Source organism: Pantoea dispersa (assembly GCF_014155765.1).
Taxonomy (GTDB): domain Bacteria; phylum Pseudomonadota; class Gammaproteobacteria; order Enterobacterales; family Enterobacteriaceae; genus Pantoea; species Pantoea dispersa.
On sequence record NZ_SCKT01000010.1, the window covers coordinates 1 to 57,671 of the forward strand.

Annotated in this window: 47 protein-coding genes, 1 pseudogene and 1 riboswitch (1 of these 49 running past the window's edge); of the genes and pseudogenes, 24 read left to right on the forward strand and 24 right to left on the reverse strand. The window is 58.9% G+C overall.

All coding sequences use genetic code 11. The features are described from left to right. Positions 1 to 351: 351 nt before the first annotated feature. Positions 352 to 1,203 (reverse strand): glutamate racemase, encoded by an 852-nt coding sequence (gene murI, locus H7K56_RS20425; RefSeq protein ID WP_132466979.1) that lies wholly within the window; start codon positions 1,201 to 1,203, stop codon positions 352 to 354. Beyond that, the gene (gene btuB, locus H7K56_RS20430) at positions 1,148 to 3,028 is read right to left on the reverse strand and encodes a TonB-dependent vitamin B12 receptor BtuB (protein ID WP_021506821.1); all 1,881 of its coding nucleotides are present in this window, start codon (positions 3,026 to 3,028) and stop codon (positions 1,148 to 1,150) included. The genes murI and btuB overlap by 56 nt, the downstream gene beginning before the upstream one ends. 68 nt (positions 3,029 to 3,096) lie before the next feature. Continuing rightward, positions 3,097 to 3,278: riboswitch (cobalamin riboswitch) on the reverse strand. 112 nt (positions 3,279 to 3,390) lie between these two features. Between btuB and trmA the strand changes: the two genes are divergently transcribed. Beyond that, positions 3,391 to 4,494, forward strand: coding sequence for a tRNA (uridine(54)-C5)-methyltransferase TrmA (gene trmA / locus H7K56_RS20435; RefSeq protein WP_150361685.1), 1,104 nt, complete (start codon positions 3,391 to 3,393; stop codon positions 4,492 to 4,494). Between the two features lie 34 nt (positions 4,495 to 4,528). On the opposite strand, the gene H7K56_RS20440 is transcribed toward trmA, so the two are convergent. After that, a complete protein-coding gene (locus H7K56_RS20440) occupies positions 4,529 to 4,885 on the reverse strand; it encodes a YijD family membrane protein (protein ID WP_021506823.1) in 357 nt (118 codons plus the stop codon). An 18-nt stretch (positions 4,886 to 4,903) separates the two neighbouring features. Continuing rightward, entirely contained in the window at positions 4,904 to 5,548 is a 645-nt protein-coding gene (gene fabR / locus H7K56_RS20445; RefSeq protein ID WP_031279587.1) for an HTH-type transcriptional repressor FabR, read from the reverse strand. Positions 5,549 to 5,741: 193 nt separating this feature from the next. Between fabR and sthA the strand changes: the two genes are divergently transcribed. Further along, positions 5,742 to 7,142, forward strand: a complete 1,401-nt coding sequence (gene sthA / locus H7K56_RS20450; protein ID WP_021506825.1) for a Si-specific NAD(P)(+) transhydrogenase — start codon at positions 5,742 to 5,744, stop codon at positions 7,140 to 7,142. Here sthA and oxyR read toward each other — a convergent pair. From oxyR to argC, 6 genes are all read right to left on the reverse strand, one after another. Then, on the reverse strand, positions 7,125 to 8,042 hold the full coding sequence (gene oxyR / locus H7K56_RS20455; RefSeq protein ID WP_021506826.1) for a DNA-binding transcriptional regulator OxyR: 918 nt from the start codon (positions 8,040 to 8,042) through the stop codon (positions 7,125 to 7,127). The genes sthA and oxyR overlap by 18 nt on opposite strands. A gap of 295 nt (positions 8,043 to 8,337) precedes the next feature. Beyond that, positions 8,338 to 9,213, reverse strand: coding sequence for an Ig-like domain-containing protein (locus H7K56_RS20460; RefSeq protein WP_150361686.1), 876 nt, complete (start codon positions 9,211 to 9,213; stop codon positions 8,338 to 8,340). 100 nt (positions 9,214 to 9,313) lie between these two features. Further along, the gene (gene argH / locus H7K56_RS20465; protein WP_058758137.1) at positions 9,314 to 10,693 is read right to left on the reverse strand and encodes an argininosuccinate lyase; all 1,380 of its coding nucleotides are present in this window, start codon (positions 10,691 to 10,693) and stop codon (positions 9,314 to 9,316) included. A gap of 74 nt (positions 10,694 to 10,767) precedes the next feature. Continuing rightward, positions 10,768 to 11,985, reverse strand: coding sequence for an argininosuccinate synthase (locus tag H7K56_RS20470; protein WP_021506829.1), 1,218 nt, complete (start codon positions 11,983 to 11,985; stop codon positions 10,768 to 10,770). 14 nt (positions 11,986 to 11,999) lie between these two features. Beyond that, positions 12,000 to 12,776 carry an acetylglutamate kinase gene (argB, locus tag H7K56_RS20475; protein WP_150361687.1) on the reverse strand — a complete coding sequence of 259 codons (777 nt, stop codon included), beginning with the start codon at positions 12,774 to 12,776 and terminating at the stop codon, positions 12,000 to 12,002. A gap of 18 nt (positions 12,777 to 12,794) precedes the next feature. After that, positions 12,795 to 13,799: an N-acetyl-gamma-glutamyl-phosphate reductase gene (gene argC / locus H7K56_RS20480; RefSeq protein ID WP_150361688.1), complete on the reverse strand. Its 1,005-nt coding sequence runs from the start codon at positions 13,797 to 13,799 to the stop codon at positions 12,795 to 12,797. A 167-nt stretch (positions 13,800 to 13,966) separates the two neighbouring features. Between argC and argE the strand changes: the two genes are divergently transcribed. Both argE and ppc read left to right on the forward strand, forming a co-directional pair. After that, positions 13,967 to 15,115 carry an acetylornithine deacetylase gene (gene argE / locus H7K56_RS20485; protein ID WP_021506832.1) on the forward strand — a complete coding sequence of 383 codons (1,149 nt, stop codon included), beginning with the start codon at positions 13,967 to 13,969 and terminating at the stop codon, positions 15,113 to 15,115. A gap of 249 nt (positions 15,116 to 15,364) precedes the next feature. Continuing rightward, entirely contained in the window at positions 15,365 to 18,016 is a 2,652-nt protein-coding gene (gene ppc / locus H7K56_RS20490; RefSeq protein ID WP_031279588.1) for a phosphoenolpyruvate carboxylase, read from the forward strand. Positions 18,017 to 18,090: 74 nt separating this feature from the next. Here ppc and metF read toward each other — a convergent pair whose 3' ends face one another. From metF to metB, 3 genes are all read right to left on the reverse strand, one after another. Then, entirely contained in the window at positions 18,091 to 18,987 is an 897-nt protein-coding gene (gene metF / locus H7K56_RS20495; RefSeq protein WP_150361689.1) for a methylenetetrahydrofolate reductase, read from the reverse strand. 214 nt (positions 18,988 to 19,201) lie between these two features. After that, positions 19,202 to 21,634 (reverse strand): bifunctional aspartate kinase/homoserine dehydrogenase II, encoded by a 2,433-nt coding sequence (locus tag H7K56_RS20500; RefSeq protein WP_150361690.1) that lies wholly within the window; start codon positions 21,632 to 21,634, stop codon positions 19,202 to 19,204. Positions 21,635 to 21,636: 2 nt separating this feature from the next. Continuing rightward, complete coding sequence (gene metB / locus H7K56_RS20505) at positions 21,637 to 22,797, reverse strand: cystathionine gamma-synthase (RefSeq protein ID WP_021506836.1); 1,161 nt, start codon at positions 22,795 to 22,797, stop codon at positions 21,637 to 21,639. A 279-nt stretch (positions 22,798 to 23,076) separates the two neighbouring features. Here metB and metJ point away from each other — a divergent pair, with 279 nt between their 5' ends. Continuing rightward, positions 23,077 to 23,394, forward strand: coding sequence for a met regulon transcriptional regulator MetJ (gene metJ / locus H7K56_RS20510; protein WP_007885403.1), 318 nt, complete (start codon positions 23,077 to 23,079; stop codon positions 23,392 to 23,394). A gap of 77 nt (positions 23,395 to 23,471) precedes the next feature. On the opposite strand, the gene rpmE is transcribed toward metJ, so the two are convergent. Next, a complete protein-coding gene (gene rpmE, locus H7K56_RS20515; protein WP_021506837.1) occupies positions 23,472 to 23,687 on the reverse strand; it encodes a 50S ribosomal protein L31 in 216 nt (71 codons plus the stop codon). 276 nt (positions 23,688 to 23,963) lie between these two features. Here rpmE and priA point away from each other — a divergent pair, with 276 nt between their 5' ends. The 6 genes from priA to H7K56_RS20545 all read left to right on the forward strand — a co-directional run bounded on the left by priA (position 23,964) and on the right by H7K56_RS20545 (position 30,953). Next, complete coding sequence (gene priA, locus H7K56_RS20520) at positions 23,964 to 26,162, forward strand: primosomal protein N' (RefSeq protein ID WP_150361691.1); 2,199 nt, start codon at positions 23,964 to 23,966, stop codon at positions 26,160 to 26,162. Positions 26,163 to 26,286: 124 nt separating this feature from the next. Continuing rightward, on the forward strand, positions 26,287 to 27,366 hold the full coding sequence (gene cytR / locus H7K56_RS20525; protein WP_375140422.1) for a DNA-binding transcriptional regulator CytR: 1,080 nt from the start codon (positions 26,287 to 26,289) through the stop codon (positions 27,364 to 27,366). A gap of 153 nt (positions 27,367 to 27,519) precedes the next feature. Then, a complete protein-coding gene (gene ftsN, locus H7K56_RS20530; RefSeq protein ID WP_150361692.1) occupies positions 27,520 to 28,422 on the forward strand; it encodes a cell division protein FtsN in 903 nt (300 codons plus the stop codon). Positions 28,423 to 28,564: 142 nt separating this feature from the next. Continuing rightward, positions 28,565 to 29,095: an ATP-dependent protease subunit HslV gene (gene hslV, locus H7K56_RS20535; RefSeq protein WP_031279590.1), complete on the forward strand. Its 531-nt coding sequence runs from the start codon at positions 28,565 to 28,567 to the stop codon at positions 29,093 to 29,095. An 11-nt stretch (positions 29,096 to 29,106) separates the two neighbouring features. After that, the gene (hslU, locus tag H7K56_RS20540) at positions 29,107 to 30,441 is read left to right on the forward strand and encodes an ATP-dependent protease ATPase subunit HslU (RefSeq protein WP_021506842.1); all 1,335 of its coding nucleotides are present in this window, start codon (positions 29,107 to 29,109) and stop codon (positions 30,439 to 30,441) included. 149 nt (positions 30,442 to 30,590) lie between these two features. Then, on the forward strand, positions 30,591 to 30,953 hold the full coding sequence (locus H7K56_RS20545; RefSeq protein WP_021506843.1) for a YibL family ribosome-associated protein: 363 nt from the start codon (positions 30,591 to 30,593) through the stop codon (positions 30,951 to 30,953). Positions 30,954 to 30,959: 6 nt separating this feature from the next. On the opposite strand, the gene H7K56_RS20550 is transcribed toward H7K56_RS20545, so the two are convergent. The 3 genes from H7K56_RS20550 to H7K56_RS20560 form a co-directional block, all read right to left on the reverse strand. Continuing rightward, positions 30,960 to 31,922, reverse strand: a complete 963-nt coding sequence (locus H7K56_RS20550; protein ID WP_150361693.1) for a VirK/YbjX family protein — start codon at positions 31,920 to 31,922, stop codon at positions 30,960 to 30,962. Between the two features lie 177 nt (positions 31,923 to 32,099). Beyond that, positions 32,100 to 32,717 (reverse strand): superoxide dismutase [Mn], encoded by a 618-nt coding sequence (gene sodA, locus H7K56_RS20555; RefSeq protein WP_021506845.1) that lies wholly within the window; start codon positions 32,715 to 32,717, stop codon positions 32,100 to 32,102. Positions 32,718 to 32,875: 158 nt separating this feature from the next. Further along, positions 32,876 to 33,901, reverse strand: coding sequence for a LacI family DNA-binding transcriptional regulator (locus tag H7K56_RS20560; RefSeq protein ID WP_150361694.1), 1,026 nt, complete (start codon positions 33,899 to 33,901; stop codon positions 32,876 to 32,878). Positions 33,902 to 34,213: 312 nt separating this feature from the next. On the opposite strand from H7K56_RS20560, the gene H7K56_RS20565 reads away from it, so the two are divergent. Genes H7K56_RS20565 through alsE form a run of 4 tightly spaced genes read left to right on the forward strand, consistent with a single transcriptional unit; the run spans position 34,214 to position 36,968 of the window. After that, positions 34,214 to 34,654, forward strand: coding sequence for a PTS sugar transporter subunit IIA (locus H7K56_RS20565; protein ID WP_021506847.1), 441 nt, complete (start codon positions 34,214 to 34,216; stop codon positions 34,652 to 34,654). Between the two features lie 19 nt (positions 34,655 to 34,673). Then, on the forward strand, positions 34,674 to 34,940 hold the full coding sequence (locus tag H7K56_RS20570; protein WP_021313417.1) for a PTS sugar transporter subunit IIB: 267 nt from the start codon (positions 34,674 to 34,676) through the stop codon (positions 34,938 to 34,940). A 35-nt stretch (positions 34,941 to 34,975) separates the two neighbouring features. Next, positions 34,976 to 36,238: a PTS ascorbate transporter subunit IIC gene (ulaA, locus tag H7K56_RS20575; protein ID WP_150361695.1), complete on the forward strand. Its 1,263-nt coding sequence runs from the start codon at positions 34,976 to 34,978 to the stop codon at positions 36,236 to 36,238. Positions 36,239 to 36,287: 49 nt separating this feature from the next. Beyond that, the gene (alsE, locus tag H7K56_RS20580; protein ID WP_021506849.1) at positions 36,288 to 36,968 is read left to right on the forward strand and encodes a D-allulose 6-phosphate 3-epimerase; all 681 of its coding nucleotides are present in this window, start codon (positions 36,288 to 36,290) and stop codon (positions 36,966 to 36,968) included. Between the two features lie 92 nt (positions 36,969 to 37,060). On the opposite strand, the gene H7K56_RS20585 is transcribed toward alsE, so the two are convergent. Next, positions 37,061 to 38,401, reverse strand: coding sequence for an aspartate aminotransferase family protein (locus H7K56_RS20585; protein WP_150361696.1), 1,341 nt, complete (start codon positions 38,399 to 38,401; stop codon positions 37,061 to 37,063). A 173-nt stretch (positions 38,402 to 38,574) separates the two neighbouring features. On the opposite strand from H7K56_RS20585, the gene H7K56_RS20590 reads away from it, so the two are divergent. Further along, entirely contained in the window at positions 38,575 to 39,348 is a 774-nt protein-coding gene (locus H7K56_RS20590) for a DeoR/GlpR family DNA-binding transcription regulator (RefSeq protein ID WP_088516188.1), read from the forward strand. Here the strand turns inward: H7K56_RS20590 and fdhD are convergent. Next, entirely contained in the window at positions 39,345 to 40,169 is an 825-nt protein-coding gene (fdhD, locus tag H7K56_RS20595) for a formate dehydrogenase accessory sulfurtransferase FdhD (RefSeq protein WP_059010218.1), read from the reverse strand. The two genes, H7K56_RS20590 and fdhD, sit on opposite strands and share 4 nt — an antisense overlap. Before the next feature lie 143 nt (positions 40,170 to 40,312). On the opposite strand from fdhD, the gene fdnG reads away from it, so the two are divergent. The 7 genes from fdnG to selB all read left to right on the forward strand — a co-directional run bounded on the left by fdnG (position 40,313) and on the right by selB (position 49,820). Beyond that, positions 40,313 to 43,360: a formate dehydrogenase-N subunit alpha gene (gene fdnG / locus H7K56_RS20600; protein ID WP_150361697.1), complete on the forward strand. Its 3,048-nt coding sequence runs from the start codon at positions 40,313 to 40,315 to the stop codon at positions 43,358 to 43,360. A gap of 12 nt (positions 43,361 to 43,372) precedes the next feature. Continuing rightward, positions 43,373 to 44,272 carry a formate dehydrogenase subunit beta gene (gene fdxH / locus H7K56_RS20605; protein WP_021506856.1) on the forward strand — a complete coding sequence of 300 codons (900 nt, stop codon included), beginning with the start codon at positions 43,373 to 43,375 and terminating at the stop codon, positions 44,270 to 44,272. Next, complete coding sequence (gene fdoI, locus H7K56_RS20610; protein WP_031279592.1) at positions 44,272 to 44,913, forward strand: formate dehydrogenase cytochrome b556 subunit; 642 nt, start codon at positions 44,272 to 44,274, stop codon at positions 44,911 to 44,913. Before fdxH ends, fdoI begins: the two co-directional genes overlap by 1 nt. Further along, positions 44,913 to 45,839: a formate dehydrogenase accessory protein FdhE gene (gene fdhE, locus H7K56_RS20615; protein ID WP_150361698.1), complete on the forward strand. Its 927-nt coding sequence runs from the start codon at positions 44,913 to 44,915 to the stop codon at positions 45,837 to 45,839. The genes fdoI and fdhE overlap by 1 nt, the downstream gene beginning before the upstream one ends. 131 nt (positions 45,840 to 45,970) lie before the next feature. Beyond that, a complete protein-coding gene (locus H7K56_RS20620) occupies positions 45,971 to 46,582 on the forward strand; it encodes a glutathione S-transferase (protein ID WP_021506859.1) in 612 nt (203 codons plus the stop codon). Positions 46,583 to 46,590: 8 nt separating this feature from the next. Beyond that, entirely contained in the window at positions 46,591 to 47,970 is a 1,380-nt protein-coding gene (gene selA / locus H7K56_RS20625; protein WP_104189538.1) for an L-seryl-tRNA(Sec) selenium transferase, read from the forward strand. Further along, on the forward strand, positions 47,967 to 49,820 hold the full coding sequence (gene selB, locus H7K56_RS20630; protein ID WP_150361699.1) for a selenocysteine-specific translation elongation factor: 1,854 nt from the start codon (positions 47,967 to 47,969) through the stop codon (positions 49,818 to 49,820). Before selA ends, selB begins: the two co-directional genes overlap by 4 nt. 51 nt (positions 49,821 to 49,871) lie before the next feature. Here the strand turns inward: selB and glyS are convergent, their stop codons facing one another. Both glyS and glyQ read right to left on the reverse strand, forming a co-directional pair. Then, positions 49,872 to 51,941: a glycine--tRNA ligase subunit beta gene (gene glyS, locus H7K56_RS20635; protein WP_058781907.1), complete on the reverse strand. Its 2,070-nt coding sequence runs from the start codon at positions 51,939 to 51,941 to the stop codon at positions 49,872 to 49,874. 9 nt (positions 51,942 to 51,950) lie between these two features. Further along, positions 51,951 to 52,862, reverse strand: coding sequence for a glycine--tRNA ligase subunit alpha (gene glyQ, locus H7K56_RS20640; protein WP_021506863.1), 912 nt, complete (start codon positions 52,860 to 52,862; stop codon positions 51,951 to 51,953). Between the two features lie 204 nt (positions 52,863 to 53,066). Between glyQ and H7K56_RS20645 the strand changes: the two genes are divergently transcribed. Continuing rightward, positions 53,067 to 54,062, forward strand: a complete 996-nt coding sequence (locus H7K56_RS20645; protein WP_058758160.1) for an acyltransferase — start codon at positions 53,067 to 53,069, stop codon at positions 54,060 to 54,062. Here the strand turns inward: H7K56_RS20645 and H7K56_RS20650 are convergent. The 3 genes and pseudogenes from H7K56_RS20650 to xylA all read right to left on the reverse strand — a co-directional run. Next, positions 54,047 to 54,979 (reverse strand): GlxA family transcriptional regulator, encoded by a 933-nt coding sequence (locus tag H7K56_RS20650; RefSeq protein WP_058770764.1) that lies wholly within the window; start codon positions 54,977 to 54,979, stop codon positions 54,047 to 54,049. The genes H7K56_RS20645 and H7K56_RS20650 overlap by 16 nt on opposite strands. A 140-nt stretch (positions 54,980 to 55,119) precedes the next feature. Continuing rightward, a pseudogene (gene xylB, locus H7K56_RS20655) lies at positions 55,120 to 56,560 on the reverse strand (xylulokinase). 17 nt (positions 56,561 to 56,577) lie between these two features. Next, positions 56,578 to 57,671 carry the 3' portion of a xylose isomerase gene (xylA, locus tag H7K56_RS20660; protein WP_058775593.1) on the reverse strand. It continues 229 nt past the right edge of the window, so only the last 1,094 of its 1,323 coding nucleotides appear in the window; the start codon falls outside the window, past its right edge; its stop codon occupies positions 56,578 to 56,580.

The following is a 57,671-nucleotide window of genomic DNA, read 5'->3' on the forward strand; positions in this document are numbered from 1 at the left end:
AAACTTCGTAATGAATTACGTGTTCACTCAGCAAAGACTTGATATTTTTTACGTCCGGAGACGTTGATATCAATCCTGCGAGTGCCCACACAGATTGTCTGATAAATTGTTAAAGAGCAGTGCCGCGATTTCTCAAGCGGCGCGGGATGCGTATATTACGCTTTCCGCTTTCTCAGTCAAGCATTTATTTTTGCTTTTCTGAAGGTTGCCGTTAAGGGCCACCTCACTAACAGGGCGCTTCGTAAGCCGTTGTGCCGTGTCAGTGGAGGCGCATTATAGGGAGTTCTTTCGGGCTGACAAGGGCTAAATGCAAATTAATTTTCGAGTGCTGTTTTTTTCGGCGAAAGCCCGTCAAATCGCCAGTTTTTCCAGCAGCGGGAAGCCATAACGCTGCAAAACCGGTGATAATTGCACCACTTCGTCATCCATACGCGTACAAAATGCCACATTCTGTCCGCTGGAACGCGCCTGAGGCGCTTCGTGCTCTAACAACCAAGCAGTGCGCCGTGCAATGGCTGCGCCCGAATCCACCAGCCGGGTGCCATCAGGCAACACCTGCTGCAGCTCTTCACGTAACAGCGGGAAATGGGTACAACCCAGCACCACGGTATCCGGCGGCTCTTTCATACGCAGCCACGGTTGTACTGCGCGACGCACATCGTCCAGCGACACCGTTTCTCCGTGCAGTTTGGCTTCCGCCAGTTCGACCAGTTCCGCCGAGCCCAGCATTTCGATTTTACATTCGCGCGCAAACTGCGCCACCAGCTCATGGGTGTAAGGCCGTTTCACCGTGCCGCGCGTGGCCAGCAGGCCGACCACGCCGTTACGCGTCAGACGGGCCGCCGGTTTAATCGCCGGCACGACGCCAACGACCGGGAACTCAAAGCGCTGACGCAACGCTGGCAGCGATACAGTACTGGCGGAGTTACAGGCGATGACCACTAATGACAGCGGCACGCGCTGTACGATAGCCTCCACCACCGCTACGACCCGCTCAACAATGTACTCTTCGCTTTTTTCACCGTAAGGGAAGCCGGCATTATCGAAGGCATAGAGATAGTGCAGGCCCGGCAGCAGTTGCCGGACCTCATCATAGACGGAGAGCCCACCGACGCCGGAGTCAAACACCAGCACGGTGGGGCGCAGATCAGAAGCTGTAGCTGGCGCTGAGATAGTACTCCGTTCCTGGAGTTTGATAGCCATACACTGTCTCGTAGTCTTTATCGAACAGGTTGGCAATTCTACCACGAACGGTGAGCTGTGATGTGACCGGATACGAAACTGCCAGATCCCATAAACTTACACCGCCCAGTTTGACGCGCTGCGGGGTAAAGGCGTGGTTGTAATCCGTATCATAGCGATCGCCGAGATAATGATAGGTCAGTGACCAGTCAAACTCATAAATCGTCCAGTCGAGTTGGTATTTCACCTGCTGCTTCGCACGGCGCACCAGCGGTTGATCGGTTTCAGCATCGCGCGCATCGACATAGTCGTAAGAAATCTGATGGCTAAGCGGACCGGTATCGAACGACGCCGTGGCTTCTACGCCCTTAATGCGCGCTTTATCGATGTTGTAATAGATATAGGTGGTGGGATCGCTATCAATCAGATTATCGATATCGTTACGATAACCGGATACGCGCCAGTTTACCGGCCCGGTCAGGCCAGAGAAGCCCGCTTCCCACTGTTTACTCTCTTCCGGCTTCAGGTCGCTGTTGCCATAAGAACCATACAACTGGCCGAGACGAGGCGCTTTATACGCCGTCGCGTAATTGGCAAACACGCTATAGCCATCAACAAACGCCCATGACGCCCCGCCCTGCCAGGTGCCGTGCCAGCCAAACTGGCTGTTGTCGTCACCGCGTACCGCGCCTTCCAGCGTTACGCTGCCCAGTTGCTGCTGGGTGGTGGCATAAATGCCGGTGTTACGCAGCTCAGTACTGTCAGCCACGTAAGCGGTGCCGGGTTCCGTGGTCTGTTTCTGCCAGTCCACGCCCGCGCTTACGCTGCCCTGCGCCACCTGCAACGTATTGCCCCACTGCACATTGTACTGCTTGCTGTCATCCAGTGTGGTCGACGGGCCGTAGCGGCCTGTACGCGGATCATAATTATAGTCTTTGCTGCGGCTGTAGCTGGCGATCAGCTGCGTCGAATAAATGTCGTTGCTGTAACGCAGGCCGCTGTCCCAGGTCTGGCTGTAGAGCTGACGGGTATCGTTTAATCCGTTGATGTTGAAACTGTTATCGTAGCTGTAGGTGCCGTCGTAGGCCGTGCGGTTGTCAAAACCGTAGCCACGGACAAAGCCGCTCAGCCCGTCACTGAACTGGTGCTCCAGCGCGCCATACAGCGTCTTATTCATGAAGCCATCGCGATCTTTCTGCGCCGGATCGCCATACACATCCGGCAGGTTTGCCACCACATCATAGCCGCGCGTGTAGGTGTAGTTGCCCGCCATGGTCAGCTTCGTGGCTGCCCCCAGCTGCTGCTGGGTAGAACCTTCATAGTTTTGATAGCCTTTCGAGCCCACGCCCGCGCTCAGCGTCGTGCCCGGCTTATCACGACCGGTGATGATGTTCACCACGCCGCCAATTGCATCGGAGCCATACACCGCCGAGCGCGCACCGCGCACATATTCGATGCGCTGGACCAGAGAAAGCGGAATCTGGCTTAAATCGGACGATCCGGACACACCCGCCTGGTTTAGCCGGATACCGTCGATGAGTATAAGTACGTGGCTGGAGTTGGTACCGCGCACAAACAGCGAGCTCAACTGGCCGAGGCCACCGTTCTGCGCGATGTCCACGCCAGGCAGGCGACGCATGACGTCCGTCAGGCTTTTCGCCTGCCAGCGATCGATATCGTCGCGGGTCACGACTGTCGTCGGCGCGAGAACGGAGGAAACCGGCTGCAAAAACCGGTTAGCGGTAACGATTTGCGTATCATCATTCTGCTGCGCGTAGCCAGATTGCGCCCAGAGTGACAACGCCGTTGCACTAAAGGCAAACAGCGAAGCGTGTGTTGTTTTCATTGTTATAGCATCCAAAAGACGAAGCAGGATGCCGCAGGTCCGGGATCGATAGCACGCGATGATCTCAGAAGTTGCGACGTCACACCGGCAGGTCTTCGGGCTGGGAATCATAAGTGGTGAAGACTTCCCATCCGCCAGGACAGTGTCTGCAATTGCGATCACCACGACATTCTTTTACCGCTGCGCGTCAGCTCCAGATTCACACTGGATTCCCTTTTAACTCAAGGAGGCCGGCAGCCGCAGTCTACGTTTAAGAAGGCCGGAAATCCAGACTGCCAGCCTTCCTGCACTGTCCGGGACTGGACATCAGCAGGTGAATGCCTACAATCGCCCGGCAGGCAGGCTTAACACCAGGATTGAAGATGACACCCGAACAACTCCCGATAGAACAATACGACGCGCAACTGGCGGAAAAAGTCAGCCGCTTACAGGCGATGATGGCCCCCTACGCAGCGCCCGACGTGGAGGTGTTCCGCTCGCCGGTCAGCCACTATCGTATGCGCGCCGAATTCCGCATCTGGCACGACGGTGACGATCTTTATCACATCATCTTCGATCAAGAGACCAAACAGCGTATCCGCGTCGATCAGTTTCCGGCGGCCAGCCAGTTGATCAATACGCTGATGCCAAAGTTGATCGCCGCGATCCGCGATAATCGTGCGCTGCGTTTCAAACTGTTCCAGATCGATTATCTCTCCACCCTCAGCAACCAGATCGTGATCTCGCTGCTGTATCACCGCAAGCTGGAAGCCGACTGGACCGAAGCCGCGACTGCGCTGCGCGATAGTCTGCGTGCAGAAGGGTTTGATGTGCAGCTGATTGGCCGTGCCACGAAAACCAAAATCTGCCTCGATCGCGATTACGTCGATGAGCGCCTGCCGGTAGCCGGCCAGGAGATGATCTATCGTCAGGTGGAGAACAGCTTCACTCAGCCGAATGCGGCGATGAATATTCAGATGCTGGAGTGGGCGCTGGACGTGACGCAAGATTCGCGCGGCGATCTGCTGGAGCTGTACTGTGGTAATGGCAATTTTTCGCTGGCGCTGGCGCGTAACTTCCGCCGCGTACTGGCGACGGAAATCGCCAAACCGTCGGTGGCTTCGGCGCAGTACAACATCGCGGCCAACCACATCGACAACGTGCAAATTATTCGTATGGCAGCCGAAGAGTTTACCCAGGCGATGAACGGCGTGCGCAGCTTTAACCGTCTGGAAGGCATCGATCTCAATAGCTATCAGTGCGAGACCATCTTTGTCGATCCGCCGCGCAGCGGGCTGGATGACGAGACGGTGAAGATGGTACAGGCCTATCCGCGTATTATCTATATTTCCTGTAATCCGCAGACGCTGTGCGACAACCTCAGCGTACTGAGTGCCACGCATAACATCACGCGGCTGGCGCTGTTTGACCAGTTCCCTTACACCCACCATATGGAATGCGGTGTGTTACTGACGCGAAAAGCCTAAAAAAACGGGAACCCTGCGGTTCCCGTGATTGTTTTCAGTGCTTGTTCTTGCTGCGGCGGAAGCGCATGGCGATCCAGAACACCAGCGCCACCATCAGAATGGTCGGGATGAAGTTAGACCCGATATCCGGATATTCGGCACGCACCAGCGCGCTGTACACCAGGATCCCCAGCAGAAAAAATGCCGCCGCCAGCGAAGGCATGCCGTCCGGCATATTGCGGTTGAGATAGCGCTGATGCAGACACCACGCGGCAAGGCCAAGGGCGATCAGCGGGAAAATCGAAAAGGGAACAAAGGTGCTGAACAGCACCGAAAAGGAGCCGTTGATAGCTAAACCGGTGATAAAAGCCAGTAACAGCGTTCCTTTATCGCGAGGGTTTTGCTCAATCATTTCATTATCCTTATCACATTACTCTTCGGGGGTTTCCAGGGTAACCGCCAGGCGCTCTTGCTCCCGGCGATACCAGTAATACGCGCCTTTGGCGATCATTCGCAGCTGCAGCACCAGACGCTCTTCCAGTTTGCGCCGCTGTTCGATATCCACATCCAGCGCTTCCGCGCCGGCGCTGAACACAATCGTCACCATCGCTTCCGCCTGCGCTTCGGTAAAGCTGCGCGGCATGCGGTTTTCCAGCTCAAGGTAGTCGGCCAGTTCAGCGATAAAGTGCTGAATCTCCCGCGCGACCGCCGCACGAAAAGCCGCTGAGGTGCCGGAGCGCTCGCGTAGTAAGAGACGAAAAGCGTTGGGATTGTTCCCGATGAACTCCATAAACGTGGCGACCGAGGTTTTAATGATGCTGCCGCCTTTGGCAATGCGCTGGCGCGCCTGGCGCATCAGCTGGCGCAGCATCAGGCCACTTTCATCGACCATCGTCAGGCCGAGCTCATCCACATCGCGAAAGTGACGGTAAAACGAGGTCGGTGCAATGCCGGCTTCGCGCGCCACTTCGCGTAAACTCAGGCTGGCAAAACTCCTTTCTGCACTTAACTGACTGAATGCCGCTTCAATCAGTGAACGTCGTGTACGTTCTTTTTGTTGCGCTCGAACGCCCATTTTCCCGGCCTTGTGAGTAATCAGGCAGGCACTATAACAAACTTTTCAGCGTACAGCGGCGCAAAGTTTGTGACCGCCTGTTAACCTCACTGATTGTCAAACTTTGCCAATTTACGCTGTTAGAATTCAGATGTGCGCGGCGAGATGTTAGAATCTCGTTGTAAAAATGTATAGAAACATAGGACGTACTGGTATGCAAAAGTCTTACGATTACGATGCCATTGTGATTGGCTCCGGTCCGGGCGGCGAAGGTGCGGCGATGGGGCTGGTGAAGCAGGGAGCGCGCATTGCAGTGATCGAACGCTACCACAACATCGGCGGCGGTTGTACTCACTGGGGAACCATCCCTTCCAAAGCTCTGCGTCACGCTGTCAGCCGTATCATCGAGTTCAATCAAAACCCTCTTTATAGCGATCACACCCGACTCCTGCGCTCCTCGTTCGCCGACATTCTGAATCATACTGAGAACGTCATCAGCCAGCAGACTGCCATGCGTCAGGGCTTTTACGAGCGTAACCGCTGTGAGCTTTATCAGGGCGACGCCCATTTTGTTGATGCCAACACCATCGAAGTGGAACAGCCAGACGGCACGCGCGAGCGCTTAACCGCAGAGAAGTTTGTCATCGCCTGTGGTTCCCGCCCGTATCACCCGGCGGACGTCGATTTTACCCACCCGCGCATTTACGACTCCGACTCCATCCTCAACCTGCATCATGAACCCGGCCACGTCATCATTTATGGTGCGGGCGTGATTGGCTGTGAATACGCGTCGATTTTCCGCGGTCTTAACGTCAAGGTTGACCTGATCAACACCCGCGATCGCCTGCTGGCGTTCCTCGATCAGGAGATGTCTGATTCGCTCTCTTATCACTTCTGGAACAGCGGCGTGGTGATTCGTCACAACGAAGAGTTTGAGAAGATTGAAGGTGTCAGCGATGGCGTCATCATGCACCTCAAGTCCGGCAAAAAGGTCAAAGCCGATTGCCTGCTGTACGCTAACGGCCGTACCGGTAATACCGATTCACTGGCGCTGGAAAACGTCGGGCTGGAAGCCGATGGCCGTGGACTGCTGAAAGTGAACAGCATGTATCAGACCGCACAGCCGCATATCTATGCGGTGGGCGACGTGATTGGCTACCCGAGCCTGGCCTCTGCCGCTTACGATCAGGGCCGCATTGCCGCGCAGGCGATCATCAAAGGGGAAGCCACCGCACACCTGATTGAAGATATCCCGACCGGGATTTACACCATTCCGGAAATCAGCTCCGTCGGCAAAACCGAACAGCAGCTGACGGCGATGAAAGTGCCGTATGAAGTGGGCCGTGCACAGTTTAAGCATCTGGCGCGCGCGCAGATTGTCGGCATGCACGTCGGCAGCCTGAAGATCCTGTTCCACCGCGAAACCAAAGAGATTCTGGGTATTCACTGCTTTGGCGAGCGTGCGGCGGAGATCATTCACATCGGCCAGGCCATCATGGAGCAGAAGAACGGCGGTAACACGATTGAGTATTTCGTGAACACCACCTTCAACTACCCCACCATGGCCGAAGCCTACCGCGTGGCGGCGTTAAACGGCTTAAACCGCCTGTTTTAACGAACGGTCCAGGTAACCCTGCATGTGGGTTTTAATTGCTTCTGCCAGCTGCTCATAGCGGCTGCGCAGAGGCGATCCCGGACGATACACCAGCGCGATGGTGCGCTGCGGCACCGGTTTGTAACACGGCAGATAGCACACGCCATCACGTACGCGCTCATTCGGCACCGCTAGCGACGGCAGCAAAGTAATACCGCTGCCGGCTGCTACCATGTTGCGCAGCGTTTCCAGACTGGTCGCGCGGAAATGGGTATCTTCATCAGCGCCGGCTTCGAAGCAGAAGCCCATCGCCTGATCGCGCAGACAGTGACCATCTTCCAGCATCAGCAGTTTCTCACCGGCCAAATCCGACATCGGCACGCGATCGCGATCGTGCCACGGGTGATCCTGGTAGATCGCCAGCTTCATCGGCTCATCAAACAGCGGCACTTCAATAAAAGCTTCGCTCTCTTTTACCAGCGCCAGAATCGCGCAGTCGAGCTTACCGCTGTCGAGCTGCGCCAGCAGCTGCTGCGTTTGCGCCTCGTGCAGATACATCTCGAGTTTCGGGAAGGTCTGATGCAGCATCGGAATAATATGCGGCAGCAGATAGGGACCGGTGGTCGGAATCAGACCAATGTGCAGCGGCCCGGACATGGTTTCGCCCTGCTGGCTGGCCATCTCCTTCAGTACCTTCACTTCACGCAGCACGGTTCGCGCCTGATCCACCAGCAGCAGTCCAGCCTGAGTAAACAGCACCTTACGGCTGGTCCGTTCCAGCAGCATCACACCCAGTTCATCTTCCAGCTTGCGAATCTGCCCGCTCAGGGTCGGCTGGCTGACATGACAGGCATCAGCGGCACGACGAAAGTGGCGATGTTCCGCCAGCGAAACCAGATATTCCAGATCACGAATGTTCATTGATAGCCTCCAAACCACGATAGCCCGTGGCGATAGATAGAATAGCAATGAACGATTAGCCCTATCAAGCGGTGAACAGGAATAATACCGGCCATCTGATTAAGACCACAGATTGTTAAAGCGGCTAACGCAGACACGCAACAACAACAATCTGGAGCAGCACCTGCAACCTGCTCACGAAATCACTGAGTTGGCCGGGAGTGCCAGCCCTTTGATGATGTGCCTATAACTATATGTAATTCCGAAGCTAGAGGTTGGCGGGCTACTTAAAGCCCGCTTTTTTTTTGCCTCTGCATCACAGTGGCACATCACCCAGCAACTGCTGCAAATCCTGCTCCGTTAGCACCAGGGAGTGGCCGACGATACCGGACTGCGTCAGCTCCTGCTGCAGATCGTCATTATTCAGCACCAGCTCATACTGCTGCGTGGCCGGGTTAAGCTCCGCGTCCTGGAACAGGTTAACCGGCACGCTGGCCAGCAGGTCGTGCAGATGCAGGCCGCTGAGTGCCTCCGGCCGGGCCACATCTCCCGTAATATCATCCGCAACGATCAGGCTGACCGGCGCACTGACATTCCCTGCGCCGCATGTCACCACGATCTGATGCTCGCCAGCGGCCAGCGCATGAGACGGCGTAAAGGTCCATTTGTGATCGCTATCGACCAGCGTGCTGCCGAGCGGCTCATCGTTATCAAACAGCTCAACCCGGCTGCCGGGCTGGCCTTTACCGGAAAAGGTCGGCTGGGTTTGCGTGGTGCTCTCTTCCGGCCAGATAAACTGCGTGCCGCTGTGCATGGCGGTTAGCGTGACCGGCACAAAACCGGCGTCTTCGACGATCAGCGTGAAAGGCGCGCTGGCGCTCTGCGGCATTGCCGCCACCTGTGCCACGAACTGATGACTCCCGCCCGCCAGCGCGGCAGGCAGCGTAAAACTGAAGTAGCCGGTCTGAGCATCGCTGAGCGTGCTGCCCACTAACTCGCCGTGATGGTAACACTCAAGCGTGACGCCACGGCCGGCATAGCCGTTCAGCGCAGGGCGCGTATCGCGGGTGATTTCGCCATCGACAATAAAACCGCCGTCATTCACCGAGGCGGAATCGAAGGTGACAGGAACCTGGTTTTCAACGGCCGGCTCCAGAGGAAAGAAAGGGTAGCCAAAGCGTGAAGTGCTCATTTATGTTCTCCAAATTAACTGCGAGCACACTTTAAGAACTCTTCACGCCAGGCCGATCAAGAATTGTCTCTTTTTTACGAAAGAAATTTCCTGGCGCGCATTACGCCAGGTTTAAGCGCTGCTTCGCTTCGCCGATCGCCAGCGCCACCTGCTGTGGTGCCACGCCGCCGCGCGCGTTACGCTTATCGAGACAAGACTGCAGCGACAGCACCGGATAAACATCTTCCCCGATCGCCGCGCTAAACTGCTTAAGCTGCGCCAGACTTAATGCTTCCAGCGCGACGCCTTGTTTGATCGCTTCCACCACGGTTTCGCCGACAATGTGGTGCGCTTCGCGGAACGGCACGCCTTTGGCTACCAGATAATCGGCCAGTTCGGTCGAGTTAGCGTAACCCTGCTCGGCGGCTTCCTGACAGCGCGGACGCTTCACCTGAATGCCGTCCAGCACCAGCGCTGACATATGCAGGCAGTCAAGCCAGGTATCGAGCGCATCGAACAGCCCTTCTTTGTCTTCCTGCATATCTTTGTTGTACGCCAGCGGCAGCCCTTTCAGCGTCATCATCATGCCGGTCAGTGCGCCCTGCACGCGACCGCACTTGCCGCGGATCAGCTCCAGCGCGTCCGGATTTTTCTTCTGCGGCATCAGCGATGAGCCCGACGTCACTTTATCGGACAGCTCAATAAAGCCGGCTTCACCGGTGTTGAAGAAGATCATGTCTTCAGCGAAGCGCGACAGGTGCACCATGCCAATAGAGGCATCAGACAGCAGCTCCAGCACGTGATCGCGGTCGGACACGGTATCCAGGCTGTTACGCGTGGCAGAGGCGAAGCCGAGCCAGCCGGCCAGCTGCTCACGGTCAATCTCATAAGCAGTACCGGCCAGCGCGCCGCAGCCCAGCGGGCTGACATCCAGCCGCTTCAGCGTATCCTGCAGACGGCTCTCGTCGCGCGCCAGCATCTCAACGTAGGCCAGACACCAGTGGGCAAACGTCACCGGCTGCGCCCGCTGCAGGTGGGTGTAGCCCGGCATCACGGCATCCTGATTGGCCTCAGCCGTGGCCACCAGCGCTGACTGCAGCTCGCGCGTGGCTTCCAGCAGCAGTGCCACCTGCGTTTTACACCACAGTTTGAGATCGGTCGCCACCTGGTCGTTACGGCTGCGCCCGGTGTGCAGCTTTTTGCCCAGCGCGCCGACTTTGTCGATCAGCTTGCCTTCCACCCAGCTGTGAATATCCTCGGCATCGCTCTGCAGAATCTGCTGCGGGTTGGCGCGAACCTCTTCCAGCAGCGCATTCAGCGCGGCTTCCAGCTGCTGCTGCTCTTCACTGCTCAGCACGTTTACCGTTACCAGCGCTTTTGACCAGGCCACCGAACCGATGATGTCCTGCTCCGCCAGGCGGTAGTCAAACCGCAGTGAGTCGTTGAACTGTTTAAACCGTTGATCTGCCGCCTGCGAAAAACGTCCGCCCCAAAGTGCCATCTGCTTGCTCCTGAATCTGTTAAACAAAGGGCGGCCCGAAGCCGCCCCTGCAAAATATGTCGCCTGCCGCGGTGTTACTTCTTCTGCTCGTTCAGCGCGCGAATGCGTGAAGAGAGCGAGAACAGACGGATAAAGCCGCCCGCGTGACGGTGATCGTACACTTCGTCTTCGCCGAAGGTGGCAAACTCTTCTGAGTACAGGCTGTTCGCCGATTTTTTCTGGATCGCCGTGGCCTGGCCTTTATACAGCTGCAGTACCACTTCACCGTTCACCAGCTCTGCCAGCGATGCGGCAGCGGCCTGGATTGACTGACGCAGCGGTGCGAACCAGCGGCCGTCATACACCACGTAAGACATCTCCTGACCCAGCTGTTCACGCCATTTGAAGCTGTCGCGATCCAGTACCAGCTGCTCAACCGCACGCAGCGCGTTGACCATGATGGTGCCGCCCGGGGTTTCGTAGCAGCCGCGTGATTTGATGCCCACCAGACGGTTTTCCACGATATCAATCCGGCCCACGCCGTGTTTCGCTCCCAGCGCATTGAGTTTTTCCAGACACTGGAACGGGCTCAGTTTCTCACCGTTCACCGCCACAACCTGGCCTTTTTCCACGCTGACGGTGACGTTTTCTGGCTGATCCGGCGCTTCCAGCGGATCGACGGTCCACACCCAGCAATCTTTGTTTGGCGCGTTCCACGGGCTCTCCAGCACGCCACCTTCGGTCGAGATGTGCCAGGCGTTCTCATCACGGCTGTAGATTTTTTCCAGCGACGCGGTGGTCGGGATATTGCGCTCTTTCAGGTAATCCAGCAGCGCTTCACGCGAACGCAGGTTCCACTCACGCCATGGCGCCACCACTTTAAGCTGCGGTGCCAGCGCGGTATAGGTGGTTTCGAAACGCACCTGATCGTTGCCTTTACCGGTTGCGCCGTGGCACAGCGCATCTGCGCCCACTTTCAGCGCCAGCTCAACCTGCGCTTTGGCGATGATAGGACGCGCCATTGAGGTGCCCAGCAGATAGGTGCCTTCGTACAGCGCACCGGTCTGCAGCACCGGGTAAACGTATTCGCTGATAAACTCTTCACGCAGATCGACCACGTGGCACTCAGACGCGCCCGACTGCAGCGCTTTCTTCTCTACACCTTCCAGATCGGCCGGATCCTGACCAATGTTGGCCACGAAAGCCACCACTTCACAACCACCGTAGTTCTCTTTCAGCCAGGGAATGATGGCCGAGGTATCCAGACCGCCCGAGTAAGCCAGAACGATTTTTTTGATGTTTTGCGTGCTCATGTCGTAATCCTTGATTATGCGAGAATCCGGGTGCCAATCGACACGCCGTTGAAAAGGGTTGGCAGCTGTTCAGCATGACGCCAGCTGGCGATATCCACCGGGCGGCCCAGCGTACGCGCCGCGTCGAGCGCCGCATGCACTTTCACAATCATGCCATCGGTAATAATGCCCTGGGCAATCAGCTGCTCGGCTTTGGCTGCAGTCATCTCGGCGATGCGCTGACCTTTGCCGTCGAGAATACCGCTGACGTCCGACAGCAGCACCAGATCGGCACCGATTGTCGCCGCCAGCGCGGTCGCGGCCTGGTCGGCGTTGACGTTCATCAGTTCGCCGCCGTCGGTAATGCCAATCGAGCTGATCACCGGCATATAGCCTGCATCCAGCAGCGTATTGATCAGCTGCGAATTACCCGGCGTGGCGTTGCCGACATGCCCCAGCTCCTCATCGAACTGTGCCACGTTCACCAGGCCGGCATCGCCGAGGCATAAACCCACTGCGCCAATGCCGTACTTCTTCGCCCATGCCAGCAGCGTTTTGTTGGCGGTGCCGGCCAGCGCACCGGTAATAATGTCGATCTGATCGGCTGGCGTCACGCGCAAACCGTTCTTCTTTTTCACCGGCAGCGCCAGTTTCTTCATCAGCTCGTCCACCAGGCAGCCACCGCCGTGGACGATGATCAGCGGACGCTGATACTGCGTGCGGTACGCCAGCAGGGCATCAAACAGACGCGCCAGCGCTTCTTCGCTATCCAGCAGTACGCCGCCCAGCTTAATGATCAGAGGATTGCTCATGGTCAGGTTATCCGTCCGTTAAATCAGAGACAGCGTTTCGGGGAAGCCGAAACGAATATTGAGACACTGCACCGCCTGTGAGGAGGCACCTTTCAGCAGGTTGTCTTCCGCTGCGACAACAATCAGGTGCTCGCCCTGCACGGCAAAGCCGATATCGCAGAACGGCAGGCCAACCACCCCTTTCAGCGCCGGTACGCCTTTGTCGTACAGCCGCACCAGCGGTTTGTCGTGGTAAGCGCTGTGGAACGCCGCCGCCACATCCTGCTGGCTCACGCCGGCGTTCAGACGACAGGTGATGGTTTCCAGAATGCCGCGCGGGAAATTACCGAGATGCGGCGTGAAGATCACCGGCGTGCCGAGATGGGCCACAATCTCCGGATGGTGACGGTGATTGAAAAGGCCGTACGGCTGCAGGCTGACTTCACAGAAGCTGGTGGTGACGCTGGCTTTACGCCCGGCACCGCTGACGCCACTGGTGGCATTGATGACCGGCCACTGAGCCGGATTAAGCAGGCCAGCCTTAATCAGCGGCTTAAGCGCCAGCTGCGCGGCGGTCGGATAGCAACCCGGCACCGCCACCAGCTGCGCGTCTTTAATCTGCGCGTGGTTCCATTCGGCCAGGCCGTAAACGGCTTTGTCGAGCCACGCCTGGTGCTGATGGCTGAAACCGTAATACTGTTGATAAAAGCCGTCGTCGTTAACGCGGAACGCACCTGAGAGGTCGAACACCACGCAGCCGGCTTTCAGGAATTCCGGGGCCAGATCGTGGCTGACTTCGTGTGCGGTGGCGAGGAACACCACATCGACCTTGCCGGCCCACTCTGCGGCATCACCCAGCGGCTGCAATGGCAAATCGACCCTGCCTTTCAGCTGCGGATGGAGATCGGAGAGTAACTTTCCGGCATCCGGGCTTTGCGCTGAAACCGCCAAAGCGGTTATGTTCATATGCGGGTGGCGATTCAGGTAGGTGGCAAGCTCTACGCCAGCATAACCACTGGCACCAACGATCAGCGTATTCAACATCAGGCTGTATACCTTATTACAGTCACACGTATCGGGTCGCGGCATTGCCCCGTTGCCCACGATGCCGTTTGCAGCTTTTTTCAGTTCACATGCAGACGACGTTAATGTATTTTTATTCACTATTAATGCATTAATATTGATACATCCTAACCCAGGGACCGTCAACAGTGAAGACAAAAATTCCACCTTTTATCGAACTCTACCGCCAGCTGATTGCAACACCGTCGATCAGCGCCACCGACAGCGCGCTGGATCAGAGCAATGAAACTTTAATCAATTTGCTGGCGGGCTGGTTCCGCGATCTCGGCTTCAGCGTGGAAGTCCAGCCGGTGCCGGGTACGCGCCATAAATTCAACCTGCTGGCGCGCAGCGGCAGCGGCGCAGGTGGCCTGCTGCTGGCGGGCCATACCGACACCGTGCCGTACGACGATGGCCGCTGGACGCGCGATCCCTTCACCCTGACCGAACACGACAACAAGCTGTACGGCTTAGGCACCGCCGACATGAAAGGCTTCTTTGCCTTTATTCTTGATGCGCTGCGTGACGTTGACGTGACGAAGCTCAGCAAACCGCTGTACATCCTCGCCACCGCCGATGAAGAGACCACGATGGCCGGCGCGAAATACTTTTCTGAATCGACCCAGCTGCGGCCGGACTGCGCCATCATCGGCGAACCGACGTCGCTGAAACCGGTGCGCGCCCACAAAGGCCACCTGTCGCACGCCATCCGCATTCAGGGTCAGTCCGGTCATTCCAGCGATCCGGCGCGCGGCGTGAACGCGATCGAGCTGATGCATGAATCCATTACTCAGCTGATGCAGCTGCGTAATACGCTGAAAGAGCGCTATCACCATGACGGCTTCGCCATTCCATATCCGACCATGAACTTTGGCCATATCCATGGCGGCGACGCGGCGAACCGCATCTGCGCCTGCTGTGAGCTGCATATGGATATTCGTCCGCTGCCGGGACTGACGCTGAGCGATCTCGACGGTTTACTCAATGAAGCGCTGGCACCGGTGAGCGCGCGCTGGCCAGGCCGTCTGACTGTGGGTGAGCTGCATCCGCCGATTCCCGGTTACGAATGCCCGGCCGATCATGAACTGGTCAAAGTGGTGGAGAAGCTGCTGGGGGTGCCGACAGAAGTGGTGAATTACTGCACCGAAGCGCCGTTTATTCAGCAGTTGTGCCCGACGCTGGTGTTAGGGCCTGGATCCATCAATCAGGCGCATCAGCCAGACGAGTTTATTGATACCGCATTTATTAAGCCGACTCATGCGCTTATCACTCAGGTTGTGCAGCATTTTTGCCATTGATGATTAAAAGATGGGGCATTTCACTGCGAAATCAGCAAATTGCCCCGTCATTATCCGGGATTTGATAATAAGAATAACTTATCCCACCTCCTGTCAATTAAATTCGATGAATTTCCGATAGTTAGCAGCACGATACCGGCAATTTAAGTCAATTGACGAACAGGAAGAACCGTGGCTAGATAAAAGACGATGTTATGCCCGTTGGGTATAGAGGTTTTATATTTAAGACGATAAGGGTGTCAGGGTCACATGAACGAACAATATTCCGCAATGCGAAGTAATGTCAGTATGCTCGGCAAACTGCTCGGGGATACGATAAAGGATGCACTGGGAGAGAACATCCTCGATCGGGTGGAGACCATCCGCAAGCTCTCTAAGTCATCCCGTGCAGGAAATGACACTCATCGTAAGGAACTGCTCTCCACGCTGCAAAACCTGTCTAACGACGAGCTGTTGCCGGTGGCACGCGCGTTCAGCCAGTTCCTTAACCTCACCAACGTGGCAGAGCAGTATCAAACCATTTCGCGCAGCGGCGACGGCGCTAACCATCCGGAGCTGCTGAAAAAGACCTTCGAGCGCCTGAAGCAGCAGAGCGATCTCAGCGAGCCGGCCATCCGCCAGGCGATTGAGGAGCTGTCGCTGGAGCTGGTGCTCACCGCTCACCCGACCGAAATTACCCGCCGCACGCTGATCCACAAGCTGGGCGAAGTGAACAGCTGTCTGCAGCAGCTCGACCACAGTGACATCACCGACTACGAACGCAACCAGGTTATGCGCCGTCTGCGTCAGCTGGTAGCGCAGGCGTGGCACACCGATGAGATCCGTAAATATCGCCCGACGCCGGTAGATGAAGCCAAATGGGGCTTCGCGGTGGTGGAGAACAGCCTGTGGGAAGGCGTGCCGGCGTTTCTGCGCGAGCTAAACCAGCAGGTGGAAGAGAGCTTCGGCATCCAGCTGCCGGTGGATTTTGTGCCAATCAAATTTACCTCGTGGATGGGCGGCGACCGTGACGGTAACCCGAACGTCACCGCACCGATTACCCGCCACGTGATGCAGCTAAGCCGCTGGAAAGCCGCCGACCTGTTCCTGCGCGACATCGGCGTGCTGGTGTCCGAGCTGTCGATGTCCGAGTGCAGCGACGAAGTGCGCGAACTGTGTGGCGATGCGGAGGCGCTGGAGCCGTATCGTGTGATTCTGAAGCGTATCCGCAGCCAGCTGATGAGCACCCAGAGCTATCTGGAGCGCCGTCTGAAGGGTGAGCGCCTGCCGCGTCCGGCCGATCTGCTGGTTTCAAACGATCAGCTGTGGCAGCCACTGTTTGCTATTTACCAGTCGCTGCAGCAGTGCGGCATGGGCATTATCGCCAACGGCCAGCTGCTGGATACGCTGCGCCGCGTGAAGTGCTTCGGCGTGCCGCTGGTGCGCATCGATATCCGTCAGGAGAGCACCCGCCACACCGAAGCGATTGCCGAAGTGACGCGCTATCTCGGACTGGGCGACTATGAAAGCTGGTCAGAAGCCGATAAGCAGGCGTTCCTGATCCGTGAACTGAATTCCAAGCGGCCGCTGCTGCCGCGGCAGTGGGAGCCCAGCGACAACACGCGTGAAGTGCTGGATACCTGCAAAGTGGCGGCAGAAGCGCCGCAGGGCTCGATTGCCGCCTATGTGATTTCGATGGCCAAAACGCCGTCTGACGTGCTGGCGGTGCACCTGCTGCTGAAAGAGGCCGGCATCCCTTACGCAATGCCGGTGGCGCCGCTGTTTGAAACCCTCGACGACCTCAACAACGCCAATGACGTGATGAGCCAGCTGCTGAATATCGACTGGTATCGCGGCTTCATCAACGGCAAGCAGATGGTGATGATCGGCTATTCCGACTCGGCAAAAGATGCCGGCGTGATGGCAGCCAGCTGGGCGCAGTATCAGGCCCAGGATGCGCTAATTAAAACCTGCGATAAAGCCGGCATTACCCTGACGCTGTTCCACGGACGCGGCGGTTCGATTGGCCGCGGTGGCGCACCGGCGCATGCAGCCCTGCTGTCACAGCCGCCGGGCAGCCTGAAAGGCGGCCTGCGCGTGACCGAACAGGGCGAAATGATCCGCTTCAAATATGGCCTGCCGGAAGTCACCATCGCCAGCCTGTCGCTTTACACCGGGGCGATTCTGGAAGCCAACCTGCTGCCACCGCCAGAACCAAAACGCGAATGGCAGGAGATCATGAACGGCCTGTCAGCCTATTCGTGCGCCATGTACCGCGGCTACGTGCGTGAAAATCCGGATTTCGTTCCCTACTTCCGCTCGGCGACGCCAGAGCAGGAGCTGGGCAAACTGCCGCTCGGATCGCGCCCGGCGAAACGGCGTCCGACCGGCGGCGTTGAGTCGCTGCGCGCCATTCCGTGGATCTTCGCCTGGACGCAGAACCGCCTGATGCTGCCCGCGTGGCTGGGTGCCGGCGCGGCGCTGCAGAAAGCGATGGACGAAGGCCATCAGGATCAGCTGGAAACCATGTGCAGCGAATGGCCGTTCTTCGCCACGCGCCTCGGCATGCTGGAGATGGTGTTCTCGAAGGCTGACCTGTGGCTGGCGGAGTATTACGATCAGCGTCTGGTGGATAAATCGCTGTGGCCGCTCGGCAAACAGCTGCGCGATCAGCTCGATGCCGACATCAAAGCGGTGCTGACCATCGCGAATGATGCGCATCTGATGGCGGACCAGCCGTGGATCGCCGAGTCCATCGCGCTGCGTAACGTCTACACCGATCCGCTCAACGTGCTGCAGGCGGAACTGCTGCAGCGTGCGCGTGCGCAGGAAGAGCGCGGCGATGAACCTGATGCGCGCGTAGAACAGGCGCTGATGGTCACTATCGCCGGCGTCGCGGCCGGCATGCGTAACACCGGCTAACGGCTGGCGGCGCATCACGCATCACAGCAAGAAGGGGGCCCTGAGGCCCCCTTCTCTTTTTTATCCTTTCACGCTTATGCCGCCAGCGTCGGGCGAACACCCAGCGTGTGGCAGATGGCGTAGCTCATCTCGGCGCGGTTCAGCGTGTAGAAGTGAAAGTCCTTCACCCCTTCGCGCGACAGGATTTTCACCATGTCCATGGCGATGTTGGCACCGACCATTTTGCGCGTCTCCGCATCATCATCCAGCCCGTCAAACATGGCGTTCATCCAGCCCGGTACGCGCACGTTGGTCATGGTGGCGAAACGCTGCAGCTGTTTAAAGTTGGAGACCGGCAGAATGCCCGGCACGATCTCCACGTCGATACCGGTAGCCACGCAGCGATCGCGAAAGCGCAGATAGCTCTCCACGTCGAAGAAAAACTGTGTAATCGCGCGACTGGCGCCGGCATCAATTTTTCGCTTCAGGTTGATCAGATCCGCCTGCGCACTCTTCGCTTCCGGATGCACTTCGGGATAGGCCGCTACCGAGATGTCGAAATCACCGACTTCTTTCAGCAGCGACACCAGATCGCTGCCGTACATGTCTGGTTTGCCGCCACCCGGTGGTAAATCGCCGCGCAGCGCCACGATATGGCGAATGCCGTTATTCCAGTAGTCTCGCGCAATGGCGCGCAGTTCATCGCGCGTCGCATCAATACAGGTGAGATGCGGTGCCGCTTCCAGTCCGGTGCGCTCTTTAATGCCTTTGATGATGCTGTGAGTGCGGTCGCGCTCGCCGGAGTTGGCTCCGTAAGTGACCGAGACGAATTTGGGTTTCAGGCTGCTCAGGCGGTCGATGGAGTTCCACAGGGTTGTTTCCATTTCGCTGGTGCGGGGCGGGAAAAACTCAAAAGAGACATTAATTTGCCCGTTCAGCTCAGCCAGGCTCTGGTTCAGCGCTTCGCGCTGATTGGCATGAAAGAAACTCATCCTGTTACCTCATCATCACATATCGATTAATTTGCGAACCGCGAACATCCATACGTTTAGACGTCCAGATGCACAAAATGAACGATCTTCAGCTTAGCGTCAACATAAAATTGCTTGCCGGGCGTGACAAATATTCAACCAAAGTGAAAGGGATTCACCTGACGGGGAAGCAGAGGGAAAAACGCAGACAGCGGACGCCGTCTGCGCAGCAGGTTTACAACAGTTGGGCGAGACGATTGATATCAGACTGGAGCGCACCGGCGGTGACATCCCGGCCGGCACCCGGCCCGCGGATCACCAGCGGATTGTCGCGATACCAGCGGCTTTCAATGGCAAACACGTTATCGCACGGCAGCAGCGCCGCCAGCGGATGTTCCGGACGCACTGCTTCCACGCCGACGCGCGCTTTACCGTTGGCATCGAAACGCGCCACGTAGCGCAGCACCAGCCCCATCTCCTGTGCGGCTTCGAAGCGCTGCAGCATCTGCTCGTTCAGCTCGTCGGCGTTTTCGAAGAAGTGGTCGATGGATTCGCCCTCGCACTGTGACGGCACCAGCGATTCAACCCGCACCTGATCCGGTTCGATGTCGTAACCGGCTTCGCGCGCCAGAATCACCAGTTTGCGCATCACATCCTGACCGGAGAGATCGACGCGCGGGTCGGGCTCGGTTAAGCCCTGCTGCCACGCCTGATCGACCAGCTCGCTGAACGGCACCGTGCCGTCAAACTGCAGGAACAGCCACGACAGCGTGCCGGAGAAGATACCGCTGATCGCCAGAATGCTGTCGCCGCTTTCGCGCAGGTCGCGCACCGTGTGATTGACCGGCAGTCCGGCACCCACGGTCGCGTTATACAGCCAGTGGCGACCAGTTTTGGCGAAGGCATCGCGTACCTGACGCCAGCTCTGGCCGCTGGCAGCGCCGGCCACTTTGTTGGCGCTGATGACGTGGAAGCCGTGGCTGGCAAAATCGTGATACTGCTGCGCCAGCGAATCACTGGCGGTGACGTCGAGCACCACCAGATCGTCAAACGGGTGCGCGCGCATCCACAGGAACAGCGACTCTTCGTCGCGCCCTTCGGCTTCATCATCAAAGAAGGCCAGCGCCCGGCTGGCGTCGAGGCCGTCGTAGCTCAGCAGGCTGCGGCTACTGTCCGCCACGCCCGCCAGCACAAATTCAAACCCGGTACGCGCCGACAGCGTCTCCTGCTCGCGCGCGAACAGCTCCAGCCAGCGTGAGCCGATATTGCCTTTGCCGAACAGAATCAGGCCGATGCGCTTCTCGGCGCGGAACAACGACTGGTGCAGTCCCTGAATCAGATGCTGGGTCGGGCCGACGCGCAGCACCGCCACCAGGCTGATGTGATCTTCTGACTGCCAGACGAATTCGACCGGCTGGTCTTTGATCTGCTGCCAGAAGCGATGGCTGTGCAGCGGATTACGCGTCACGCCAGCCCCGACCAGCGCCACCAGCGCCAGACCGTCACGCAGTTGCAGATGACCGGGCAGCGCCGCGTCCTGCAGCAGGTTAAAGGCGCTGTTGACCACTTCCGAGGTGTAACACAGCTGCAGCAGGCGACGATCCGGATGGATACCCATCGCCAGCGGACGCAGCTGCGCGCGCTTCAGCAGCAGATCGATCTCTTTCTGCTGGGTGGCAAAATCGTGGCTATCAGGAATCTGAATCTCAACCAGGCAGACATCGTCGTGGCTGGTGACAATGCGCGCGCCGGTGCCGGACGCCAGCACGCGCTCAATGCGCGTTGAGCCCTGCTCCGGCTGATAGCTGCAGCGCAGCTGTAAATCGATGTCGCTGTTGGAGACCGGCTGCAGCGTACGCGTGTGCAGCACCGGCGCCGCCAGTCGGGCCAGCTCGCTGGCCTCATCCAGCCGCAGCAGCGGCAGCAGGCAGGCATCAGAGACCTTGCGCGGGTCCGCGCTGTAAACGCCAGCCACGTCGCTCCAGATGGTGACGCGGTTCACGCCCGCCAGCGCGCCAATCTGCGTTGCCGAGTAGTCAGAGCCGTTACGGCCGAGCAGCACGGTTTCGCCCGCTTCGCTGCGGCTGATAAAACCCGTCACCACCAGACGCTTATGCGGATGCTGCGCCAGCAGCGCCTGCAGCAGCGGCCAGGATTTGCCTTCATCTACCTGCGGCTGTGCCGCACGTTCGGCACGCAGGAAGTCGCGTGCGTCCAGCCACGCCGCTTCGATATCGCGCTGGCTGAGCACCGCCGCCATCAGGCGCGCCGACCAGATTTCGCCGTGGCCAACCACTTCGGCGTACACCGCATCGGTGATGGCGCCGTCGAGCAGCGCCGCCAGGCGTTCAAGATCGCGGATGAAGGCTGCGGTCAGGGTTTCTGCATATTCAGCAGGCAGCAGTGCAGCGATCAGCTCGCTGTGAAAACGGCGTAACGCCTGTTGCACCTGATGGGCCGATAAGCGATCGCTCTGGCTCAGCTTGAGCCAGCTGATCAGCTGGTTAGTGGTGCTGCCTGCGGCAGAGACCACCATTAAGTCGCCCGGCTGGCTGTAATCGGCCATGATACCGGCGACGCGCTGATAACAGCGCGCGTCGGCCAGGCTACTGCCACCAAATTTATGCAACTGCTTGATCGGCGTTCCCGCGCCTGCTGAAATCGTCATGGTTACCCCTCGGCTGCGATCCTGAATGCATTATCCAGGTCGGCGATTAAATCTTCGTGATCTTCAATTCCGACAGAAATACGCAGCAGCGAGTCGGAAATGCCCGCTGCGGCACGCGCGTCCGCCGACATGCCGGCGTGCGTCATGGTGGCGGTGTGCGAAATCAGACTTTCCACGCCGCCCAGCGACTCCGCCAGCGTAAACAGCTGCAGCGCCTTCAGGAAGCGGCGCAGCCGCGCCTCATCGGCGTCGAGTTCAAAACTGAGCATGGCGCCAAAACCGCGCTGCTGACGCGCGGCAAACTGGTGGCCGGCGTTCTCTGGCAGAGACGGATGATACAGCTTTTTCACCAGCGGTTGTTGCTTCAGGTAATCAACAATCGCCAGTGCGTTACGCTGCGCCGCCGCCATGCGCGGTGCCAGCGTGCGCAGGCCGCGCAGCAGCAGGTAGCTGTCAAACGCCGCGCCGGTGACGCCAATGTTATTCGCCCACCAGGCGAGTTCCGTGACCAGCGCCGGATCTTTAGCGATAACCGCACCGGCCACCACGTCCGAGTGACCGTTCAGGTATTTGGTGCAGGAGTGGATCACCAGATCGGCACCCAGCGCCAGCGGGTTCTGCAGCGCCGGGCTGAGGAAGGTGTTGTCCACGACGCTCACCGCACCGGCAGCACGCGCGGCGGCGCAGATGGCCGCAATGTCCACCACGCGCAGCAGCGGATTGCTCGGGCTTTCGACCAGCACCAGCTTTGGTTTTTCCGCCAGCGCCGCCGCCAGCGCCGCTTCATCGCCCTGATCGACAAACTTCACGCGGTAAGCGCCGCGCTTGCTCAGGCTGTCAAACAGACGATAGCTGCCGCCGTAGCAGTCGTGCGGCGCCACCAGCAGATCGCCTGGCTTCAGGAACACCGTCGTCACCAGATGAATCGCCGACATCCCGGTGTTGGTCAGCACCGCGCCCGCGCCCCCTTCCAGCTCAGCCAGCGCGCGCTGGACCACATCGCGCGTCGGGTTACCACGGCGTGAATAGTCATGCGCGCGCGGCTCGTTGAAATCGAGGAAGTTATAGGTGCTGGAGAGGTGAATCGGTGGGACAACGCAGCCATATTGCTCGTCATCATTCAAACCGCTGCGTACTGCGATGGTTGCCTGTTTACGCGTCATGGTGCTTACTGTTCCTGAAGTGTAATAAAAAAGTGGCAACAGAATAACATTCCGCAACTGGACGTCAATACATCTGGACATCTAAATGTCTTTGCGTATAGATTGAGCAAAGCCGCAATACCCGCTAAAATTACGCGTCATCGCCTGGTGTTCAGCGCGCTTTCTTGTAAAACGCGATGTGTAAGCATAAAACCGGCAGTTTAAGCGGTCAGGCATCGAAAAATCGGGCATAATCAACGGATTTCCCCATATTCAACTTTTTATTGATTAAGGTAACCCATGGCTGAATGGAACGGCGAATATATCAGCCCTTACGCTGAACACGGTAAGAAGAGCGAGCAGGTTAAGAAGATTACAGTTTCTATCCCGCTGAAAGTGCTGAAGATTTTAACGGATGAGCGTACCCGCCGTCAGGTGAACAATCTGCGTCACGCCACCAACAGCGAACTGCTGTGCGAAGCCTTTTTGCATGCCTTCACCGGGCAACCGCTGCCGAATGATGTTGATCTGCGTAAAGAGCGCAGCGACGAGATTCCGGAAGAAGCAAAACAGATTATGCGTGAGATGGGCATCGATCCCGACAGCTGGGAATACTGAGGCCAGAAATAAAAAAACCCAGCCGAGGCTGGGTTTTTTCTTGCAACCGAATCGTGAAGATTCGCCGGCAAATAATCTTATTTCTTGCTGCCTGGGATGCTGAAACGCTTGTTGAAGCGATCAACACGACCACCAGAGTCAACAACACGCTGCTTACCGGTGTAGAACGGGTGGCATTTGCCGCACACGTCCAGGTTCAGGGTACCAGTCATGGTTGAACGGGTGTTGATCACGTTGCCGCAAGAGCAGGTGATGGTCACAGCTTCGTATTTCGGGTGAATACCTTGTTTCATGGGAGAACCTCATAAAAGGCCGTGTCGCTCTCCGTGCCAGGCGAACCTGCACAGCACCACACGCGGTTAATAAATGGTGTATCTTTGACGAGTCATCTCATCAAAGGCGGTATAGTATACAGAAAATGAGCGCATTGATCAAATCCGCGCAATGCGCCGTGCTCTGTCACTCCGGGTAAACGCCTGCGGCCAGCGCCGCCGCGCGCTGAAGTATGACGGGGGTGACGCCAGCGTGTACACTACTTCTCCTTTTTACAGAACCGGATAGAGATCGACATGCCCGTTGTTCAGGTTGCCCTGCCCGTTCCGCTGCCTCGCCTGTTTGACTACCTGCTGCCCGCCGATGCGCCGCAGCCGGTGGCCGGCGCGCGCGTGAACGTACCGTTCGGCAACCGGAAAATGACGGGCATCGTGGTTAGCACACGCGCCACCAGCGATCTCCCCCTTGCCCAGCTGAAACAGATTGATGCGTTGCTCGACGACCGCTCGCTGTTTTCGCCGGCGCTGTGGCGCATCCTCAACTGGGCCGCCGGTTACTATCACTCTCCACTCGGCGAAGTGCTCAGCCATGCGCTGCCGGTGCTGCTGCGTCAGGGCAAACCGGCCCAGGAAGCGCCGCTGTGGCAGTGGGTGGTGAACGAAGCCGGGCGCGAAGTGGCGCTGGAAAGCCTGAAGCGCGCGCCGAAACAGCAGCAGGCGCTGGCGGCGTTGCGTCAGCGGCCGCTGTATCGGCATCAGATCGGCGAGCAGGATTTTACCGATGCCGCGCTGCAGGCATTGCGTGCCAAAGGCCTGTGCGACCTGCGCGAACATGCGCCACAGCAGCACGACTGGCGCGCCAGTTTCGCGGTGAAAGGTGAACGGCTGCGGCTGAATACCGATCAGGCGATGGCGGTGGGCGCCATTCGCAGCGAGGATGAACATTACGCCGCGTGGCTGCTGGCAGGCATTACCGGATCGGGTAAAACCGAGGTCTATCTCAGCGTGCTGGAGAATGTGCTGGCGCGCGGTAAACAGGCGCTGGTGCTGGTGCCGGAAATTGGCCTGACGCCGCAAACCATCGCTCGTTTCCGTGAACGCTTCGATGCGCCGATTGATGTGCTGCACTCGGCGCTCAATGACAGCGAGCGTCTGGCGGTATGGCTGCGCGCGCGCAGCGGCGAGACCGCCATTGTTATCGGCACACGATCCGCGCTGTTCACACCGCTGGCGCGGCCGGGCGTGATCATCATTGATGAAGAACACGACAGCTCCTACAAACAGCAGGAGGGCTGGCGCTACCAGGCGCGCGATCTGGCGGTATTCCGCGCTCACGAAGAAGATGTGCCGATTGTGATGGGATCGGCGACGCCGGCGCTGGAGACGCTGCACAACGTGCGTGTCGGTAAATATCGCCAGCTCAACCTGACCAAACGTGCCGGTAACGCCAAACCGGCGCTGCAGCAGCTAATCGATCTCAAGGGACAGCAACTGAAAGGCGGTCTTGCGCCGGCGCTGCTGGGCAAGATGCGCCAGCACCTGCAGGCGGATAATCAGGTTCTGCTGTTTCTCAATCGCCGCGGCTTTTCGCCGGCGCTGATGTGCCACGACTGCGGCTGGCTGGCGGAGTGCCAGCTTTGCGACAGTTATTACACGCTGCATCAGCAGCATCGTCAGTTGCGCTGTCACCACTGCGACAGCCAGCGTCCGCTGCCGCATCAGTGTCCGGGCTGCGGTTCCACCCATCTGCTGCCGGTCGGCGTGGGCACGGAACAGCTGGAGCAGCAGCTCAGCACGCTGTTTCCTGGCGTACCGGTGTCGCGCATCGATCGCGACACCACCAGCCGCAAAGGCGCGCTGGAGCAGCATCTGGCCGATGTGCATCGCGGCGGGGCGCGCATTCTGGTCGGCACGCAGATGCTGGCCAAAGGCCATCACTTCCCGGACGTGACGCTGGTATCGCTGCTGGATGTCGATGGCGCGCTGTTTTCCGCCGATTTCCGTGCCGCCGAGCGTTTTGCCCAGCTCTACACGCAGGTCGCCGGCCGCGCCGGCCGCGCCGGTAAGCAGGGCGAAGTGTTACTACAGACGCACCATCCGGAACATCCACTGCTGCAAACGCTGCTGCATCGCGGCTATTTTGCGTTTACCGATCAGACGCTGCTGGAGCGCCAGTCAGTGCAGCTGCCGCCGTGGACCAGCCACGCACTGTTTCGCGCTGAAGATCTGGATAACGCGCAGGCGGCGGAGTTCCTTACGCAGCTGCGTAACCTGCTGGAAGCCAGCCCGCTCAAAGATGAGGCGATGTGGCTGATGGGGCCGGTGCCGGCGCTGGCACCGAAGCGCAGCGGACGCTGGCGCTGGCAACTGCTGCTACAGCATCCGTCACGCAAGCGGCTGCAGCAGTTGCTGAGCAGTTCACTGCCGCTGGTCACCACCCTGCCCACCGCGCGCAAAGTCAAATGGACGCTGGATATCGACCCCACCGAGAGTTAAGCCGCGCCACATCTGCGAGCCAGATCGAAAAAAGTCGCACAAGTCACAATTTTTATGCAAATTAAGTAACAACCTCACACGGCGTTGGGTTAACAATAGTGCCCGTCCCGGCACTGGGCCGGCTATGTGTGAATATCTATGCGCTGTACCGCGTCAGGAGTTAACGTTGGATCAGAAGCAACCCTCATCGGCAGCCACCATGAAAGATGTGGCCGAGCAGGCTGGCGTGTCCACCGCCACGGTTTCGCGCGCGCTGATGAATCCGGAAAAAGTCTCCGCCGCGACCCGGCAGAAAGTGGAACAGGCGGTGCAGGCCGTCGGCTATGCGCCGCACGGTCTGGCGCGCAACGCCAAACGCGGCGACACGCAAACCATTCTGGTGATTGTGCCGGACATCTGTGACCCTTTCTTCAGCGAGATTATCCGCGGCGTGGAAGTGACCGCCGCGCAGGAAGGCTATCTGGTGCTGATTGGTGACTGCGCGCATCAGGATCAGCAGGAGAAAACCTTCCTTAACCTGATGCTGACGCGCCAGATTGACGGCATGGTACTGCTGGGTTCGCAGCTGCCGTTTGACGCCGGCATTGAAGATCAGCGTAATCTGCCGCCCATGGTGATGGGCAACGAGTTCGCGCCGGAGATGGCGCTGCCCACGGTGCATATCGATAACCTGACCGCGGCCTTTGAAGCGGTGAATCATCTGTTACAGCTGGGCCATCGGCAGATCGCCTGCATTACCGGACCGGAACATATCCCGCTCAGCCAGTATCGGTTGCAGGGCTACATCCAGGCGCTGCGCCGCAGCAATATCGCCATCGATCCCACGCTGATTGTGCACGGCGACTTCACCTTTGAAGCCGGTGCCAGCGCGCTGAAGCAGCTGATGAGCCTGCCGCAGCCGCCGAAAGCCCTGTTCTGCCATAGCGATCTGATGGCGCTGGGGGCGATCAACCAGGCGCGCAAGCTGGGAATGCGTATTCCGCAGGATCTGTCGGTGGTCGGCTTCGATGATATCGAGCTGGCGCAATACTACGATCCGCCCCTGACCACCGTGGCACAGCCGCGTTTTGCCATTGGCCGCGAAGCGATGCTGCTGCTGCTGGATGAGCTGCAGGGCAAACGGGTCAACAACGGTTCACGCCTGCTCGACGCCGAACTCCGCGTCCGCGGCAGTACCGCACCGGCAGCAAAACGCGAAAAATGAATGCGGGAACCCTGCATTTTCAGCAGATTCTGAAGGCAGACTGTGCTGGTCAAAGTTCCAGCCCTTGAGTAACATGACGCATTCCTTGCCGGGCAAAATTAACACCCCATTTACACGCCCAGTGGCATTTTTTTGAAGGGTATCAGAACGAAAGTGGCACAGAGAGATTACGTAGGCCGCGGGCGTTCAACAGGGACGCGTCGCAAAAAACCCGCAGGCCGCAGCAAGAAAAGCAAAGGCGGCTCCGGCACTTCAAAGCTGATGATAGTACTGGCCGTGGCAGTGCTGGTGACCTTTGCCGGTGGTTTATGGTTCATCTCGCATCACAAAAAAGAAGAAACACCGGTGATTCCGAATCATAAAGCCAACGGTAATGGCCTGCCGCCGAAGCCGGAAGAGCGCTGGAAGTACATCAAAGAGCTGGAAAATCGTCAGGTGACCGTGCCGTCGCCCACCGAGCCGTCTGCCGGTGGCGAAATCAAGTCGCAAACCCAGCTGACCGACGAACAGCGTCAGCTGCTGGAGCAGATGCAGGCCGATATGCGCCAGCAGCCAACCCAGCTAAATGAAGTGCCGTGGAACGAACAAACCCCGGCTCAGCGCCAGCAAACCCTGCAGCGTCAGCAGCAGGCACAACAGCAACAACAACAGTTGCAGCGTCAGCAGCAGTTACAGCAGCAGCAGCGTCAGCAACAGTTGCAGCAGCAGCAGCGCCAGCAGGAATTGCAGCAGCAGGCGGCACGCCAGCAACAGCAACAGGCCGCGCCGATCACTCGCGAGCCGGCGAAGCCGCAGGAGAGCGCCAAAGCCAAAACGGAAGAGAAAGCGAGCACCCAGCGCTGGATGGTGCAGTGTGGCTCGTTTAAAGGCACCGATCAGGCGGAATCGGTACGCGCCGGTCTGGCGTTTGAAGGTTTCGAAAGCCGCATCACGACTGGCGGCGGCTGGAATCGCGTGGTGATTGGACCGTTTAAAGACCGCAGCAGCGCAGACAGCACGGTGAAGCGCCTGCACAGCTCCGGCCACAGCAGCTGTATTCCGCTCGCCCTGCCTTAACCCTCCCTGCTCGCCCCCGGCAATTTGCAGCATCAGATATTGCCGGGGGTTGAAACCCCACAGGATTACCCCATATCTGGTTGCATGATACGCCGCGCCCGCTGCGCGGTGTCTTTTTTCCACTGCAACAAGGGGTCTGCCCGTGACAACAATAGTAAGTGTACGACGCAACGGCCGGGTCGTGATCGGCGGTGATGGCCAGGCGACGCTCGGCAATACCGTAATGAAAGGCAATGTTAAAAAGGTGCGTCGTCTTTACAACGACAAAGTGATCGCGGGCTTTGCTGGCGGCACCGCAGATGCCTTTACCCTGTTTGAACTATTCGAACGCAAACTGGAAATGCATCAGGGCCATCTGGTGAAAGCCGCGGTCGAACTGGCGAAAGACTGGCGTACTGACCGGATGCTGCGCCGCCTTGAAGCGCTGCTGGCGGTTGCCGATGAGAACTCCTCACTGATCATCAGCGGTAACGGTGACGTGATTCAGCCGGAAAATGACCTGATTGCCATCGGTTCCGGCGGGCCTTACGCCCAGGCAGCCGCCCGCGCGCTGCTGGAGAACACGGAGATGGGTGCGCACGATATCGTAGCCAAAGCGCTGAATATCGCCGGTGATATCTGCATCTACACCAACCACAACATTAACTACGAAGAATTACCGTCTAAGGCGTAAGGACCAAAACCATGTCTGAGATGACTCCACGCGAGATTGTCAGCGAGCTTAACCGCTTCATCATCGGCCAGGACGGCGCCAAAAAAGCGGTCGCCATTGCGCTGCGTAACCGCTGGCGCCGCATGCAGCTTGACGAAGAGCTGCGCCATGAAGTGACCCCAAAAAACATCCTGATGATCGGCCCGACCGGCGTCGGTAAAACCGAAATCGCCCGCCGTCTGGCGAAGCTGGCCAATGCGCCATTCATCAAAGTTGAAGCCACTAAATTCACCGAAGTCGGCTATGTCGGGAAAGAAGTGGATTCGATTATTCGCGATCTGACGGACTCCGCCATCAAGATGGTGCGCAGCCAGGCGATCGAGAAAAACAAATACCGCGCTGAAGAGATGGCAGAAGATCGCATTCTGGATGTGCTGATCCCGCCAGCGAAAAACAACTGGGGCCAGCCGGAGCAGAGCGCTGAGCCGTCCGCTGCGCGCCAGTCGTTCCGCAAAAAACTGCGCGAAGGCCAGCTGGATGACAAAGAGATTGAGATCGATCTGGCTGCTGCGCCGATGGGCGTTGAAATCATGGCGCCTCCGGGCATGGAAGAGATGACCAGCCAGCTGCAGTCGATGTTCCAGAACCTCGGCGGCCAGAAGCAGAAACCGCGTAAGCTGAAAATCAAAGACGCGATGAAGCTGCTGATAGAAGAAGAAGCGGCCAAGCTGGTGAACCCGGAAGAGCTGAAGCAGGACGCCATCGACGCGGTTGAACAGCACGGTATCGTGTTCATCGACGAAATCGACAAAATCTGTAAGCGCGGCGGCCAGTCGTCAGGCCCGGATGTGTCACGTGAAGGCGTACAGCGCGATCTGCTGCCGCTGGTGGAAGGCTGCACCGTGTCCACCAAACACGGCATGGTCAAAACCGACCATATCCTGTTTATCGCCTCCGGTGCGTTCCAGGTGGCCAGCCCGTCGGATCTGATTCCGGAGCTGCAGGGTCGTCTGCCGATTCGCGTTGAGCTGCAGGCGCTGACGGTCAATGATTTCGAACGCATCCTGACCGAGCCGAACGCGTCCGTGACCGTACAGTACAAAGCGCTGATGGGCACCGAAGGCGTTAACGTTGAATTCACCGAAGACGGCATTCGTCGCATCGCCGAAGCGGCGTGGCAGGTGAACGAAACTACCGAGAACATCGGTGCACGTCGTCTGCACACCGTGCTGGAGCGTCTGATGGAAGATATCTCCTACGACGCCAGCGATCGCCACGGTGAATCTATCACCATCGATGCCGAATACGTTGGTCAGCATCTGGATGAACTGGTGGCCGACGAAGATCTCAGCCGCTTCATTCTGTAATTCCAGTCAATACCCAGCCTTGCGCTGGGTATTTTTTTGCCCGCACGCCGCGCTGTACCCGATTATCCCGTTGCCTCTGTTGTCGCTGCGCTGCAAAAGCGGGCGGATTTGATGTATCCTTTGCCTGTTTTCCTTAATGAGTTTTCCCAATGAAAGAACAAGAAAAAGCCGAGATTAAACGTCTCAGCGACCAGCTGGACGCGCTGAATCGCAAAGAACCGCAGCTGCTGGAAGCGGGCGATGCCGAAAAGCTTGGCGCGCTGCTGAAAGAGAAAGAGACGCTGGTGCAGGAAATTGAGCGTCTGCGCAACGTGCGCGAAGAGAAGCTGAGCAAAGAAGCCCAGCAGCTGAAAAAGCTGCCGTTCAGCCGTGAAATCACCAAAAAAGAGCAGGCGAACATGGGCGCGCTGAAGAAAAGCGTGCGCGGCCTGGTGGTGGTACACCCGATGACCGCACTGGGACGCGAGATGGGGCTGAAGGTGATGACCGGCTACGCGAAGCAGCCGTTCTGATTGCCGTTACGCGGCGTGGACCACGTCGCGTTCTGCCCCGGCAGCCTGCAGCACCTGCTGCGCCAGCGTATCCAGCAAGGCATAGCGGCGGCGATACTCCGCGCGCTTCTTGCTGGTAATCTCTTCCAGATCTTTACGTGCCATGCTCAGCGGCAGCGTAAACAGCTCATCACCCCGCATTTCCCCGCCCAGTGACAGCCAGAACTCGCTATAGCTGGCAAAGAATTTATCACCTTTGCTATGACGGTAGCGCAGGCTGCGGAAAACATGGGTGGTATCGCCGACGGCGGTAATGGCCTGTACGCCGCACTGTGCCGCCAGAATAAATACCGCTTCCATCAGCAGACGCTTAGGAAATACGCCGTGCGCGGCTTTGGTGGCATCGCGAATAACGTCACTGGAAATATGTTTCCGCGGCCCCTGCAAGCCCCCAATTAATAGCGTGCGCTGCTGCTGCTCCTGAATAATAGAGAATGACAGCGAGGCCAGCGTCATGTCCTGATAATTAAGCAGCAGCGTAATTTCCCCTTCCCGGTCGTAATGGCCGGAGCAGCAATAAATCGCAAACTGCTCCTCGTTTTTGCCGGTGAAACGGGCAAGGAGATTACCAGTCGGGCTCAGCAGCAACTGGCGCAGCTGATTATTCGCCAGCTTATCCATCAATTGATAATGATCGAGAATCGCCTGCGCACGCTGCGCCACGCTGAAACCAGCGCGCAAATAGGGACGATGCGGCTTAGCCGGCAGTAAGCCCTGGCTGCTTAACAGCTGCGGCAGAAAAGAGAGTTTGGCCAGCTGATGGAGATAATTAAAAGTGGTCAGTGGAAATACCGCTGACCTTAAGGCAAATTTCAGGCGAAATTGCTGGCTATTCCACAGCTTATTTGGCCGCAGCTTTCCACTGACTAAAGGTATAAACAGCGCGGCCGACGAAACGGAGTCCGGCTCAGAATGTGTAATAATAGACATGATTATTTTTACGTCGCGAGATGACTGAAGGCTACTGTATGCCCCAAATTATCAACGGCGCGTTAATAACCATTTTAGCCTGGTCATGACGTGGAGTTTGTTGAGCTGCGGTTTAGGATGGTGATAAAAAAACCGGTGCACGCAGGCACCGGTTATTCACATAGCGTAAGCCAGAACTTATTTTGCCGAGGCGAAACGTGCCGCTGCTTCGTCCCAGTTCACCACGTTCCAGAACGCTTTGATGTAGTCAGGGCGCTTGTTCTGATACTTCAGATAGTAAGCGTGCTCCCACACATCCAGACCGATGATTGGGAAACCAGACACGCCAGCGATGGCTTCGCCCATCAGTGGGTTGTCCTGGTTAGCGGTTGAAACGACCGCCAGCTTGTCGCCTTTTTTCACCAGCCACGCCCAGCCAGAGCCAAAACGGGTCGCAGCCGCTTTCTCGAACTCTTCCTGGAATTTCTCAACGCTACCGAAATCTTTTTCGATTGCCGCTTTCAGGTCGCCCTGCAGCGTGGTGCCGGTTTTCAGGCCTTTCCAGAACAGGCTGTGGTTAGCGTGGCCGCCAGCGTTGTTACGCAGTGGGCCTTTTTTGTCTGCTGGCAGCTGATCCAGTTTGGTGATCAGTTCATCAACCGGCAGGTTTGCGAATTCGGTACCTTCCAGCGCCGCGTTGGCGTTGTTAACGTAGGTCTGGTGATGTTTAGTGTGATGGATTTCCATCGTCTGCTTGTCGAAGTGCGGTTCCAGTGCGTCGTAGGCGTACGGCAGGGATGGCAGTGAATAACTCATGTTCTTCCTCTCCATTTAGTGTTTGGCAGCACAACCTAGCTGGTGTGCCGCATAAGCAGTCGGATCATTATAGTTAAAATCATGATCCGGAAAAGGGTTATCAATGCCTTAGTAATGATAAGGATTTGATCAATCTGGCAAAAGGTGCGCACACACGGCTACACCTTGTGCGTACTGGCGCGCAGCTTAAGCTTCACTGGCAGCTCATTGATGGCAGGCGGCTCGTCGCCGTTGAGCGCCGCCAGCAGGCGTTTACCGGCCATGCGTCCCATCTCCTCGTACGGCAGCACAATGCTGGTCAGCGGCGGCGAACATACCGCCGCCAGCGGGCCACCGCCGATGCTGGCAATCGCCAGCTGGCTGGGCACCGAGACGCCGGCTGCGTGACAGGCCATGATGGCGCCGCACGCCACTTCATCGCTGGTACAGATCAGGACGTCCAGTTCCGGCCAGGTGAGACGGATCTCTGCCAGCAGGCTGTGGCCAGCGGCAAAGGTGGGCATTTTTGGTGAGGTCACTACGCGGTGCGGTGCCAGATTCAGCGCCAGCATCCCGCTGTGCCAGCCATTGAGCAGCTGACGGAAAATAGTGCTATGCGTTTGTGTGCACAGCAGGCCGGGATGGCGATAGCCGCGCTCTACCAGGCTGTTTACCAGCTGACGAATGGCTTTCGCATAGTCCACGCCGATGCTGATGCCGGCAGAATCCTGATGCACGCCACCGATGTCCATCACCGGCAGGCCGGAGTTGCTCAGCAGGCGCTGCGCTTCGGCGGCATTGTCGAAATTGAAGTGCACCATCGCGGCCGGGTTGTAAGAGAGCAGCATCTCGATCAGCTCGCTCTCCTCCGCCGCCGAATGATTGGCTTCGGCCAGCATCATGTTATAGCCCTGCGGCCGCAGCACCTCCTGCAGCGCCTCTGACACAATCGCGCTGCCCGGCGTAGCAAAAGAAGGTACCACCATGGTGATCAGCCGCGACGAGGCTGACGCCAGGTTACGCGCCTGCACGTTGGGCACATAGGCCAGTTCCGCGACGGCCGCGTCGATCCTTGCGCGAATTTCGGGCGACACTTTCTCCGGCATACGCAAAGCGCGCGACGCCGTCATGGCGCTGACACCGACCAAACGGGCAACATCGGCCAGCGTGCTTTTGCCGGTACTGCGCCGTCGTTTTTCTGTCATGCGTTCTCCTGTCTCTACCCTGCTGGTTCCGGGTAGCGCTCGATTTATCCGCACGCAGCTTAAAACCAAAAGCAAATTGGTGCCATGTTAAAAACCACAGAATCGGGCATGTCTCATTGGCTGCGTGATTTTCGCTGGCCTGAGCATGTCACCCCGGCCTCAGCGTGACAAACCGCGCGCGCAAAAATGTTATCGCTAACACACTTTTTAACATCATTCGTGTTAGCGCTAACTTTTGCGAGCAACATCACAGAACCCAGGCGATAAAATCACCTACAGTGCACCGCATCGACGAATAAACAGGAATTACTGATGCTCACTCAATGGCTGACACCGCAACATATCCGGGTAATAGACGACGTTAGCGACTGGCAGGAAGCGGTGCGTTTATCGGCCGAGCCGCTGCTGGCGGAGGGGGCAATTACCCCGGCTTATCTGGATGCGATCTTTACCTCGCATGCTGAGCTGGGTCCCTATTATGTGCTGGCGCCGGGTCTGGCGATGCCGCATGCGCGTCCGGAACAGGGTGCGCGCAAAAACGGCCTGTCGCTGCTGCATGTAAAACAAGGCGTGAATTTTGCCGCCGATGAAAACGACCCGGTGTTTGTCGTTATTATGCTGTGCGCCCTGTCTGGCGACGATCATATTCAGATGATCACCGCGCTGGCTGAGGTGTTCAGCGACGAATCCCGCCTGCAGCAGTTGCTGTCGGCATCGACCCTGCCAGCGATTGAAGCTGTCATTAAAGATTAATCACCAGAGAAACCTGAAAATGAAAAAAGTACTGATTGTGTGTGGAAACGGTTTAGGCAGCAGCTTCATTGTGGAAATGAACGTGAAGAAAATTATTAAGGAGCTGGGTAAAGAGGCTGAAGTGGGTCATACCGATTTAACCTCTGCCAAATCTGAGCAGGCCGATATTATCATCAGCGCTAAAGATATCGCTGACCAGCTGTCGAGCCACAGCGCACAGGTATTTGGCCTGAGCAATTTACTGGATAACGCCAGAATCAAAGAAATTCTCGCCGACAACCTGTAATTGACCCGACGAAATTTACTCACACGGAGTAATTTATGCTGCAGTTTATAATTAAGGATGTTCTTGGAACACCCGCTATACTTGTCGGCCTTTTTTCCCTGATTGGTTTATTACTGCAAAAGAAACCGGTATCCGATGTGATTTCCGGTACGCTAAAAACCATCATGGGTTTTGTTATTCTTATCGCCGGGGCCAACTTAATTGCGGCCACCCTGACCATCTTCAGCCAGCTATTCGAGCACTCGTTCAATATTCAGGGCGTAGTGCCGAATACTGATGCAATGGCCGCGCTGGCACAGAAAAACTACGGTACCGAAACCGCGATGATCATGGTGTTCGGTATGCTGGTGAATATTGTGCTGGCGCGCATCACGCCGCTGAAATACATCTTCCTGACCGGGCACCATACGCTGTATATGTCGGCCATGCTGGCGGTGATCCTGTCGGTGGGCGGCGTGCACGGCTTCTGGCTGGTGCTGATCGGCTCGCTGATTCTCGGCACCATGATGGTGGTATGTCCGGCGATTCTGCAGCCGTTCACCCGCAAAATCACCAACTCGGACGACCTGGCGCTGGGCCACTTTGGCTCCACCGGCTACCTGTTGTCAGCGCTGGTTGGCAAAGCGGTGGGCAAAGGCAGCCCGTCAATTGAAGAGCTGAAAGTACCCAAAACCCTCAACTTCCTGCGCGACTCGTCCGTGGCAATTTCGCTGACCATGATGATTCTGTTTATCGCGCTGGTACTGGTCGCCGGTAAAGAGTTTACCGAAAGCCAGGTGAGCGGCGGCCAGAACTTCATCGTCTTTGCCATTATCCAGTCAATCACCTTTGCTGCGGGTGTTTACATCATTCTTGCCGGTGTACGCATGGTGATTGCCGAGATCGTCCCGGCGTTCAAAGGCATCGCCGATAAACTGGTGCCGAACGCAAAACCAGCGCTGGATTGCCCGACGGTCTTCCCGTTCGCGCCGAACGCCGTGATCATCGGCTTCCTGTGCAGCTTCGCCGCCGGTCTGATCAGCATGTTCCTGTGCCCGCTGTTCGGTCTGAGCGTGATTGTGCCGGGCCTGGTGCCGCACTTCTTCTGCGGCGCGACCGCTGGCGTCTACGGCAACATCACCGGCGGACGGCGCGGTGCCATCATCGGTTCCTTTGTCCAGGGGCTGCTGATCTCCTTCCTGCCCGCCATTCTGCTGCCGCTGATGGGTGACCTTGGCTTCGCGTCCACCACCTTTGGTGATGCGGACTTCGGTATCGTCGGCATTGTGCTCGGCCACATTATTTCGTTCTTCCATTGATGTCACAGACAGCGCCTGCGGGCGCTGTTTGCGTAATGAGGAAATCAGCATGAACGCCCGCTTTTCACCGTCCCTGATGTGCATGGATTTGACCCGCTTCCGCGAGCAGATCGAAGCAATGAACGCCAGCGCCTCGTTCTATCATGTCGATATTATGGATGGCAGCTATGTTAAGAATATTACGCTGTCGCCGTTCTTTATTGAGAACCTGCGTAAAATTACCGATGTGCCGATTGATGTGCATTTAATGGTGAACCACCCGGAAGATATTATTCCGATGTGCATTGATGCCGGCGCGGATATTATCAGTTTCCATCCGGAGACGGCGAATAACAAAATTTTTCGCCTGCTGACACAAATTAAAGAGGCTGGCCGTCGCTGCGGCGTGGTGCTGAATCCGGCTACGCCAGCCGACAGCATTCGTGAATATGCGCATCTGCTGGATAAAGTGACGGTGATGTCAGTCGATCCCGGTTTCGCCGGGCAGAAATTTATTCCGGAAACGCTGAACAAAATTCGCCAGCTGATCGCCATGCGGGAAACGCACGGGTATCACTATCTGACCGAAATCGATGGGTCTTGCAATGCGCGCACCTTTAAGCAGATTGCCGCCTCGGGCGTCGACGTGTTTATTGTCGGCACCTCCGGCCTGTTCAATCTCGACGATGATGTGGCGCAGGCGTGGCAGAAGATGGAGCAGATTTTTGCGCAGGAAACTGCCGCGGCGTGATGTCTTTTCACGCCCTGCCAGATGCGCATCAACGCGCATCTGGCACATTGTGCTGATGGATTGCCAATCATGGCGACCTGATATCTGAGTAATTAACGCCCCAGCTCGGTCAGCGACTTATCCAGTGCTCCCACCAGCCAGTCGATATCACCGCTCTGGAACGCCAGCGGCGGACGCAGTTTCAGCACGTTGCCGTACGGCCCGGCCACCGACGTCAGCACATGGTGATCGCGCAGCTTCTCGATCAAATCCAGCGCCAGCGCTTTGTCCGGCGTCTTACTGCTGCGATCCTGCACCAGCTCAAACCCAATAAACAGCCCGGCACCGCGCACATCACCAATGCAGTCATGGCGATCCATCAGCTTCTGCAGCTCCGCCAGCAGCTGTGCGCCGACCACGCAGCTATGCTCCTGCAGCCCCTCTTCCTGAATCACCGTCAGTACCGCCTGCGCAGCGGCCATCGCCACCGGGTTACCGCCGAAAGTATTGAAATAAGGGATCTCGTCGCTGAACGCGGCCAGCACGTCGCTTTTCGCCAGCAGGCCGGAAACCGGAATACCGTTGCCCATCGGCTTACCGGTGGTGACCACATCCGGCACCACGCCGTGACGGGCAAAGCCCCAGAAGGCATCACCGGTGCGGGCAAAGCCGGGCTGCACTTCATCAGCGATAAAAATGCCGCCGTTAGCATGCACCACATCCACCGCTTGCTGCAGGAATCCGCGCGGATTAGGCAGCACGCCGTCGGAGGAGAAGATCGAGTCGGCGAGGAAACCGGCGAATTTAATGCCGTGCGCTTTCATGTCATCAATCTGCTGCTGAATCTGATCGGCGAACCATGCCCCAAGGTCGGGCGCATCGACACGATAAGCATCTGGCGGTGGCACCAGGCGAGTGGTCGGTGCCAGCGGCTGACCGCTACCCAGCGCCGGTGACGCGCCAGAGGTCAAATCACTGGTACCGTGGTACGCCTCCTGCGAGACAATAATGCCGGTGCCACCGCTCCAGGCACGCGCCACGCGAATCGCCAAATCGTTGGCTTCTGAGCCGGTACACATATACATGGCGCGATCGATGGCTTCCGGCGTGGTCGCCAGCAACGCTTCGCTGTAATCAAGAATGCGCTCGTGCAGATAACGCGTGTGCGTGTTCAGCATCTTCATCTGCTGATTCACCGCCTCAATGACCGCCGGATGGCAGTGGCCGATACTCGCCACATTGTTATACACATCCAGATATTTGTTACCCGCCGCATCCCATAAATACTGCCCTTCGCCGCGCACCAGATGCACCGGCTTGCGATAAAACAGACGATACGATTCGCCCAGCACTTTGCTGCGCTTGTCCGTCAGAGTGCGGGTGGCCGGATCCAGCGCGTCGGCGTGTTCGGCGCGAAAACTGTTGGTATCCATGATGGTGGAACGTGTAACCATGGTAACTCCCGTTGCGAAGGTGAAAGGGGTGTTTGCAGCCTGATCTCTGCGAACATCATGCCTGCTTTAGTGAAAAATGCAACTAAATACACAAATACAACCAAATACACATGACGCCACGATGACACTCAGGTAAGCTTAGGCCCAGCTTCGCTCTGCCACAGGGAAACGTCATGCTGCAGGAAACCCGTTTACATCGCATCCGCGCGCTGCTGAGCACGCAACATCAGCTCAGCACTGAACGCATCATCAAAGAGCTGGGCATTTCGCGGGAAACGGCACGGCGCGATATCATTTCGCTTGAGGCGCAGGGGCTGGCGCGCCGCGTACATGGCGGTCTGGTGGCGCTGGAGAGCCCGCCGGAGCCACCGCTGCAGGTGCGCCGTAACGCACAGGCGAGAGAGAAACGCGCGATTGCCGCCGCGGCGGTACAACATCTGCAGCCCGGCCAGACGCTGTTCCTCGATGCCGGCACCACCACCACGCTGCTGGCTGAAGAGCTGCGCACCATGTCCGGCCTGACCATCATCACCAACAGTCTGCAGGCGGCACTGGCGCTCAGCGCGGCCGAAGAGCATGAAACCCTGAATAACCAGGTGCTGCTGCTGGGCGGCATGATGATGGCCGGCGCGCAGCAGACGCGGGGAGAAATGACGGTGGGGGAAATTTATCGATATCGCGCCGACGTGGCGCTGCTGTCACCGGTCGGCATCGATGCCCGAAACGGCGCCAGCAGCTTCCATCCGCATGAAGCCGCCATCGCGCACGCCATGGTACAGCAGGCCAGCCGCACCCTGCTGCTGGCGGATCACAGCAAACTCGGCGTGATCAGCCGTACCCAGTACGCCCCTGTCGGCGATATCGATCTGTTGATTTGCGACGGCGGCGCGGCAAAGCCCGGTGCGCTCAGCGCTCTGCAGCAGGCGTTAGCGGTGCAGGTGGTTTAACGCAGACGCTGCGGATGGCTGTACACCGTGGCGCGTCCCGGTTTAGAAAAACCCACCAGCGTCAGGTTACAGCGCTCGGCCACTTCAACCGCCAGCTGGGTGGCGGCCGAGACGGCAAACAGGATCTCTACGCCGCACATGGCAGATTTTTGCACCATCTCATAGCTGGCGCGGCTGGAAACCAGCACCGCACCCTGCTGCCAGTGCTGCTGGCTGCGCTGACCCAGCAGCTTATCCAGCGCCACGTGGCGACCCACGTCTTCGCAGCCGCCCTGCAGTTCGCCCTGCGGCGACATCCACGCGGCGGCGTGCGTACAACCGGTCAGATTGCCGATGGGCTGGAAATCGCGCAGCTGTGCCAGGCCGTTATCAAGGCAGGCCAGATCGAAGGTCTGCGTAAACGGCAGCGGCTGCACCGGCTTGCCGATTTGATCCAGCTGCTCCACCCCGCATACGCCGCAACCGGTGCGGCCCGCCATGGCGCGACGCTGCGCCTTCAGCGCCATAAAACGCCGGCTGGAGAGTTCGATCTGCACTTCGAACCCATTGCAGCCCGGCACCACATCCATGCCATAGATCTCGCCGGGTTGCTCAATAATGCCTTCGGAGAGCGAAAAACCGAGCGCAAAAGCCTGCAGATTATCCGGCGTCGCCATCATCACCACGTGTGAAATGCCGTTGTAGACCAGCGCCACCGGCACTTCCTGCGCCAGCCAGTCGCTTTCCGCTTCGGTAATCGCGTGGCGCTGCCATACGGTGGTCTGGCTCAGTCCTGCGATCTCATTCACATTCTGGTTACTTTTTTGCTGTTTCGCTTTCACTTCTCTCGTCTCGCATAACAACCACATTAAAGTAGTGGTAATATCAGGTCGCTTTTGACGCAATCCTGCGTGGAGCCATTCTGAACCCCGGCTTCATCCAGCGCAAAAAAATTATTACAGCAATGTCGACTCAAGGATTATCCATGAACGTCAGCCGAAGAAAATTCTTCAAGATCTGCGCTGGCGGTATGGCAGGAACCACGGCAGCCCTGCTCGGCTTTACGCCCGAAGCCGCGCTGGCGGAAACACGGCAGTATAAGTTGCTGCGTGCCCGCGAAACCCGTAATACCTGCACTTACTGCTCAGTCGGCTGTGGCCTGTTAATGTACAGCCTCGGCGATGGCGCAAAGAACGCCAAAGAGACCATTTTCCACATCGAAGGGGATCCGGACCATCCGGTGAGCCGCGGCGCGCTCTGTCCGAAAGGCGCGGGCCTGCTTGATTTTGTCCACAGCGACAGCCGTCTGAAATATCCGGAATACCGTGCGCCAGGCTCCGACAAATGGCAGCGCATCAGCTGGGATGACGCCTTTACGCGCATCGCGCAGCTGATGAAAGCCGATCGCGACGCCAACTTTATCGCGCAGAACGCCGCCGGCGTGACGGTAAACCGCTGGCTCTCCACCGGCATGCTGTGCGCTTCGGCCTCCAGCAACGAAACCGGCTACTTAACGCAAAAATTTACCCGATCGCTCGGTATGCTGGCGGTCGACAACCAGGCACGCGTCTGACACGGACCAACGGTAGCAAGTCTTGCTCCAACATTTGGTCGCGGTGCGATGACCAACCACTGGGTCGACATCCGTAATGCCAATCTGGTTGTGGTGATGGGCGGAAACGCTGCTGAGGCGCATCCGGTCGGTTTCCGCTGGGCGATGGAAGCCAAAATTCACAACAAAGCCAAACTGATTGTTATCGATCCGCGCTTCACGCGCACGGCATCGGTGGCAGACTTTTACACGCCTATTCGCCCCGGCACCGACATTGCCTTCCTGTCGGGTGTGCTGCTGTGGCTGCTGCAGAATGACAAAATCCAGCATGAATATGTGCAGGCGTATACCAATGCCAGCCTGATCGTGCGGGAGGATTACCATTTCGACGATGGCCTGTTCAGCGGCTACGACGAAGCCAATCGCAAATATGACAAAACCAGCTGGAACTACGAGCTGGGCGACGACGGCTTTGCCAAACGCGATGACAGCCTGAGCCATCCGCGCTGCGTCTGGAATCTGCTGAAGCAGCACGTCAGCCGTTATACGCCGGAAATGGTCGAGCGCATCTGCGGCACGCCAAAAGCGGATTTCCTGCACGTCTGTGAGCTGATTGGCGAAACCAGCGCGCGCGACCGCACCACCTCGTTCCTGTATGCGCTGGGCTGGACACAGCACTCCGTCGGGGCGCAGAACATCCGCACCATGGCGATGATCCAGCTGCTGCTGGGCAATATGGGGATGGCCGGCGGCGGCGTCAATGCGCTGCGCGGACACTCCAATATTCAGGGTCTGACCGATCTCGGCCTGCTGTCGCAAAGCCTGCCGGGCTATATGACGCTGCCGTCGGAAAAACAGACCGATCTCACCAGCTATCTGGCGGCAAACACGCCGAAGCCGACGCTGCCGGGCCAGGTGAATTATTGGGGCAACTACCCGAAATTCTTCGTCAGCATGATGAAAGCCTTCTTTGGCGATAAAGCGCAGGCGGAGAACAGCTGGGGCTTTGACTGGCTGCCGAAGTGGGACAAAGGCTACGACGTGCTGCAGTACTTTGAGATGATGTCGCAGGGCAAGGTCAACGGCTATCTGTGCCAGGGCTTTAACCCGGTGGCGTCGTTCCCGAACAAGCGCAAAGTGATCGATTCGCTGTCGAAGCTGAAGTTCCTCGTCACCATCGACCCGCTCAACACCGAAACCTCGACCTTCTGGCAAAACCACGGCGAGTTTAACGATGTCGATCCGGCGCAGATTCAGACCGAAGTGTTCCGTCTGCCGTCGACCTGCTTTGCCGAGGAGAACGGCTCAATCGTCAACTCCGGCCGCTGGCTGCAGTGGCACTGGAAAGGTCAGGATGCGCCGGGCGAAGCGCTTAACGACGGTGAAATTCTCTCCGGTATCTATCTGCGTCTGCGTGAGATGTATGCGCGCGAAGGCGGTGCACAGCCAGAGCCGGTGCTGAACATGACCTGGAACTACCTGACGCCCGACAATCCGGCCTCGGAAGAGGTGGCGATGGAGAGCAACGGCAAGGCGCTGGCGGACATCTACGATGACAAAGGCACGCTGCTGGTGAAAAAAGGCCAGCAGCTCAGCACCTTTGCCCATCTGAAAGATGACGGCAGCACCAGCAGCGGCTGCTGGATTTTCGCCGGTAGCTGGACACCGGACGGTAACCAGATGGCGCGCCGCGATAACACCGATCCGAGCGGGCTGGGTAATACGCTGAACTGGAGCTGGGCGTGGCCGCTGAACCGCCGCATCCTGTATAACCGCGCCTCCGCCGACCCGCAGGGCAACCCGTGGGATCCGAAACGCCAGATCCTCAAATGGGATGGCAGCAAGTGGGGCGGTATGGATATTCCGGACTACAGCACGGCCGCGCCGGGCAGTAACGTCGGGCCGTTTATCATGCAGCCGGAAGGCATGGGCCGCCTGTTTGCCATCGACAAAATGGCAGAAGGACCGTTCCCGGAGCACTACGAGCCGTTTGAAACGCCGCTCGGTACCAACCCGCTGCATCCTGACGTGGTCTCCAACCCGGCCGCGCGCGTGTTCAAAGACGATCTGGCGGCGATGGGCAAAGTGGAGCAGTTCCCGTATGTCGGCACCACGTATCGTCTGACCGAGCATTTCCACTACTGGACCAAACACGCGTTGCTCAACGCCATCGCGCAGCCGGAACAGTTTGTGGAGATTGGCGAGAAGCTGGCAAACAAGCTCGGCATCGCTCAGGGCGATACGGTGAAGGTGAGTTCCAACCGCGGCTATATCAAAGCCAAAGCGGTGGTCACCAAGCGTCTGCGTCCGCTCAACGTCGATGGCAAAACTGTCGATACCATTGGCATCCCGATTCACTGGGGCTATCAGGGCGTGGCGAAAAAAGGCTTTATCGCCAACACCCTGACGCCATTTGTCGGTGACGCCAACACGCAAACGCCGGAGTTTAAGGCGTTCCTGGTTAACGTCGAGAAGGTGTAACGGAGAACGAATATGGCTTATCAATCGCAAGACATTATCCGCCGCTCCGCCACCAATGGTTTCACGCCTGCCCCGCAGGCGCGTGACCATCAGCAGGAAGTGGCGAAACTGATCGACGTCACCACCTGCATCGGCTGTAAGGCGTGTCAGGTCGCGTGTTCAGAGTGGAACGACATTCGCGACGAGGTCGGTCATAACGTCGGGGTGTATGACAACCCGGCGGATTTGACCGCCAAATCCTGGACGGTGATGCGTTTCTCGGAAGTCGAGGAGAACGGCAAGCTGGAGTGGCTGATCCGCAAGGATGGCTGTATGCACTGCGCCGACCCCGGCTGTCTGAAAGCCTGCCCGTCGGAAGGCGCGATTATTCAGTACGCGAACGGGATCGTCGATTTTCAGTCGGAACAGTGCATTGGCTGCGGCTACTGCATCGCCGGCTGTCCGTTTGACGTGCCGCGGCTGAATAAAGACGACAACCGCGTGTATAAATGCACGCTGTGCGTCGATCGCGTTAACGTCGGTCAGGAACCGGCGTGCGTGAAAACCTGTCCGACCGGGGCGATTCACTTCGGCAGCAAAAGCGATATGCAGCAGCTGGCTGCCGATCGCGTCGCTGAGCTGAACACGCGCGGCTATGCCAACGCCGGGCTGTACGATCCGGCTGGCGTCGGCGGCACCCACGTCATGTACGTGCTGCACCACGCCGACAAACCGCAGCTGTATCACGGCCTGCCAGCCAACCCGAGCATCAGCCCGGCGGTCACCTTCTGGAAAGGCGTCTGGAAACCGCTGGCTGCTATCGGCTTTGCCGCCACCTTCGCCGCCGCGGTGTTCCACTACGTTGGTGTCGGTCCGAACCGGGTGGAAGAGGACGACGACGAAAACCTGCATGAAAAAGAGGAGCGCGAATGATGAAAAAGCGCGATCGTCTGGTGCGCTACAGCGCGCCGGAACGCATCAATCACTGGATTGTCGCGTTCTGTTTTGTGTTTGCCGCGCTCAGCGGACTGGGTTTCTTTTTCCCGTCGTTTAACTGGCTGATGCACGTGCTCGGTACGCCACAGCTGGCGCGTATTCTGCACCCGTTCGTCGGCGTGGTGATGTTTGCAGCCTTTATTATCATGTTCTTACGCTACTGGAAGCACAATCTTATCCAGCGCGACGATCTGGTATGGGCGAAAAATATCCGCAAAATCGTGCGTAATGAAGAGGTGGGCGATACCGGGAAATACAACTTCGGGCAGAAGTGTGTGTTCTGGGCTGCTATCATCAGCTTAGTCTTGCTGCTGGCGAGCGGAATTGTCATCTGGCGCCCCTGGTTCGCCGGGTACTTCACCATTCCGCTGATTCGCGCCGCGCTGGTGGTGCATTCGGTCTCGGCTGTGGCACTGATCATGACGATTATGGTGCATATTTATGCCGCCCTGTGGGTGAAAGGCACCATTACCGCCATGGTTGAGGGCTGGGTACCGGCCGCGTGGGCGAAGAAACATCACCCACGCTGGTATCGCGAGCAGCGCCAACGCCAAACACAACAGGAAAAACGTCCCTGATGAGTATTCGCATCATCCCGCAGGAGCAGCTGGAGAAGAGCGAAAAGAATACGGCGGAGCAAGTTCCGCCGTTACTTTTCCCCCGGCTGAAAAATCTCTACAGCCGCCGTGCGGCGCGGTTGCGTGATCTGGCGGCGAAAAATCCGCTGGGCGACTACCTGCGTTTTGCCGCGGTGATCGCGCAGGCCCAGGAAATCGTGCTGTATGACCATCCGCTGCAGATCGATCTGCATCAGCGGCTGGCAGAGAGCGCGCAGCAGGGCAAACCGCCGCTGGATATCCACACTTACCCGCGCGATATGCACTGGCAGCGGCTGCTGCATTCGCTGATCGCCGAGCTGAAGCCAGAGATGAGCGGCCAGGCGCTGGCGGTGCTGGAGAATCTGGAGAAGGCCTCGTCAACCGAGCTGGAAACCCTTGCCAGCGCGCTGCTGGAAGGCGAATTCGCCCAGGTCAGCAGTGATAAAGCCCCGTTCATCTGGGCGGCGCTGTCAATTTACTGGGCGCAGATGGCGGCGATGATCCCCGGCAAAGCGCGGGCCGAATATGGCGAGCACCGTCAGTTCTGCCCGGTGTGTGCCAGTGTGCCGGTCGCCAGCGTAGTGCACATGGACGTTGGCCAGCAGGGTCTGCGCTATCTGCACTGTAACCTGTGCGAAAGCGAGTGGTACGTGGTGCGCAGCAAGTGCTCGAACTGCGAGCAAACGCGCGATCTGCATTACTGGTCGCTGGACAGCGAGCAGGCCGCCGTGAAAGCCGAAAGCTGCGGCGACTGCGGTACCTACCTGAAGATGCTATACCAGGAGAAAGATCCGGCGCTGGAACCGGTGGCCGACGATCTCGCCTCGCTGGTGCTGGATGCCCGCATGGAGCAGGAAGGATTCGCGCGCAGCAGCCTGAATCCGTTTATGTTTCCCGGGGATTGATGCAGTAAATTTACTCATTCTGCGATTTGTAGCGGCGCGATTTATCGCGCGGTTTTGCACCGTCAAACCCTGCGCGATAAATCGCGCCGCTACAATGTGGAGCCTGGCATTTATCGCAACGGAGACATCTGATGAAACTGATTGGCAGCTATACCAGCCCGTTTGTGCGCAAAATCTCAGTGATCCTGCTGGAAAAGGGCCTGGTGTTTGAATTCGTCAACCACTCTCCGTGGGAGCCTGACAGCCACGTCCCGCAGTACAATCCGCTGGGTAAAGTGCCAGCCTTCATTGATGACCAGCAGCTGACCTGGTTTGACTCCTCGATCATTGCTCAGGTGATTGAACTGCGTGGCGATGCGCCTGCCCTGCTGCCCGACGACGCACTGCGCGCCCTGCAGATCCGCCAGCTGGAGAAGCTGGCCGACGGCATCAATGATGCGGCGGTGATGATCGTGCGCGAACAGATGCGTCCCGGCGATCGGCAATCGGAAGAGGTGCTGCTGCGTAATCGCGAGAAAATCGCGCGCGGCCTCGACGCGCTGGAAACCGCCGCCGCGCAGGGCGAGTTGCTCAACAGCGGCACGCTCAACCTCGCCGATATCGCCACCGGCTGCACCCTGGGCTATCTCAATTTTCGCCGCGTGCTGCCCAACTGGTGCGTCAATCGCCCGGCGCTGGTTAAACTGGCAGAAACGCTGTTCGAGCGGGAAAGCTTTGCCCGTACGGTTCCGCCCACCCACTAAGTGATGTGATGAAAGCCCTCTACAGTCAGCTCCCTGCCATCGACAGCCTGCTGCGCGATCCGGCGCTGCAGCCGCTGCTGGCACAATCCGGTACCGCCTTTATCACGCGTCAGCTGCGCGGCATGCAGCAGGAGGCGCGCGACCACATTCAGCAACATCAATCGTTACCACACTGGCACGCCAGCTGGCCGGATGAAGCGCTGCGCCGCGCACAGCAGCAGCAGCAAAGCGCGTTGCGCCCGGTGTTTAACCTGACCGGCACCGTGCTGCACACCAATCTGGGGCGCGCGCAGCTCAGCGATCGCGCCATCGCGGCGGTCAGCGCCTGTCTGCGCCAGCCGGTAACGCTGGAGTATGCGCTGGACGACGCGGCGCGCGGTCATCGCGATCGCGCAGTCAGCGCACTGCTGTGCGAGCTAACCGGCGCCGAAGCTGCCTGTATCGTCAATAACAACGCCGCTGCGGTACTGCTGATGCTGGCCAGCCTGGCAGCGGGTCGCGACGTGATTATGTCGCGCGGCGAACTGGTGGAGATCGGCGGCGCATTCCGTATCCCTGACGTGATGCGCCAGGCGGGCTGCCGATTGGTGGAGGTTGGCACCACCAATCGCACCCATCTGAAGGATTATCGCGGCGCCATCGCCGGGGATAGCGGCCTGCTGATGAAGGTACACACCAGTAATTACCAGATTCAGGGCTTTACCCATGCCGTGTCTGAAGCCGAGCTGGTGCAGTTAGGCGACGCGCACGGCCTGCCGGTGATCAGCGATCTCGGCAGCGGTTCGCTGGTGGATATGACGGCGTACGGGTTGCCGCCTGAACCGATGCCGCAGCAGCTGATTGCGGCCGGCGTGAGCCTGGTGAGTTTCTCCGGTGACAAACTGCTGGGTGGCCCGCAGGCCGGGATTATCGTCGGCAAAAAAGCGCTGATTGACCAGCTGCAACAGCATCCGCTGAAGCGCGCACTGCGCGTCGATAAAATGACGCTGGCGGCGCTGGAAGCGACGCTGCAGCTCTACCGTCAGCCGGAAACCCTGCACGAGGCGCTGCCGACACTGCGCCTGCTGACGCGCAGCGCGCACGATATTCTGCAACAGGCTGAACGTCTGATGCCGGCGCTGGAGCACGCCTTCAGCGCCGATTTTTCGCTGGCGATCGCTGCCTGTTCCTCGCAAATTGGCAGCGGTTCGCTGCCGGTCGAACGTCTGCCCAGCTTTGCTATCACCTTCACGCCACGCGACGGTCACGGCAGCCAGCTCAACGCCCTGGCGCAACGCTGGCGCCAGCTGGCACGCCCGGTGATTGGCCGCCTGCAGGAGGGCAAACTGTGGCTGGATTTACGCTGCCTTGATGACGAAGCCGCCCTGATACGGACCTTAGTACCATGATTATTGCCACGGCCGGACATGTCGATCACGGTAAAACCGCACTGTTGCAGGCCCTGACCGGGATTGATGCCGATCGCCTGCCGGAAGAGAAACGGCGCGGCATGACCATCGATCTCGGTTATGCCTACTGGCCGCAGCCCGATGGCCGCACGCTGGGCTTCATTGATGTGCCTGGCCATGAAAAATTTCTCGCCAACATGCTGGCCGGCATCGGCGGCATCCATCATGCGCTGCTGGTGGTGGCCTGTGACGATGGCGTGATGCCGCAGACGCGTGAGCATTTACAGCTGCTGAGCCTCGCCGGACAGCCGCCGCTGAGCGTGGCGCTTACCAAAGCCGACCGCGTTGACGCCGCACGCATCGCAGAGGTGCAGCAGCAGGTCGCGCAGCTCACGCAGCAGCTCGGCTGGCCAGCGGCAGCGCAGTTTGTTACCAGCAGCCATACGCAGCAGGGCATTGAAACGCTGCGCCAGCACCTCAGCAGCCTGAACGCACCGGCGTTTGAGCCTGGCCGCCGTTTCCGGCTCGCCATCGACCGCGCTTTCACGCTGAAAGGCACCGGGCTGGTGGTCACCGGCACCGCGCTGAGCGGTGAAGTCAGGGTGGGCGACACGCTGTGGCTCAGCAGCCTGAACCTGCCGCTGCGCGTGCGGGCGCTGCATGCGCAGAACCAGCCGGTGACGCGCGCGCAGGCGGGCGAGCGCATCGCGCTGAATATCGTCGGTGACGTGGAGAAAGCACAGATTACGCGCGGCGACTGGCTGCTGGCGCAGCCGCGTCCCGCCGGCACGCAGCGGCTGATCGTCGCACTGCGCCTGCTGCAGCCGCTGAAAACGGCCTCGCAGCCGGTGCATCTGCATCACGCGGCCAGCCACGTCACCGGCCGCTTAACGCAGCTCACGGACGATGTGGCTGAACTGGTGCTCAGCCAGCCGCTGTGGCTGGCGGAAAACGATCGGATAATTATTCGCGACAGCAATGCGCAGCACACGCTGGGCGGCGGACGCGTACTGCTGTGCGACAGCAAAAAGCGCGGTAAACGCCAGCCGGACTACCTGCAGTGGCTACAGCAGCTGGCCGCGGCGCGCGATGACAGCGCCAGCCTGCAGGCGCATCTGGCGTATCAACCGGCCGCGTATGACGAGCTCGGCTGGGCGCGCCAGCTTACTGCGCCGGCGCTGGACGCGCTGCTGCTGCCGCTGAATCCGGTACGGCTGGGGACCAGCCTGATGAGCGACACCATGGCCAGCGCCTGGCAGCAGCGTTTACGGGAAGCGCTGAGCGCCTTTCACCAGCAGCATCCGGAGCTGCCGGGCATCGGCCACGATCGCCTGCGTCGTGTGGCGCTGCCGCATGCGCCGGCACCGCTGGTGCCGGGATTAATTGACCAAATGCTGGCACAAGGCGAGCTGCGGCAGAAACAGGGCTGGCTGCACCTGCCCGACTTCGCGCCGCGCTTTAATCCGCAGGAAGCCACGCTGTGGCAGCAGGTCGAGCCGCTGTTCAGCGACCAGCCGCTGTGGGTGCGCGATATTGCCGATGCGCTGCAGCAGGATGAAGAGCAGATTCGCGGTTTATTGCTCACCGCGGCGCGTCTCGGCCATATCACGGCGATCGTGCGCGATCGCTACTACCGCAGCGCGCAGATCCAGATCTTCGCCGATCTGATTCGTCAGCGCGCGGCCGCCGGAGGCAGCACCAGCGCCGCCGACTTCCGCAACCAGCTGGGTACCGGCCGCAAAGTCGCGGTGCAGATTCTGGAATTCTTTGACCGCAGCGGCTTTACCCGCCGTCGCGGTAACGATCACCTGCTGCGCGACGCGCGCCTGTTCACCCCTTCTGCCGCCTGAAACAAAAAAAGGGACGATTGCTCGTCCCTTCAGTTCACTTCTGCCCATCGCTTACTGCAGCAGCGAAATGTCCGCTACCTGCAGGAACAGCTCGCGCAGTTGCGCCAGCAGCGTCAGGCGATTGATACGCACCGCTTCGTCATCGGCATTCACCATGACGTTGTCGAAGAAGTTATCCACCGCTTCGCGCAGCTGTGCCAGCTCCACCAGGGCATCCTGATAGCGGCCTTCCGCAAAGTATGGCTGCAGCTTGTCGCCCAGCGCGGTGACAAAGGTCGCCAGCTGAATTTCAGCGTTCTCTTTCAGCAGGGACGCCTGCACGCTGTCGTTCAGGGTTTCGGTGGCTTTCGCCAGGATATTCGACACGCGCTTGTTAGCCGCCGCCAGCGCCGAAGCCGCTTCCAGCGTACGGAAGTGCGAAACCGCCTTCATACGTGCATCGAAATCGGCCGGACGGGTTGGACGACGCGCCAGCACCGCCTGAATGGTGTCAACGCTGTGGCCCTCTTCCTGATACCAGGCGCGGAAACGACCCAGCATGAAGTCGATGACATCATCAACCACGTTGGCGTTGCTCAGCTTGCTGCCGTACAGGCGCACCGCTTCTTCCGTCAGGGTTTGCAGATCGAGCGGCAGGTTCTTCTCCACGATGATACGCAGCACGCCCAGCGCGGCACGACGCAGCGCAAACGGATCTTTATCGCCTTTCGGATGCTGTCCGATGCCGAAGATACCGGCCAGGGTATCCATTTTATCGGCAATCGCCACGGCGCAGGCCACCGGGCTGGACGGCAGATCGTCACCGGCAAAACGCGGCTGGTACTGCTCGTTAAGTGCGACCGCCACATCTTCCGCTTCGCCATCGTGGCGCGCGTAGTGCATGCCCATCACACCCTGGGTGTCGGTGAACTCGAATACCATATTGGTCATCAGGTCGCACTTCGACAGCAGGCCAGCGCGCGTGGCGTGATTGACATCAGCGCCAATCTGCGCGGCAATCCAGCCGGCCAGCGCCTGAATACGGTCGGTTTTGTCACGCAGCGTACCCAGCTCTTTCTGGAACAGCACGGTTTCCAGACGCGGCAGGTTATCTTCCAGACGCTTTTTGCGGTCGGTGTTGAAGAAGAACTCGGCATCGGCCAGACGCGGACGCACCACTTTTTCATTACCGGCAATGATCTGCTGCGGATCGCGCGATTCAATGTTGGTGACGAAGATGAAGTTGGGCAGCAGCTGGCCGTCTTCGGCGTACACCGGGAAGTATTTCTGATCCCCTTTCATGGTGTACACCAGCGCTTCAGCCGGTACCGCGAGGAACTTCTCTTCAAACTTCGCCGTCAGCACCACCGGCCACTCCACCAGCGAAGCCACCTCTTCCAGCAGGCTGTCGCTCAGGTCGGCTTTACCGCCCAGCTGCTGCGCGGCGGCTTCGGCATCGGCTTTGATTTTGGCTTTACGCGTGGCGTAATCGGCGATCACTTTACCGCGTTCCTGCAGCAGCTGCGGATATTGATCGGCGTTGTCCAGCGTCAATTCCGGCTCGCCCATGAAACGGTGGCCGCGAATAACGCGATCGGACTGAATACCGAGGATGGTGGCCGGAATCAGCTCATCACCCAGCAGCAGCGTCACGGTGTGCACCGGACGCACGAACTGCACGTCGCTGGCACCCCAGCGCATCAGTTTTGGAATCGGCAGCTTGCTCAGTGCGGTCGCGACCATCGCCGGCAGCAGCGCCTGCGCGCTTTCGCCTTTTACCGCAGCACGATGCACCAGCCACTCGCCTTTGTCAGTGCTGAGACGCTCAGCCTGCTCTACGGTGATGCCGTTGCCACGTGCCCAGCCTTCTGCCGCTTTAGTCGGCTTGCCTTCGGCATCAAACGCCGCAGCGACGGCCGGGCCGCGCTTTTCTACTTCGCGATCGGGCTGCGCGGCCGCCAGCTGTGCCACTTTCAGCGCCAGACGGCGCGGTGCCGCAAACCAGCTGACGTCGCCATGCGCCAGACCGGCACTGTCGAGCTCAGCGGTAAAGTGCGCAGCAAAGGCTTCTGCCAGGCTGCGCAGGGCTTTCGGAGGCAACTCTTCGGTGCCAATTTCCACCAGGAAAGTTTTATCGGTCATGGCTGCCTCTTACTTATTACGGTTGCACATAGGGAAGCCGAGCGCCTCACGGGAGGCATAATAGGCTTCCGCCACGGCTTTCGTCAGGGTGCGGATACGCAGGATATAGCGCTGGCGCTCGGTGACCGAGATCGCCTTGCGCGCATCAAGCAGGTTAAAGCTGTGCGCGGCTTTGAGAATGCGCTCATAAGCCGGCAGCGGCAGCGGTTTTTCCAGCGCCAGCAGCTGCTGTGCCTCTTTTTCATACTGCTCGAAGCAGCTGAACAGGAAATCGACGTCGGCGTACTCAAAGTTATAGGTCGACTGCTCCACCTCGTTCTGGTGGAACACGTCACCGTAGGTGGTTTTGCCGAACGCGCCGTCACTCCAGGTGAGATCGTACACGCTGTCCACGCCCTGGATGTACATCGCCAGGCGCTCCAGACCGTAGGTGATCTCGCCGGTCACCGGCTTACACTCCAGGCCGCCGACCTGCTGGAAGTAGGTGAACTGCGTGACTTCCATGCCGTTCAGCCACACTTCCCAGCCGAGCCCCCAGGCGCCCAGCGTTGGGTTTTCCCAGTTATCTTCGACGAAGCGAATGTCATGCACGCCAGGGTCGATACCGAGCTCTTTCAGCGATCCGAGGTACAGCTCCTGAAGGTTGTCCGGGTTCGGCTTAATCACCACCTGGAACTGGTAGTAGTGCTGTAAACGGTTCGGGTTTTCACCGTAGCGGCCATCGGTGGGACGGCGCGATGGCTGCACGTAGGCGCTCGCCATTGGCTCTGGCCCGAGAGCACGCAGGCAAGTCATAGGGTGAGAAGTGCCAGCGCCCACTTCCATGTCCAGCGGCTGGACGATGGTGCAGCCCTGACGCGCCCAGTAATCCTGCAAGGTCAGGATCAGGCCCTGAAAGGTCTTGGTATCAAACTTTTGCATGTTGAATTCGCACGCGATACGGGTGGATTTAAAAAGAGTGCGACAGTATACCCTTTGACCGCGCATTGTGCAGCCGGAAATCCTGGCGCAGGCGGCCACGGTTGTGCGGCGGTTAACAGAGAGCTCCGAAATCCAGGCTGCGGGGGTTGTTGGCCCGCTGTGCACTGGCTACCCTTCTTCGCACGGAGTACGCACGAGGAAGCCATGTCGCAAAAAATCTGCTGGATTGATAACTTACGCGCGGTCGCCTGTCTGATGGTGATCGTCATTCACACCACCACCTGGTACATCACCGGACCGATGGCAGTCACCGGACCCAGCTGGGACGTCGCCAATCTGCTTAACTCGGCTTCGCGCGTCTGCGTGCCGCTGTTCTTCATGATTTCCGGTTATCTGTTCTTTGGCGAACGCAGCGCGCAGGGCCGCCATCTATTGCGCATTGTGCTGTGCCTGCTGTTCTACAGCGCCGTCGCGCTGGCCTACATCACCTGGCTGACGCCGATCAGCGAAGGCCGATCGCTGCTGAAGCTGCTGCAGAAGCCGGTGTTCTACCATCTGTGGTTCTTCTTCGCCATTATCGGCATCTACCTGCTGTCTCCGCTGATTCAGGTGAAAAACGTGCCGCCGCGCTATGTGGCGCTGCTGGTGCTGGTCCTCGCGGTGATCGCCAATCCGAACACCGTCAGCCAGTCGCTGGGGCCGTTCCACTGGCTGCCGGTCAATCTGTATGTCAGCGGCGACTCGATTTACTACCTGCTGTATGCGCTGCTTGGGCGGGCGATTGGCGTGATGGATACCGACAGGCGCGGCATCAGCTGGCTGGCCGGGCTGAGTTTTATCGCCTGCGTCATCGGTATCGCACTTGGCACCAGACAGATGCTGAAGATTAACGGCGCGTTTAATGACACCTGGTATCTTTACTGTGGCCCACTGGTGTTTATCGCGGCGATAAGCCTGCTGGTGCTGTTTAAAAATGTGCTGAACCACCGGCCGCTGCCGCTGCTGGCGACCATTTCACGCTATTCGCTGCCGATTTATGGTTTCCATGCGCTGTTCATTCACTATCTGCGTACCCATCATTACGACGATATGTCGCGGCCGTGGCTCGATCTGCCGTGGGTCTTTGGCGTAACCCTGCTGGGCAGCCTGCTGCTGGCGATGTTGCTGAAACGCGTGGACAAGCATCATCTGGTGAGCTGATCGTCCCAGCGCTGCCGGGCGCGACGCAGCTGGCGTGCCGAGGAGAAGCCGGCGGCCAGCGCCGCTTTCTCCGCCGCCTCCCCCTGCTGCTGGCGCTGGCGCGCAATCACCAGCCGCAGCTGCTCGTGGTATTCCCGCACGCTGATACCCAGATGCTGGCGAAACAGGCGCGTCAGATGGCGCTCGCTGACGTGGGCACGTTCGGCCAGCGCGCCCAGCGACCAGTCATGTTCCGGATGCGCAATCATCGCGTCCTGCGCGCGATGAATCGCCGGATGCAGATGATTACGATAACGCAGCCACGGCGACAGTTGCGGATCGTCACCCGAGCGGCGGAACCACACCACCATCTCCCGCGCCACCGTTAGCGCCTGCCGCGCGCCGCACAGACGGTTGATCAGGTGCAGCGCCAGATCGATACCCGCAGTAATCCCCGCACTGGTCCAGATGCCGGCATCTTCCACAAACACGCGGTTGTCTTTCACCAGCGCAGCCGGCGCGGCAGCTTTCAGGCGCGGCAACACATCATGGTGCGTGGTGCACTGTACGCCATCCAGCAGGCCAGCCTGCGCGGAGAGCAGCGCGCCGGAGCAAATACACACGAGGGTAATGCGCCGCGTATGAATCGCGCCGTGTTGCTGGCGCAGCCAGTCGCGCGCCTGCCCGGCTGCCCCGGTATCGAACCAGATGCGGGAATCGAACACGCCGGGCACAATCAGCAGACTGTTATCAGGTAGCGTGGCGGGCAGCGGTGCAATATCAGCAATGGTCATGCCGGTCGAGCAGGTGACGCTCGCCTGCGGGCCGATGTAGTGCAGCGCAAAATGTCCGCCCGCCAGCTGCAGCGTCTCTGCCGGCCCGGTGAGGTCGAGCGCCATAACGCCCGGCAGGACAAGAAAATAGACGGGCTGCGGCATGGTGGGTTCCTCAGGCGATGAAGGGGTAACGATGGGTGAAGATGCGCAGCCAAATCCGGCCACGTATCTTCATCGATTCTTTCCATCATACCCGACTCTGTTCACGCCTTGCGACCTCATCCGGCCATGCTTCAGCCAAATCAGGACATCAGTGGCAGCAGCTGCTGATATAGCTGCGCAAAGCGCGCACGACGCGGCTGATGAGCCTGATGCTGCGCGGCATCCGGCTGATGGCGCTGCACTAACGCCGGTGCCGGCCATTCGCTGGCCGGGTCCACCGCCAGCTGCGCCAGGCGCGCGGCACCGAGCGCCGGCCCCACCTCGCCGCCGTGACAATAATCCAGCGTCAGTCCGCTGATGTCCGCCAGCATCTGCCGCCAGTACGCGCTGCGCGCACCGCCGCCAATCAGCATCACCGCGTTGGGCAGTACGCCACATTCATGCACCGCATCCATGCCTTCCGCCAGCGCAAAGCCCACGCCTTCCAGCACCGCGCGCGCCAGTTCCGGCCGGCCGTGCTGGTGCGTCAGGCCAAAGAAAGCTCCCTGTGCCTGCGGATTATTGTGCGGCGTGCGCTCGCCGGAAAGGTAAGGCAAAAACCACACCGGCGTGGCCTGCGCGCTGGCGCGTTCAGCTTCGGCCAGCAGGTGCGGCACATCATCGCAGCCGGTCAGCGCAGCGGCCCAGCCCAGACAGGCGGCGGCACTCAGCATCACCGACATCAGATGCCAGCGCTGCGGCAGCGCATGACAGAAACTGTGCACGGCGCGTTGCGGATTGCTGAGATAGCCTTCGCTCACCAGAAAATAGACGCCGGAGGTGCCGAGCGACAGCATGCCCTGTCCTGGCTCAACCATGCCAACGCCGACGGCGCCAGCCGCATTGTCGCCGCCGCCGGCCACCAGCGGCACCGGCTCCATCCCCCAGCGTGCCGCAATTTCCGCCAGCAGCGTGCCGGTAATCTGGTTGCCTTCAAACAACTGCGGCATGTGGCTGCGGTTCAGCCCGCACGCCGCCAGCATTGCATCGCTCCAGTCGCGCTGTGCCACATCCAGCCACATCGTTCCGGCCGCATCTGACATATCGGTGGCGAAATCGCCGCTCATCCGCCAGCGCAGATAATCTTTCGGCAGCAGCAGCATGAACCTGCGCAAATATCGCCGGTTCATGCTGCTGCACCCACAACAATTTGGGCGCGGTAAAACCCGGCATCATCAGGTTGCCGGTAATCTGACGCGACGACGGCACGCGCTGCTCCAGCTCGTGACACTGCGCGCTACTGCGCCCGTCGTTCCACAATATCGCCGGACGCAGCACCTGATGCGCGGCGTCCAGCAGCGTCGCGCCGTGCATCTGGCCGCTAAAACCGATGGCGCTGACGTGGCGTAAATCGTGCTGCTGCGCCAGCGCCTGCATGGCACTATCGGTGGCCTGCCACCAGCTTTCGGGATCCTGTTCGCTCCATAGCGGCTGCGGACGCGTCACCTGCAGCGGCGCGCTGGCCGTGGCCTGAACCTGGCCGTGCGCATCCAGCAGCGCCACTTTAACGCCGGAGGTGCCTAAATCGATCCCGATAACCATGCTTCGCTCCCGATGGGTTAGAAATTATACAGATAGTGATTCACCAGATTTTCCAGCTGCTCCTGGCGTCCGCTGCGATGCTGCGGATTGAGTTGCTGCTGCTGAGCATGCGCCGCCAGCGAGGCAAGAGAAAACTCGCCTTTCAGAATTTGCTGGCCGAACTCACCATTCCAGCCGCTATAGCGCTGCGCCACGCGCTTATCCAGCTCGCCATCGCTCACCATACGTGCCGCCACTTTCAGCGCCAGCGCCATGGTATCCATCGCGCCGATGTGGCCATAAAACAGATCGTATTTGTCGGTGCTCTGGCGCCGTACTTTGGCATCAAAGTTTAAGCCGCCGGTGGTGAACCCGCCCGCTTTGAGGATTTCGTACATCACCAGCGCGTTTTCTTCGACGCTGTTCGGGAACTGGTCGGTATCCCAGCCGCACTGGCTGTCACCGCGATTGGCATCGACCGAACCGAAGATGCCCAGCGCAATCGCCGTCGCAATTTCATGATGGAAAGAGTGACCCGCCAGCGTGGCATGGTTGGCTTCCACATTCACTTTGATCTCTTTTTCCAGGCCAAACTGCCGGAGGAAACCGTAGACCGTCGCGACATCAAAGTCGTACTGGTGTTTAGTCGGTTCCTGCGGCTTCGGCTCAATCAGCAGCATCCCCTGGAAACCGATTTTATGCTTGTGCTCCACCACCATCTGCATGAAGCGTCCGATCTGCTCGCGCTCCTGCCGCAAATCGGTATTCAGCAGCGTTTCGTACCCTTCGCGTCCGCCCCACAGCACATAGTTTTCACCGCCCAGCGTCTGCGTCGCCTGCATCGCGCTGCACACCTGGCTGGCTGCCCAGGCGAAAATTTCCGGATCCGGGCTGGTCGCCGCGCCGGCCGCATAGCGGGGATGCGTAAAGCAGTTCGCGGTGCCCCACAGCAATCTGACGCCGGTTTCCTGCTGTTTTTCCAGCAGCTTATCTGTCATTACCGCCAGGTTTTCCTGGTAGCTGCGCAGCGAATCACCTTCCGGTGACACATCGACATCATGGAAGCAGTAATAGGGCACGTTGAGTTTGTAAAAGAACTCGAACGCGACATCCGCTTTGAGCTTCGCCAGCT

Bases quoted from the DNA above. Each gene is read 5' to 3' on its own strand.
- metB (WP_021506836.1), bottom strand. From the start codon at position 22,797: ATGACGCGTAAACAGGCAACCATCGCAGTACGCAGCGGTTTGAATGAT.
- H7K56_RS20560 (WP_150361694.1), bottom strand. From the start codon at position 33,901: ATGACAGAAAAACGACGGCGCAGTACCGGCAAAAGCACGCTGGCCGAT.
- cytR (WP_375140422.1), top strand. From the start codon at position 26,287: ATGTGTGAATATCTATGCGCTGTACCGCGTCAGGAGTTAACGTTGGAT.
- fdhE (WP_150361698.1), top strand. From the start codon at position 44,913: ATGAGTATTCGCATCATCCCGCAGGAGCAGCTGGAGAAGAGCGAAAAG.
- murI (WP_132466979.1), bottom strand. From the start codon at position 1,203: ATGGCTATCAAACTCCAGGAACGGAGTACTATCTCAGCGCCAGCTACA.
- H7K56_RS20645 (WP_058758160.1), top strand. From the start codon at position 53,067: ATGTCGCAAAAAATCTGCTGGATTGATAACTTACGCGCGGTCGCCTGT.
- H7K56_RS20545 (WP_021506843.1), top strand. From the start codon at position 30,591: ATGAAAGAACAAGAAAAAGCCGAGATTAAACGTCTCAGCGACCAGCTG.
- fabR (WP_031279587.1), bottom strand. From the start codon at position 5,548: ATGGGCGTTCGAGCGCAACAAAAAGAACGTACACGACGTTCACTGATT.
- selB (WP_150361699.1), top strand. From the start codon at position 47,967: ATGATTATTGCCACGGCCGGACATGTCGATCACGGTAAAACCGCACTG.
- glyQ (WP_021506863.1), bottom strand. From the start codon at position 52,862: ATGCAAAAGTTTGATACCAAGACCTTTCAGGGCCTGATCCTGACCTTG.
- H7K56_RS20470 (WP_021506829.1), bottom strand. From the start codon at position 11,985: ATGAGCACGCAAAACATCAAAAAAATCGTTCTGGCTTACTCGGGCGGT.
- H7K56_RS20500 (WP_150361690.1), bottom strand. From the start codon at position 21,634: ATGACGATTTCAGCAGGCGCGGGAACGCCGATCAAGCAGTTGCATAAA.
- hslU (WP_021506842.1), top strand. From the start codon at position 29,107: ATGTCTGAGATGACTCCACGCGAGATTGTCAGCGAGCTTAACCGCTTC.
- H7K56_RS20650 (WP_058770764.1), bottom strand. From the start codon at position 54,979: ATGCCGCAGCCCGTCTATTTTCTTGTCCTGCCGGGCGTTATGGCGCTC.
- H7K56_RS20460 (WP_150361686.1), bottom strand. From the start codon at position 9,213: ATGAGCACTTCACGCTTTGGCTACCCTTTCTTTCCTCTGGAGCCGGCC.
- priA (WP_150361691.1), top strand. From the start codon at position 23,964: ATGCCCGTTGTTCAGGTTGCCCTGCCCGTTCCGCTGCCTCGCCTGTTT.
- btuB (WP_021506821.1), bottom strand. From the start codon at position 3,028: ATGAAAACAACACACGCTTCGCTGTTTGCCTTTAGTGCAACGGCGTTG.
- glyS (WP_058781907.1), bottom strand. From the start codon at position 51,941: ATGACCGATAAAACTTTCCTGGTGGAAATTGGCACCGAAGAGTTGCCT.
- metJ (WP_007885403.1), top strand. From the start codon at position 23,077: ATGGCTGAATGGAACGGCGAATATATCAGCCCTTACGCTGAACACGGT.
- argH (WP_058758137.1), bottom strand. From the start codon at position 10,693: ATGGCACTTTGGGGCGGACGTTTTTCGCAGGCGGCAGATCAACGGTTT.
- fdxH (WP_021506856.1), top strand. From the start codon at position 43,373: ATGGCTTATCAATCGCAAGACATTATCCGCCGCTCCGCCACCAATGGT.
- argB (WP_150361687.1), bottom strand. From the start codon at position 12,776: ATGAGCAATCCTCTGATCATTAAGCTGGGCGGCGTACTGCTGGATAGC.
- H7K56_RS20570 (WP_021313417.1), top strand. From the start codon at position 34,674: ATGAAAAAAGTACTGATTGTGTGTGGAAACGGTTTAGGCAGCAGCTTC.
- alsE (WP_021506849.1), top strand. From the start codon at position 36,288: ATGAACGCCCGCTTTTCACCGTCCCTGATGTGCATGGATTTGACCCGC.
- ulaA (WP_150361695.1), top strand. From the start codon at position 34,976: ATGCTGCAGTTTATAATTAAGGATGTTCTTGGAACACCCGCTATACTT.
- argC (WP_150361688.1), bottom strand. From the start codon at position 13,799: ATGTTGAATACGCTGATCGTTGGTGCCAGTGGTTATGCTGGCGTAGAG.
- H7K56_RS20620 (WP_021506859.1), top strand. From the start codon at position 45,971: ATGAAACTGATTGGCAGCTATACCAGCCCGTTTGTGCGCAAAATCTCA.
- oxyR (WP_021506826.1), bottom strand. From the start codon at position 8,042: ATGAACATTCGTGATCTGGAATATCTGGTTTCGCTGGCGGAACATCGC.
- H7K56_RS20440 (WP_021506823.1), bottom strand. From the start codon at position 4,885: ATGATTGAGCAAAACCCTCGCGATAAAGGAACGCTGTTACTGGCTTTT.
- H7K56_RS20585 (WP_150361696.1), bottom strand. From the start codon at position 38,401: ATGGTTACACGTTCCACCATCATGGATACCAACAGTTTTCGCGCCGAA.
- H7K56_RS20590 (WP_088516188.1), top strand. From the start codon at position 38,575: ATGCTGCAGGAAACCCGTTTACATCGCATCCGCGCGCTGCTGAGCACG.
- selA (WP_104189538.1), top strand. From the start codon at position 46,591: ATGAAAGCCCTCTACAGTCAGCTCCCTGCCATCGACAGCCTGCTGCGC.
- metF (WP_150361689.1), bottom strand. From the start codon at position 18,987: ATGAGTTTCTTTCATGCCAATCAGCGCGAAGCGCTGAACCAGAGCCTG.
- H7K56_RS20550 (WP_150361693.1), bottom strand. From the start codon at position 31,922: ATGTCTATTATTACACATTCTGAGCCGGACTCCGTTTCGTCGGCCGCG.
- fdoI (WP_031279592.1), top strand. From the start codon at position 44,272: ATGAAAAAGCGCGATCGTCTGGTGCGCTACAGCGCGCCGGAACGCATC.
- sodA (WP_021506845.1), bottom strand. From the start codon at position 32,717: ATGAGTTATTCACTGCCATCCCTGCCGTACGCCTACGACGCACTGGAA.
- ppc (WP_031279588.1), top strand. From the start codon at position 15,365: ATGAACGAACAATATTCCGCAATGCGAAGTAATGTCAGTATGCTCGGC.
- H7K56_RS20565 (WP_021506847.1), top strand. From the start codon at position 34,214: ATGCTCACTCAATGGCTGACACCGCAACATATCCGGGTAATAGACGAC.
- trmA (WP_150361685.1), top strand. From the start codon at position 3,391: ATGACACCCGAACAACTCCCGATAGAACAATACGACGCGCAACTGGCG.
- sthA (WP_021506825.1), top strand. From the start codon at position 5,742: ATGCAAAAGTCTTACGATTACGATGCCATTGTGATTGGCTCCGGTCCG.
- rpmE (WP_021506837.1), bottom strand. From the start codon at position 23,687: ATGAAACAAGGTATTCACCCGAAATACGAAGCTGTGACCATCACCTGC.